The sequence below is a fragment of the Neobacillus sp. BP17 genome (assembly GCF_059579525.1).
The window spans coordinates 5,052,501-5,110,171 of sequence record NZ_CM184198.1 but is presented as its reverse complement, the minus strand read 5'-3'; the positions used below and the strand labels follow the sequence as shown (position 1 = coordinate 5,110,171).

General features: G+C 40.7%; 62 protein-coding genes, 2 rRNA genes and 1 riboswitch (2 of these 65 cut by a window edge). Of the genes, 32 read left to right on the top strand and 32 right to left on the bottom strand.

Going from position 1 to position 57,671, the window contains the following annotated elements:
* Positions 1–133, top strand: partial view of a preQ(1) synthase gene (gene queF, locus AC4QJR_RS24990; protein WP_026564093.1) — the final stretch only. It extends 368 nt beyond the left edge of the window; the window shows 133 of its 501 coding nt (coding positions 369–501); its start codon lies beyond the left edge, outside the window; it ends in the stop codon at positions 131–133.
* Here the strand turns inward: queF and AC4QJR_RS24985 are convergent.
* From AC4QJR_RS24985 to AC4QJR_RS24940, 10 genes are all read right to left on the bottom strand, one after another.
* Complete coding sequence (locus AC4QJR_RS24985; protein ID WP_496524545.1) at positions 130–297, bottom strand: hypothetical protein; 168 nt, start codon at positions 295–297, stop codon at positions 130–132. The genes queF and AC4QJR_RS24985 overlap by 4 nt on opposite strands.
* A gap of 57 nt (positions 298–354) precedes the next feature.
* Entirely contained in the window at positions 355–525 is a 171-nt protein-coding gene (locus AC4QJR_RS24980) for a hypothetical protein (RefSeq protein ID WP_496524544.1), read from the bottom strand.
* 134 nt (positions 526–659) lie between these two features.
* Complete coding sequence (locus AC4QJR_RS24975) at positions 660–878, bottom strand: DUF2922 domain-containing protein (RefSeq protein WP_098575083.1); 219 nt, start codon at positions 876–878, stop codon at positions 660–662.
* A 40-nt stretch (positions 879–918) separates the two neighbouring features.
* Complete coding sequence (locus AC4QJR_RS24970; RefSeq protein ID WP_496524543.1) at positions 919–1,137, bottom strand: DUF1659 domain-containing protein; 219 nt, start codon at positions 1,135–1,137, stop codon at positions 919–921.
* Between the two features lie 181 nt (positions 1,138–1,318).
* The gene (locus AC4QJR_RS24965) at positions 1,319–1,735 is read right to left on the bottom strand and encodes a VanZ family protein (RefSeq protein WP_496524542.1); all 417 of its coding nucleotides are present in this window, start codon (positions 1,733–1,735) and stop codon (positions 1,319–1,321) included.
* 183 nt (positions 1,736–1,918) lie between these two features.
* Positions 1,919–3,508, bottom strand: a complete 1,590-nt coding sequence (locus AC4QJR_RS24960; RefSeq protein ID WP_496524541.1) for an N-acetylmuramoyl-L-alanine amidase — start codon at positions 3,506–3,508, stop codon at positions 1,919–1,921.
* 146 nt (positions 3,509–3,654) lie between these two features.
* Entirely contained in the window at positions 3,655–4,473 is an 819-nt protein-coding gene (locus AC4QJR_RS24955) for an N-acetylmuramoyl-L-alanine amidase (protein WP_496524540.1), read from the bottom strand.
* A 175-nt stretch (positions 4,474–4,648) separates the two neighbouring features.
* Entirely contained in the window at positions 4,649–4,792 is a 144-nt protein-coding gene (locus AC4QJR_RS24950) for a YvrJ family protein (protein ID WP_026564087.1), read from the bottom strand.
* Positions 4,793–4,850: 58 nt separating this feature from the next.
* The gene (locus AC4QJR_RS24945; RefSeq protein WP_375375398.1) at positions 4,851–5,069 is read right to left on the bottom strand and encodes a DUF2922 domain-containing protein; all 219 of its coding nucleotides are present in this window, start codon (positions 5,067–5,069) and stop codon (positions 4,851–4,853) included.
* Positions 5,070–5,108: 39 nt separating this feature from the next.
* Complete coding sequence (locus AC4QJR_RS24940) at positions 5,109–5,327, bottom strand: DUF1659 domain-containing protein (protein WP_098575078.1); 219 nt, start codon at positions 5,325–5,327, stop codon at positions 5,109–5,111.
* A 150-nt stretch (positions 5,328–5,477) separates the two neighbouring features.
* Between AC4QJR_RS24940 and AC4QJR_RS24935 the strand changes: the two genes are divergently transcribed.
* Positions 5,478–5,669 carry a hypothetical protein gene (locus tag AC4QJR_RS24935; RefSeq protein ID WP_026564084.1) on the top strand — a complete coding sequence of 64 codons (192 nt, stop codon included), beginning with the start codon at positions 5,478–5,480 and terminating at the stop codon, positions 5,667–5,669.
* Positions 5,670–5,771: 102 nt separating this feature from the next.
* On the opposite strand, the gene AC4QJR_RS24930 is transcribed toward AC4QJR_RS24935, so the two are convergent.
* The 3 genes from AC4QJR_RS24930 to AC4QJR_RS24920 form a co-directional block, all read right to left on the bottom strand.
* Positions 5,772–7,235, bottom strand: coding sequence for a sensor domain-containing diguanylate cyclase (locus AC4QJR_RS24930; RefSeq protein WP_496524539.1), 1,464 nt, complete (start codon positions 7,233–7,235; stop codon positions 5,772–5,774).
* 258 nt (positions 7,236–7,493) lie between these two features.
* Entirely contained in the window at positions 7,494–8,708 is a 1,215-nt protein-coding gene (locus AC4QJR_RS24925; protein WP_496524538.1) for an aminotransferase, read from the bottom strand.
* Positions 8,705–9,208 carry an Lrp/AsnC family transcriptional regulator gene (locus AC4QJR_RS24920; protein ID WP_098575075.1) on the bottom strand — a complete coding sequence of 168 codons (504 nt, stop codon included), beginning with the start codon at positions 9,206–9,208 and terminating at the stop codon, positions 8,705–8,707. The genes AC4QJR_RS24925 and AC4QJR_RS24920 overlap by 4 nt, the downstream gene beginning before the upstream one ends.
* 252 nt (positions 9,209–9,460) lie before the next feature.
* Between AC4QJR_RS24920 and AC4QJR_RS24915 the strand changes: the two genes are divergently transcribed.
* The 9 genes from AC4QJR_RS24915 to AC4QJR_RS24875 all read left to right on the top strand — a co-directional run bounded on the left by AC4QJR_RS24915 (position 9,461) and on the right by AC4QJR_RS24875 (position 17,241).
* Positions 9,461–9,820 carry a P-II family nitrogen regulator gene (locus tag AC4QJR_RS24915; RefSeq protein ID WP_375375402.1) on the top strand — a complete coding sequence of 120 codons (360 nt, stop codon included), beginning with the start codon at positions 9,461–9,463 and terminating at the stop codon, positions 9,818–9,820.
* Positions 9,821–9,823: 3 nt separating this feature from the next.
* Positions 9,824–11,131 carry an ammonium transporter gene (locus AC4QJR_RS24910; RefSeq protein ID WP_496524537.1) on the top strand — a complete coding sequence of 436 codons (1,308 nt, stop codon included), beginning with the start codon at positions 9,824–9,826 and terminating at the stop codon, positions 11,129–11,131.
* Between the two features lie 287 nt (positions 11,132–11,418).
* Positions 11,419–12,348, top strand: coding sequence for a phosphate ABC transporter substrate-binding protein (locus AC4QJR_RS24905; protein WP_496524536.1), 930 nt, complete (start codon positions 11,419–11,421; stop codon positions 12,346–12,348).
* Positions 12,349–12,531: 183 nt separating this feature from the next.
* Positions 12,532–13,503 (top strand): biotin/lipoyl-containing protein, encoded by a 972-nt coding sequence (locus tag AC4QJR_RS24900; RefSeq protein ID WP_496526742.1) that lies wholly within the window; start codon positions 12,532–12,534, stop codon positions 13,501–13,503.
* Positions 13,503–14,213 (top strand): ABC transporter ATP-binding protein, encoded by a 711-nt coding sequence (locus AC4QJR_RS24895; protein ID WP_496524535.1) that lies wholly within the window; start codon positions 13,503–13,505, stop codon positions 14,211–14,213. Before AC4QJR_RS24900 ends, AC4QJR_RS24895 begins: the two co-directional genes overlap by 1 nt.
* Entirely contained in the window at positions 14,197–15,357 is a 1,161-nt protein-coding gene (locus AC4QJR_RS24890; protein WP_496526741.1) for an ABC transporter permease, read from the top strand. The genes AC4QJR_RS24895 and AC4QJR_RS24890 overlap by 17 nt, the downstream gene beginning before the upstream one ends.
* Positions 15,358–15,418: 61 nt before the next feature.
* Entirely contained in the window at positions 15,419–15,946 is a 528-nt protein-coding gene (locus AC4QJR_RS24885; RefSeq protein ID WP_496524534.1) for a PepSY-associated TM helix domain-containing protein, read from the top strand.
* Positions 15,947–16,126: 180 nt separating this feature from the next.
* Entirely contained in the window at positions 16,127–17,098 is a 972-nt protein-coding gene (gene galE, locus AC4QJR_RS24880; RefSeq protein ID WP_098575066.1) for a UDP-glucose 4-epimerase GalE, read from the top strand.
* A complete protein-coding gene (locus tag AC4QJR_RS24875) occupies positions 17,074–17,241 on the top strand; it encodes a hypothetical protein (RefSeq protein WP_496526759.1) in 168 nt (55 codons plus the stop codon). Before galE ends, AC4QJR_RS24875 begins: the two co-directional genes overlap by 25 nt.
* A gap of 77 nt (positions 17,242–17,318) precedes the next feature.
* On the opposite strand, the gene AC4QJR_RS24870 is transcribed toward AC4QJR_RS24875, so the two are convergent.
* The gene (locus AC4QJR_RS24870) at positions 17,319–18,020 is read right to left on the bottom strand and encodes an SH3 domain-containing protein (RefSeq protein ID WP_496524533.1); all 702 of its coding nucleotides are present in this window, start codon (positions 18,018–18,020) and stop codon (positions 17,319–17,321) included.
* 268 nt (positions 18,021–18,288) lie between these two features.
* Here AC4QJR_RS24870 and AC4QJR_RS24865 point away from each other — a divergent pair, with 268 nt between their 5' ends.
* Positions 18,289–19,557, top strand: a complete 1,269-nt coding sequence (locus tag AC4QJR_RS24865; protein WP_496524532.1) for a dicarboxylate/amino acid:cation symporter — start codon at positions 18,289–18,291, stop codon at positions 19,555–19,557.
* Positions 19,558–19,703: 146 nt separating this feature from the next.
* On the top strand, positions 19,704–20,537 hold the full coding sequence (locus AC4QJR_RS24860) for a YitT family protein (RefSeq protein WP_496524531.1): 834 nt from the start codon (positions 19,704–19,706) through the stop codon (positions 20,535–20,537).
* A 51-nt stretch (positions 20,538–20,588) separates the two neighbouring features.
* Here the strand turns inward: AC4QJR_RS24860 and AC4QJR_RS24855 are convergent, their stop codons facing one another.
* Positions 20,589–22,637 (bottom strand): molybdopterin oxidoreductase family protein, encoded by a 2,049-nt coding sequence (locus tag AC4QJR_RS24855; protein WP_496524530.1) that lies wholly within the window; start codon positions 22,635–22,637, stop codon positions 20,589–20,591.
* A gap of 225 nt (positions 22,638–22,862) precedes the next feature.
* Between AC4QJR_RS24855 and AC4QJR_RS24850 the strand changes: the two genes are divergently transcribed.
* A complete protein-coding gene (locus tag AC4QJR_RS24850) occupies positions 22,863–23,360 on the top strand; it encodes a hypothetical protein (RefSeq protein ID WP_496524529.1) in 498 nt (165 codons plus the stop codon).
* 108 nt (positions 23,361–23,468) lie between these two features.
* Here the strand turns inward: AC4QJR_RS24850 and AC4QJR_RS24845 are convergent, their stop codons facing one another.
* Positions 23,469–23,915 (bottom strand): DUF6376 family protein, encoded by a 447-nt coding sequence (locus AC4QJR_RS24845; RefSeq protein WP_496524528.1) that lies wholly within the window; start codon positions 23,913–23,915, stop codon positions 23,469–23,471.
* Positions 23,916–24,295: 380 nt separating this feature from the next.
* On the opposite strand from AC4QJR_RS24845, the gene AC4QJR_RS24840 reads away from it, so the two are divergent.
* Positions 24,296–24,739, top strand: coding sequence for a ferritin-like domain-containing protein (locus AC4QJR_RS24840; RefSeq protein ID WP_496524527.1), 444 nt, complete (start codon positions 24,296–24,298; stop codon positions 24,737–24,739).
* 79 nt (positions 24,740–24,818) lie between these two features.
* On the opposite strand, the gene AC4QJR_RS24835 is transcribed toward AC4QJR_RS24840, so the two are convergent.
* Positions 24,819–25,100, bottom strand: a complete 282-nt coding sequence (locus AC4QJR_RS24835; protein WP_496524526.1) for a hypothetical protein — start codon at positions 25,098–25,100, stop codon at positions 24,819–24,821.
* A 358-nt stretch (positions 25,101–25,458) separates the two neighbouring features.
* On the opposite strand from AC4QJR_RS24835, the gene AC4QJR_RS24830 reads away from it, so the two are divergent.
* Together AC4QJR_RS24830 and AC4QJR_RS24825 are read left to right on the top strand one after the other, a co-directional pair.
* Positions 25,459–26,067, top strand: coding sequence for a transposase (locus AC4QJR_RS24830; RefSeq protein ID WP_251461072.1), 609 nt, complete (start codon positions 25,459–25,461; stop codon positions 26,065–26,067).
* The gene (locus AC4QJR_RS24825) at positions 26,052–27,545 is read left to right on the top strand and encodes a YifB family Mg chelatase-like AAA ATPase (protein ID WP_098575059.1); all 1,494 of its coding nucleotides are present in this window, start codon (positions 26,052–26,054) and stop codon (positions 27,543–27,545) included. Before AC4QJR_RS24830 ends, AC4QJR_RS24825 begins: the two co-directional genes overlap by 16 nt.
* 130 nt (positions 27,546–27,675) lie before the next feature.
* On the opposite strand, the gene zupT is transcribed toward AC4QJR_RS24825, so the two are convergent.
* Both zupT and AC4QJR_RS24815 read right to left on the bottom strand, forming a co-directional pair.
* Complete coding sequence (gene zupT, locus AC4QJR_RS24820) at positions 27,676–28,491, bottom strand: zinc transporter ZupT (RefSeq protein ID WP_098575058.1); 816 nt, start codon at positions 28,489–28,491, stop codon at positions 27,676–27,678.
* 117 nt (positions 28,492–28,608) lie between these two features.
* Complete coding sequence (locus AC4QJR_RS24815) at positions 28,609–29,991, bottom strand: S1C family serine protease (protein ID WP_496524525.1); 1,383 nt, start codon at positions 29,989–29,991, stop codon at positions 28,609–28,611.
* Between the two features lie 211 nt (positions 29,992–30,202).
* Between AC4QJR_RS24815 and wecB the strand changes: the two genes are divergently transcribed.
* Complete coding sequence (wecB, locus tag AC4QJR_RS24810) at positions 30,203–31,345, top strand: non-hydrolyzing UDP-N-acetylglucosamine 2-epimerase (RefSeq protein WP_496524524.1); 1,143 nt, start codon at positions 30,203–30,205, stop codon at positions 31,343–31,345.
* Positions 31,346–31,367: 22 nt separating this feature from the next.
* Positions 31,368–31,754, top strand: coding sequence for an SMU1112c/YaeR family gloxylase I-like metalloprotein (gene gloA2, locus AC4QJR_RS24805; protein ID WP_251461066.1), 387 nt, complete (start codon positions 31,368–31,370; stop codon positions 31,752–31,754).
* A gap of 110 nt (positions 31,755–31,864) precedes the next feature.
* Here gloA2 and AC4QJR_RS24800 read toward each other — a convergent pair whose 3' ends face one another.
* Complete coding sequence (locus AC4QJR_RS24800) at positions 31,865–32,443, bottom strand: hypothetical protein (RefSeq protein ID WP_496524523.1); 579 nt, start codon at positions 32,441–32,443, stop codon at positions 31,865–31,867.
* A gap of 295 nt (positions 32,444–32,738) precedes the next feature.
* On the opposite strand from AC4QJR_RS24800, the gene AC4QJR_RS24795 reads away from it, so the two are divergent.
* Positions 32,739–33,395: a 5-bromo-4-chloroindolyl phosphate hydrolysis family protein gene (locus AC4QJR_RS24795; protein WP_098575053.1), complete on the top strand. Its 657-nt coding sequence runs from the start codon at positions 32,739–32,741 to the stop codon at positions 33,393–33,395.
* The gene (locus AC4QJR_RS24790; protein ID WP_251461060.1) at positions 33,392–34,570 is read left to right on the top strand and encodes a toxic anion resistance protein; all 1,179 of its coding nucleotides are present in this window, start codon (positions 33,392–33,394) and stop codon (positions 34,568–34,570) included. The genes AC4QJR_RS24795 and AC4QJR_RS24790 overlap by 4 nt, the downstream gene beginning before the upstream one ends.
* Before the next feature lie 104 nt (positions 34,571–34,674).
* Here the strand turns inward: AC4QJR_RS24790 and AC4QJR_RS24785 are convergent, their stop codons facing one another.
* Positions 34,675–35,421 (bottom strand): M15 family metallopeptidase, encoded by a 747-nt coding sequence (locus tag AC4QJR_RS24785; RefSeq protein ID WP_496526740.1) that lies wholly within the window; start codon positions 35,419–35,421, stop codon positions 34,675–34,677.
* Positions 35,422–35,660: 239 nt separating this feature from the next.
* Positions 35,661–35,746, top strand: a riboswitch (cyclic di-GMP riboswitch).
* A gap of 49 nt (positions 35,747–35,795) precedes the next feature.
* Here AC4QJR_RS24785 and AC4QJR_RS24780 point away from each other — a divergent pair.
* From AC4QJR_RS24780 to AC4QJR_RS24740, 9 genes are all read left to right on the top strand, one after another.
* On the top strand, positions 35,796–35,960 hold the full coding sequence (locus AC4QJR_RS24780) for a hypothetical protein (RefSeq protein ID WP_496524522.1): 165 nt from the start codon (positions 35,796–35,798) through the stop codon (positions 35,958–35,960).
* A gap of 128 nt (positions 35,961–36,088) precedes the next feature.
* Positions 36,089–36,520, top strand: coding sequence for an SRPBCC family protein (locus AC4QJR_RS24775; protein ID WP_375375430.1), 432 nt, complete (start codon positions 36,089–36,091; stop codon positions 36,518–36,520).
* A gap of 206 nt (positions 36,521–36,726) precedes the next feature.
* Entirely contained in the window at positions 36,727–36,867 is a 141-nt protein-coding gene (locus AC4QJR_RS24770; protein ID WP_496524521.1) for a hypothetical protein, read from the top strand.
* 426 nt (positions 36,868–37,293) lie between these two features.
* Positions 37,294–37,854 carry a dTDP-4-dehydrorhamnose 3,5-epimerase gene (gene rfbC, locus AC4QJR_RS24765; RefSeq protein ID WP_496524520.1) on the top strand — a complete coding sequence of 187 codons (561 nt, stop codon included), beginning with the start codon at positions 37,294–37,296 and terminating at the stop codon, positions 37,852–37,854.
* A gap of 3 nt (positions 37,855–37,857) precedes the next feature.
* Entirely contained in the window at positions 37,858–38,697 is an 840-nt protein-coding gene (gene rfbD, locus AC4QJR_RS24760; RefSeq protein WP_496524519.1) for a dTDP-4-dehydrorhamnose reductase, read from the top strand.
* Positions 38,698–38,713: 16 nt separating this feature from the next.
* Positions 38,714–39,709, top strand: coding sequence for a dTDP-glucose 4,6-dehydratase (gene rfbB, locus AC4QJR_RS24755; protein WP_496524518.1), 996 nt, complete (start codon positions 38,714–38,716; stop codon positions 39,707–39,709).
* Positions 39,710–39,713: 4 nt separating this feature from the next.
* Positions 39,714–40,439 (top strand): sugar phosphate nucleotidyltransferase, encoded by a 726-nt coding sequence (locus AC4QJR_RS24750; RefSeq protein WP_496526739.1) that lies wholly within the window; start codon positions 39,714–39,716, stop codon positions 40,437–40,439.
* 364 nt (positions 40,440–40,803) lie between these two features.
* Entirely contained in the window at positions 40,804–42,213 is a 1,410-nt protein-coding gene (locus AC4QJR_RS24745) for a UDP-N-acetylglucosamine 2-epimerase (protein WP_496524517.1), read from the top strand.
* 33 nt (positions 42,214–42,246) lie between these two features.
* Positions 42,247–43,944 (top strand): CDP-glycerol glycerophosphotransferase family protein, encoded by a 1,698-nt coding sequence (locus tag AC4QJR_RS24740; RefSeq protein WP_496524516.1) that lies wholly within the window; start codon positions 42,247–42,249, stop codon positions 43,942–43,944.
* Positions 43,945–44,040: 96 nt separating this feature from the next.
* Here the strand turns inward: AC4QJR_RS24740 and pseI are convergent, their stop codons facing one another.
* From pseI to AC4QJR_RS24685, 11 genes are all read right to left on the bottom strand, one after another.
* Positions 44,041–45,090: a pseudaminic acid synthase gene (gene pseI, locus AC4QJR_RS24735; protein WP_496524515.1), complete on the bottom strand. Its 1,050-nt coding sequence runs from the start codon at positions 45,088–45,090 to the stop codon at positions 44,041–44,043.
* A 4-nt stretch (positions 45,091–45,094) separates the two neighbouring features.
* Positions 45,095–45,637, bottom strand: coding sequence for a UDP-4-amino-4,6-dideoxy-N-acetyl-beta-L-altrosamine N-acetyltransferase (gene pseH, locus AC4QJR_RS24730; RefSeq protein ID WP_496524514.1), 543 nt, complete (start codon positions 45,635–45,637; stop codon positions 45,095–45,097).
* A gap of 10 nt (positions 45,638–45,647) precedes the next feature.
* Positions 45,648–46,706, bottom strand: a complete 1,059-nt coding sequence (gene pseG, locus AC4QJR_RS24725; protein WP_496524513.1) for a UDP-2,4-diacetamido-2,4,6-trideoxy-beta-L-altropyranose hydrolase — start codon at positions 46,704–46,706, stop codon at positions 45,648–45,650.
* Complete coding sequence (locus tag AC4QJR_RS24720; RefSeq protein WP_496524512.1) at positions 46,703–47,449, bottom strand: cytidylyltransferase domain-containing protein; 747 nt, start codon at positions 47,447–47,449, stop codon at positions 46,703–46,705. Before AC4QJR_RS24720 ends, pseG begins: the two co-directional genes overlap by 4 nt.
* A gap of 48 nt (positions 47,450–47,497) precedes the next feature.
* Positions 47,498–48,289, bottom strand: coding sequence for an SDR family NAD(P)-dependent oxidoreductase (locus AC4QJR_RS24715; protein WP_496524511.1), 792 nt, complete (start codon positions 48,287–48,289; stop codon positions 47,498–47,500).
* 15 nt (positions 48,290–48,304) lie between these two features.
* Entirely contained in the window at positions 48,305–49,240 is a 936-nt protein-coding gene (locus tag AC4QJR_RS24710) for an aldo/keto reductase (protein ID WP_496524510.1), read from the bottom strand.
* A gap of 88 nt (positions 49,241–49,328) precedes the next feature.
* A complete protein-coding gene (gene pseC / locus AC4QJR_RS24705) occupies positions 49,329–50,501 on the bottom strand; it encodes a UDP-4-amino-4,6-dideoxy-N-acetyl-beta-L-altrosamine transaminase (protein ID WP_496524509.1) in 1,173 nt (390 codons plus the stop codon).
* Positions 50,502–50,522: 21 nt separating this feature from the next.
* Complete coding sequence (gene pseB, locus AC4QJR_RS24700) at positions 50,523–51,491, bottom strand: UDP-N-acetylglucosamine 4,6-dehydratase (inverting) (RefSeq protein ID WP_496524508.1); 969 nt, start codon at positions 51,489–51,491, stop codon at positions 50,523–50,525.
* Between the two features lie 160 nt (positions 51,492–51,651).
* Positions 51,652–52,626: a CgeB family protein gene (locus AC4QJR_RS24695; protein WP_496524507.1), complete on the bottom strand. Its 975-nt coding sequence runs from the start codon at positions 52,624–52,626 to the stop codon at positions 51,652–51,654.
* Between the two features lie 90 nt (positions 52,627–52,716).
* Entirely contained in the window at positions 52,717–53,028 is a 312-nt protein-coding gene (locus AC4QJR_RS24690) for a hypothetical protein (RefSeq protein ID WP_496524506.1), read from the bottom strand.
* A 688-nt stretch (positions 53,029–53,716) separates the two neighbouring features.
* Positions 53,717–54,484 carry an IS110 family transposase gene (locus AC4QJR_RS24685; protein ID WP_496524505.1) on the bottom strand — a complete coding sequence of 256 codons (768 nt, stop codon included), beginning with the start codon at positions 54,482–54,484 and terminating at the stop codon, positions 53,717–53,719.
* Positions 54,485–54,980: 496 nt separating this feature from the next.
* On the opposite strand from AC4QJR_RS24685, the gene AC4QJR_RS24680 reads away from it, so the two are divergent.
* Together AC4QJR_RS24680 and AC4QJR_RS24675 are read left to right on the top strand one after the other, a co-directional pair.
* A 16S ribosomal RNA gene (locus tag AC4QJR_RS24680) occupies positions 54,981–56,518 on the top strand.
* 198 nt (positions 56,519–56,716) lie between these two features.
* Positions 56,717–57,671: ribosomal RNA gene (locus AC4QJR_RS24675) — 23S ribosomal RNA — on the top strand; it runs 1,982 nt beyond the window's last position.
* Together the 16S and 23S rRNA genes form the textbook arrangement of a ribosomal RNA operon.

The window sequence follows — 57,671 nt, the reverse complement described above, 5'->3', positions numbered from 1 at the left end:
GTTCACTCCACGTGGTGGAATTTCCATCGATCCATGGTGCAATTATGGGAAGCCAGGGACCAAGTATGAAGAGATGGCCCATTTCCGTTTGATGAATCATGACATCTATCCTGAGAAAGTGGATAATCGTTAATTAGCAGGGGCCGGGTTTCCGGCCTCTTTTTTACGATCCGTTCTGTTTAGCAGGGGGCCTTTTCCGCAAGTATGTGTCGGGCATCCGCCAGTAAAAGCCGGTCGTCCGCCAGTAAGTGCTGGCCATCCGCCAGTAAGAGCCGACCATCCGGCAGTTAAGCGCACTTATCCGCCAGTAATGCTGAAAAGCCACGGAGCCGTCCGTGGCTTTTGGTGTCTGGATTACCATGCGTAATCATCATGTTCTTCTTCTTGAAAGTCATCATCATCATTTAGTCGGTTGACTAGCCATTCGTCGTGGGTTATTCCGGTGAACATCATTTCGTTTTGAACTTCTTCGCTATTCCATTCATCCGCCAGCATATCCCCGCGTAGATTCGGATCTTGTGTCATCATTTTTTCACCTCCTCTACTATCTATGCCCATTTTTTCGTGACTATAATAGAAAAAATGCGGTCATCTGAGATGAGCCGCATTTTTGTGTTATCGAGAAAATTTTGTTTCCTCTAAAATGGCTTTTCAGCCACTTAAACAAGTTCATAGTCAGTCACGCTGCGGTCGATAACTCTCGCACCTTTAGAAGAGACAAACTTGCCGCTGCTTGTAGTGAAAACCTCAGCGGCAATAATCTGTGCCATCGATAGCTTGACGATTTCTTCGTCAATTGGATCTTTGGGATTATCAACCGTTAGACGTGCTGTCTTTCCAAGTTCCGTCGCAAATTGTAATTCTAATGTTTTTGCCATATTCATTCACCTCCATTCTTATCCTAATGTGCCTCTCTTACTAAGCGATGATCTCAGAACTGTCATTTCGCTCTACTTTGTTTAGCATGTCATTACACAAAACGGAAATGGCTATTGCTGCTTGAAAGATCTGATCTGTTGTCGCATCTTTTTTGACATTGCTAAACGTTTTGACGTGTAAGATTGGTTCGCCATCATCGTCCATGCCTCCTTCAAACACTAAGCGAAGCTTCGTCCCTTCTAAAAGTGATTGTGCCATGTCCCTCACCTCCTTTCACCTTTTATATAGAAAAAAGTCGGTTAAAAGGACATGGTGGGGGAAAATAAATGGATAGACTTGGGCTCGTAATAAAACGGAGAGTATGCTGATTGTATGAAAAATAAACGAAAAATTTCCGGCTAAATTGGGAAATACCTATAAATAAAAGTAAACACCGCAATCAAAGATGGGTTTGCTTTGATTGCGGTGTTGTAAACAAACTTCTGGAACCTGATGCGAGTAAAATCCCGATTAGATCGATGGCTATATCAAAAATTCTCCCGTCCCGTGTGAAATATAATTGAAGGATTTCGGTTAAAGAAGCAAAGGAAATGGCCAGGAACAGAATCCATGCTTTGGAACGGAATTTGGTTTGCAGTAATATGGTCAAAATGAGAAAAGCAAGGACGTGTCCGCATTTTTGAAGCAGGAAGTCATGGGTAAGCTCGAGCGGGAATGGTGCTAGAAGTTCAGAAAAGTTAGGATGTTTGTCCCATTGAAAATGAACTTGGCCTGATTCCTTTAATGCAGAAAAGCTGGCGGTACAGGTTAAAATAAAGATTACTAGAGCCCATAATAAAATAAAAAATCCACGCATAGAAAAGACCTCCTGTTTTCCTTCAGTGTGATCCTGTTTTTTCCGTAATATACCGCGAGCGGAGAAATTTAAAAAACAAATATGAAAAGACCTCTTCTGAATGATTAAAAGAGGTCTTTTGCAGGGGGGAGTGCCAGGCTGTATCCATGTAAGGAGGGGAATTTGGAAAACTCCCACTATCCATTAGACTGAATGAATCATTTGTTGATAAAGGGCAAGAATGGATTGACCATAGGTTGTACCTGGAACAGCCCATTTTCCGTTTAAAGCTGTCCATGTTGGAGCAGAACCTCTATCGACAAGATGAAAGCGGGGATCAACTAATGGATATTGATTTGGCAGAGGCTTGGTTGTCGCATACGCATATAAATGCTGAAGCTGAGCAAGGACACCTTCTTCTGCACTTTCAAACCGTGCACCGCGCGTATCTCCACCTGTTGCTCCAATTCCTGCAAAGTTGTTCTGGTCAGGATTGACGACTCCGGTAAACCGAAAATAGTCTGTTTCGTGAATGGCTTGCGCAAAGGCTACATCTCCGCGAATCCCGTAATATTTTCCAAGCGTTTGATAAAATTCACCTAATGCAGATGCTTTTGGATTGACCTTTTTTACAAATTGGTCCATCTGTTCGGCCGAGAGGAAAGTCGGGCCTAAAATAGTAAACTGTCCGGGGTCAGCGATGATGGGGATTTCTTTGGTAGTATTGTTTGGAGTCGTAGATGGGTTTGTACTTGTACTGCCTTTGGTACTTGTAGTTGTAGATGTTGATGGTTTACTGGTGCTCGTGGCCGGTGTAGATGTTGATGGTTTACTAGTGCTCGTGGCCGGTGTAGATGTTGATGGTTTATTGGTGCTTGTTGCAGGCTTTGCTGTTGTACTGGTGCTTGCCGCAGGTTTGGTGGTTTCCGATTTCGTTGTCGTGGTGGTTTCTTTTTCCGTAATAATAAATGCATCGTCATAGCCTGCTTTTTCAATTGCTTTTAGGCGTTTTTCTGCATTGGCGTTGGTCGAGTAGCTCGCCACTTTCACACGGTACCATGTAGCTCCAGAGATTTTTGCGGTAACAATGGATGATTTAATGCTCTTTTTCTTCAATTCCGCGACCCTATCTTGGGCATTCTCTTTTGATTTATACGATCCGACATAAACCGTATAGACTGTTTTTGTGGTAGTTTGAGTGGTTTTTGGTGTAGTGGTTGCTGTTTTCGGTGTCTCCTTCACAGCTTTACGTTTCAGGCCAAAGGCTTTGGCAATCCCGTTCACATGGCCTTGGGCCACTTTTTGCTGCCACGCCGAGTCTTTCATCAGTGCAGCATCATGTTTATTACTAATAAAGCCGTTTTCCGTTAGAATAGAAGGCATTTTCGTTTCTCTTATGACATGAAAATTGGCCTTTTTTTGCCCGCGGTCTTTCAACTGATTCACCTTGATGACCTCGGCATGGATAATATCTTGGTATTTTGCTGTTTTACTAGTATTTGATGCGCCATCGTAAATAAAATCCTCATATCCTTGGGCGGAACTGTCAGCGGAATTTATGTGAATAGCTAAGAAAAAGTCTGCGTCCCATCCGTTGGCTCCACTTGAGCGCTGGGCTAAGCTTCTGGTCGTATCGCTTGTACGGCTCATCTTTACCTGAACATTTTCATAATCATTGAGGATGATTTTTCGTATTTTAAGCGCAATAGCTAAGGTAATGTCTTTTTCATTCAGCCCATTCCCTTGGGCACCGGGATCCTCTCCGCCATGGCCTGGGTCTAAATATAGCTTCATACTTACTCCTCCATTTCATTTAAAATACGTTCATCTATATGTTATGGCAGAGCTAATCTTGTGGACTCCATCTGCCTAACATAAACACAAAAACCATACAAAAGACCTCCATATTGTTCGGGAATAGAAGGTCTTTGGTAGGGCATTTATTCTGCAACGAGGAATGCATCGTTTATTCCGGCTTTCTTTACATCTATTAAACGATCTTCTGCATTTTCACGGCTGGAGAAGGCTCCGGCTTGGACTCGGTACCATGTTTCACCAGAGATTTTTGTGGTATCAACAAATGATTCAATGCCTTTTTTCTGAAGCAGCTCAACTCGCTCAACCGCATTTTCTTTGGACTTGAACGAACCAGCAATCACTTTGAATAGTGTGCCGTCATCGGGTGTATCTGGTTTTTGGGGCTCAGTTGGTTTGCGTTTCAGCCCAAAAGCTTTGGCGATTCCATTGGCATGACCTTGTGCTACTTTTTGAATCCAAGAGGATTGTTTCATTAGTGCGGCGTCATGATCGTTACTGATAAAGCCGTTTTCCGATAAAAGTGCCGGCATATTTGTCTCACGTAATACATGGAAGTTCGCCTTTTTCTGGCCGCGGTCTTGTAGTTGATTTAGTTTTTTTACTTCCGCATGGATGATATCTTGATATTGGGCTGTCTTCGAAGAGTTAGACAAGCCACTGTAAATATAGTCCTCATAACCTTGGGCGGAGCCTGGCCCGGAATTAATGTGAATCGCTAAGAAAAAATCGGCATCCCAAGCATTGGCCTCACTGGATCGTTGTTCTAAGCTTTTAGTTGTATCGGTGCTTCGGCTCATTTTTACGTCAATGTTTTCATAATCATTTTGTAAAATGGACCGTAGTTTGAGCGCGATTGCTAATGTGACATCCTTTTCATCCAATCCATGCCCTTGAGCGCCAGGGTCTTGTCCACCATGACCTGGATCTAAATAAAGCTTCATTTTATCCTCTCCATTTCCTAAAATTGATTATCTATACATGCTATGTAGCAATGGACAAGTATGTGCGGGTGCCTGTCACGGTAGTAGCTGATGATACCTAAACAGTTGATTCTCTCCGTTTTAATGTAACAAAAAGAACACCCCTTACCTATAGGCCAGGGGTTGTCCTAAGTATTTATATTCTTTCCTTCATGCGGTCGGGAAGGTTCTGAATCGAGGTGACGACCATATCCAGCTTTGATTCAATGCGGTAAAGCAGATAAAGGGTCACGACAATAGGGAAACCAACCTCGCTGATGATCGGAATGAGCTGCTCCACTCTTTTCACCTCCTTTGTAAAAAAAGGCCGTCCCCAGGGGGAAACGGCCCTTCTGTTATTAAACTAGTTCATAATCCGTTACATTTCGGTCGACGACTCTTGCCCCTTTGGCCGCTACAAACTTCCCGCTGGCAGTAGTAAAGATTTCAGATGCAATAATTTGAGTCATCGATTGCTTGATGACTGCCTCATCAATTGGTTCCTTCGGATTTTCAATTGATAAGCTCGCTGTTTTTCCAAGCTCCGTATTAAAGTGTAATTCTAAGGTTTTTGCCATTTCTCTCACCTCCTATCGATTAATCCATTTACGAGCGTATTAAGCAATAATTTCTGAACTGTCGTTTCGTTCCACTTTGTTAAGCGTGTCCTTGGATAATACAGTAATTGCTTGTGCAGCTTGAGACAACTGATCTGTCGTTGCATCCTTTTTCACATTGCTGAATGTTTTTGCGCGGAGAATGGGGGCGCCATCTTCATCCATGCCAATCTCAAAAAGCAACCGAAGCTTCGTTCCTTCTAATAATGCTTGTGCCATGATTACTCACCACCTTTCACCTTCTATATAGAAAAGAGCCGGCCAAAAGGACATGGTCTGAGAAAATAAATAGTGATGATTTAGTAAAATCAAGTTTATTAATGCTATACTTGGGGAACGATTTAGTTCGTGGAAGGGGTTCATCATCTTATGAAGTATTTAAAATCACAAATGCAGCAGCTAATTAAGGATAATAAAGAATTGCATACACGCTTGAAAGAGTTGAAGGTGGAACACGGCCTCGAGAAAAACACAGCCCTAAAGGCGTTGTACCATTCAGAAGTAGCAGACGGCGGGAAGTATCAATTAGCCTACCAAGCACTTGATCAGCCGAAAAAGTAGTGGACATAAAAAGGGTGTCAGGCACCACACTGGTGCCTGACACCAAAAAATAACACCAAAAAAAGAACCACCCTGTGCGAAGGGATGGTTCCATTAATCTGTCTAGATTATTGACTTTTGCATCGCAGAATCGAGGGAGGTGTTTTTTCTTTTGTGTACAGCCTTTTCCTTGTACATCTCTTGATCGGCCATTTCCAAAACTTCCTCAGGGGTCAGGACAGTTCCTGGTTTATAGTGATAATAACCGTAACTGGCGGAGATCGAATAAGGCTTTTGCTGCGTGAAATTGATCTCCTCGAAACTTAGTTTAATCGTTTTCATTAAATCTCGCACATCATTCATTTGCTTTTGAAAGAACACAATGATAAATTCATCGCCGCCTAGGCGGAATAAAATATCTACATCTGTAATATGACGGTTGATTGTGTCACAGCAAGTCTTGATGAGGTCATCCCCAATGGAATGGCCGAATCGATCATTTGTCTTTTTTAAATCGTTAATATCGATATAGCAGATAATAAATTCTTGGGATTCTGGACCAGCGGATAATTGCTGGTTAAGGATTTCCATCCCGCTTCTTCGGTTTAACACACCCGTAAGCATGTCCAGCGAAGCATGTTTAAATAGCTCTTCCTCGTTTTTTTTCAAATCTGTGATGTCAGTGACACCGATCAGGACACAAGGTTCATCCATGTAATCTACCAACTCTAAACTGAGCATTACCCATTTTCTTATCGTAGGTGTGATTTGCTGCTCTATACAATAGTTTTTTATGCTTTGCTGCTCCATTAGACGTTGCAGGAGATCTTGTTTTTCCTCTTGATTCTGAAACAAGAATTTTGCGTCGATCTGAGCCATGTTGTTATCATGCAAATGGTAATATCCGAGGGCATGCTTATTCATGAGCAAAATTTCTTCATTATATAACTTTGTAAGGATGAGTGGATGGGGATTAAGGTTAAATAGGCTTCTGAAATTTTCCTCATTCTGTCGTAGTTTCAATTTGTTCATAAAATCATTTTTTCGAAATGAATAGAAAGATAAGGCAATCATAAAGGAAATGACCGCGGTCCCTGTCGAGTTAATCAGTTTCGATAAAAATGCGAAGTGGTCTGGTTCAAAAAAATAAAGCCCGATGATAAAGAAAATATGTATAACCATAAATTGAATGAATATGTGCCTTGGCTGGATCGGTAAAAATACGGCTACCCCTAATACGATAATGATATAGGCGTAAATATTCCCGGTAAATAATTGGCTATTAATAGAAGAGACTGCACCGATCAATAGATAGATAAGGATATAACTAGAGACGATGACTCCTCTAGGAGCCTTTAAATATTTATGATAAATGAATAGAAATAGAAGGGAGACAACAAGCCCTGAGATGTGAATGGCAGAAAGATTGAATTTGAAAGTCTGGCTGCTCAGTTTATTAAACAGGAAAAAGTCAACGATAAAAAAACAGGGATAGGTGAAAATTAGCATATATGAAATGAGTTTTATTCGCTCATATAAAACAACGTAGTTATAATGAATAAACTCTCGATTAGTAATAGAATTCATCCTCTTTCTATTAAAAAAATCGATTGCAAAGGCCCTCAATTACTCCACCCCTTTTTTACCATTACCTCGAGTATTTTAGCATAATTTGGGATGTCTGTCACAAAAAAAAGGGTGTCAGGCACTCTCAAGAAGATTGGTGTCAGGCACCAGTGAAGGCACTAATGAAGGCGCTAGTGAAGGACACCACCAATAATATATAGGAAGAGCCCAATTCTGGCGGATGGAACTGTCAGAATTGGGCTCTTTTTTTGCTTGTAACTATTGGTTTAATTTTACTTCTTTTGTTTGTTTTTCACCGTAGATCCCTTTTGATTCAAGAAATTTCTGGATTCTTTTTAGGGCTTCTTGCAGCTGCGGCATTGAGGCTGCGTACGAGCAGCGGATGTAGCCTTCACCGCTTTCCCCAAACACATTGCCCGGCACGACCGCTACCTTTTCTTGCATCAAAAGTTCTTCGGCAAATTGTTCGGAGCTGAGGCCGGTTGCCTTAATGGAAGGGAAGACATAGAAGGCTCCTCCAGGTGTATGACAATCTAAACCTATTTTATTTAAGGTTTGCACGACATAGTTCCGTCTCATCCGGTAGCTTCGTTTCATCGATTCCACTTCCTGGAAGGTATTCTTAAGGGCTTCAATCGCACCGTATTGGAGCATAGTTGGCGCACACATGGTAGTGTATTGGAAAATCTTCAACATTACCTCGATAAATTCCTTAGGGGCTGCGAGCATCCCTAAGCGCCAACCGGTCATGGCAAAGCCCTTTGAGAATCCATTGATTAAAATGGTTCGCTCATACATGCCTTCAATCGCTGCAAAACTGGTATAGGTTTCTTCGTAGGTTAATTCTGCGTAAATCTCATCAGAGACGACGATTAAATCATGCTTTTCAACAATTGCAGCAATTTCCATTAGTTCTTTTCGATTTAAGGTGCTGCCAGTTGGGTTGTTTGGCGAACAAAACAAAATCGCCTTGGTTTTTTCTGTAATTGCCCCTTCGAGCTGTTCGGGCGTTAATTTGAACCCATTGGCAGGTGAGGTGGAAATGGCGACAGGTGTCCCGCCGGCAATTGCTACCAATGGAGCGTAAGAAACGAAGGCTGGTTCTACAATTAATACTTCATCGCCTTCGTTTAAAATGGCTCGAAAGGCGAGGTCGATCGCCTGACTAGCTCCAACGGTGACGATGATTTGATTTTTGGGATCATAGTTGACAGCGAATCTTGTTCCAAGGTAATTAGAGATTTCCTGTCGTAATTCTAATAATCCCGGGTTTGCTGTATAGGCAGTATAGCCTTGTTCCATTGATAAAATGGCAGCCTCGCGAATGTTCCAAGGCGTAATGAAGTCTGGTTCACCAACGCCTAAGGAAATGACGTCTTTCATACTGGCTGCTAAATCAAAGAACTTCCTAATCCCAGATGGCTGTAATTCTTTAGCGGTGTTAGATATATAGTGGGAATAATCCTTTTTCATGGTGTAATCACCATTCTCCGGTCTTTATCATCACCACTGCCAAAAACCACTCCATCATGTTTGTATTTCTTTAACATGAAATGCGTCGTGGTCGAGATGACATTTTCAATCGTCGAGAGTTTTTCCGATACAAACGTCGCAATTTGATTCATCGTTTGGCCTTCAATGGTAATCGACAAATCGTATGCACCACTCATGAGATAGAGAGAGGTTACTTCCGGAAAACGATAAATTCTCTCAGCGACCTCATCAAATCCTACACCGCGCTTTGGTGTTACCTTTACATCAATCATTGCGACGATATTTTCCTGACCTTCCACTTTGCTCCAATCGATGAGCGCTGGATAACTGACGATTACTTTTTCTTCTTCTAATTTTTTAATAGTCTTTCTAACTGATTCTTCACTGCTCATCACCATTAAAGCAATCGTTTCTTCAGAGATTTTATGGTTTTCTTCGATGAGCTTTAATATTTCTAGTTCTTCATTCGATAATTTCATAAGGTGCCTCCTGATTTGAATTTCATATTATTGATTTTATAGGAGGATGGCTTCTAACTCAAATGAAAGTATTGGGATAATTCTCTCTTTTTTGACAGTAAGATAGAACGGTGTCAGGCACCACGGTGTATTTCATGATGATTCTAAATTTACAGATTACAAGAAAAATATATTGACGGTAATTCTAGTCGTGTTATATAGTTTAACAATACAATGTTAGGTTATATAACATGGAGCGAGGAGCCGATTCTCATGAAAAAAATAGAAGCAATTATTCGACCAGAACGACTCACAGAGACGATAAAGGGTTTGAAAAATATGGGGATTTTAGGTTTTACGGTTTCACAAGTAGTCGGCAGAGGAAAACAAAAGGATACACAAGGAGTCTACCGTGGGAAAAATTATCAGGTAACTCTGCATCCTAAAGTGAAACTGGAGATTGTCCTCTCGGATTATTTGGTAGAATCCACGATTCAGACGATTGTGGATACGGCACAAACGGGTGAAGATGGCGACGGCAAAATATATGTTTATCCGATTTTGGAGGCCTATAACATTCGGACAGGGACAATAGATTATGATATCGAGGATTTAGCAAATAAGGAGGGATGACTTGTGGAAATAATGTATATAAATACCGTTTGGGTCGTCCTTGCAGCCGCGATGGTTTTGTTCATGGAAGGCGGTTTTAGTTTACTGGAGGCAGGGTTGGTCCGAACGAAAAATGCCGTCAATGTGACAATGAAAATTTTTGTAGACTTGACGATTGGTGCTTTAGCGTTTTGGCTTATTGGATTTGGGATCATGTTTGGAAACGATGCGTTTGGATTCGTTGGGACCAGCCTATTTGGAAGCCCTGAGAAAATTGCTCTTTCAATTGAACTGCCAAGTGTGGCTTTTGTGCTTTTTCAAATGGGATTTGCGGTGGCATCTGTCTCGATCATTTCAGGCGCTGTCGCAGAACGAATGAACTTTAAAGCCTATGTGGTAACAGCGGCACTCATTTGTATTATTATTTACCCTCTATCTGGTCATTGGATATGGAATAGCGATGGCTGGTTAGCCAAATTAGGAATGAAGGACTTTGCTGGATCAGCTGCGATTCATGCTGTCGGTGGTTTCGCTGCTTTTGCAATGGCAAAAGTATTGGGTCCGAGAAAAGGAAGATTTAATTCTGATGGAAGCTCCAATGTGTTTGCCCCTAGTAACATTCCGTTAGCCTCTGCCGGTGCCTTTGTCTTATGGTTCGGGTGGTTTGCGTTTAATGCCGGGAGTACATTGGATGCTTCCAGCTCCGCCCTAGCACCGATTGCCATCAACACGATGCTGGCGGGAGCAAGCGGGGGAGCGGCGGCACTATTCATGACGATGAAAAAGTTTGGAAAAGCCGATCCGAGTATGACGATAAACGGGGTGTTGGCAGGACTAGTTGCAATCACCGCAGGCTGTGCCTTTGTTTCGGAGTGGAGCGCCGTTATAATAGGCGCAATCAGTGGTGCGCTCGTCATTTATACCACCCTTTTTGTGGATTATTTGAAAGTGGATGATCCGGTCGGTGCCGTTGCGGTCCATGGTTTCAGCGGGGTGTTCGGGACGATTGCGGTTGGATTATTTGATACAACGCAAGGATTATTGACAACGGGTCATACCTCATTATTAGAAGTGCAGCTTTTAGGCGCTGTTGTCGTGATTGTTTGGGGGTTACTCGGTGGTACTTTTATCGCAAAGGTATGCGAAAAAACAGTCGGTTTCAGAGCTTCAGAGCGGGAAGAAGAAGAAGGCTTGGATATGTCCTACCATGGCATTCCGGCTTACAATGAATTAGAGCGGTTTACGGATTTACCGACTAGCCTATTTAATTTTGAAGAAACCACAGGAATTACGGTAGCTTCTCCGGCCAGTCGAAAAGAAAAGGTAGTTTGAAAGTAACTAGAAAAATAAAGGGATCCTTATTTCATCATACAAAAGTCGAAAATAGATTAGTTCTACTTTAGAACCTATCTATTTTCGGCTTTTTATTTTGGTTTTTTTATCTCTCCTAAACGGTAAAAAGATGAAATTAATTAGAATTATTAAAAAAGCAACATAAATTTACAAACATTATTAAATCTTTACAAAACTATACATACGATTAACACGCAGTTAACAAAAAAGGCTTATTCTTATACCTGTAAACAACAACATCAAAATGACTAGGGGGATTTAAAGAAATGAAAAGATTGAAAAACTTAAGCCTGCTTACATTGCTAGCTGCGGTAATGGTATTTATGGCTGCTTGCGGAGGCACAGCTTCTACAGATAAGACAGAAGGAAATGCAAAGAAAGAAACACCAAAGACTGAAGAAACGAAAGAACTTTCCGGCTCATTAACTATTTCCGGCTCTTCTGCGATGCAGCCTCTTGTGGCAGCTGCCGCTGAAGAATTTATGGCTGCTAACCCTAAAGTTGATATCCAAGTAAACGCGGGTGGATCTGGTACAGGCTTATCACAAGTTGCTGAAGGATCTGTTCAAATTGGTAACTCGGATGTTTTTGCTGAAGAAAAAGAAGGGATTCCAGCTGATCAGATTGTTGACCATAAAGTTGCTGTCGTAGGGATGACTGCTGCCGTTAACCCTAAAGTAGGGATCAAAGATATTAAAAAAGAGGATTTAATTAAAGTCTTCACTGGAAAAATCACAAACTGGAAAGAACTTGGTGGAGCAGATCAAAAAATCGTTCTTGTAAACCGTCCTGATTCTTCTGGAACTCGTGCAATTTTTAATAAATTTGCTCTTGATGGAGCAACACCTGCTGAAGGAATCACGGAAGATTCTTCAAACACAGTTAAAAAGATTATTAATGAAACTGATGGGGCCGTTGGCTACCTTGCTTTCTCCTATTTCACTGATGAAACAGTAACACCTCTAGCAATTGACGGTGTTGAACCAACTGCTGAAAATGTACAGTCAGGTAAATTCCCAGTTTGGGCTTACCAACACTCATATACTAAAGGTGAAGCAACCGACCTTGCCAAAGCATTCCTTGATTATCTGATGTCAGATGAGATCCAAAATACGTTATTACCAGAGCAGGGGTACCTTCCGGTAACAAAAATGCAAGTTGAACGTGATGCACAAGGCAATCAAAAAAATCTATAAGACTAATAGTTTATTATCATGAGAAAGCCTTCATTCCTTAAGTACAGGAATGAAGGCTTTTCTTATTTTCTTAAGGATAATTTAAGGAACGGACAAGATAATAGGCACATCAAATAAATCATTTTCCTGCTGGATGAGGGGTAATTACAGCAGGGAGTAAAGGAGTAGAGATTGTTGAAGAAAGTGATTTGGATACTTGTGAGTGTTTTGGTTATTGGATTTGTCGGGTTTCAGTATTATAAATCGAAAACGGTGAGTACGGAGGCAGCAGCTCAAATTCGAACAGCTGTGGTCCAACAAGGAAAGCTGGAAGTGAAGATTAGTGGTTCAGGTACGGTTGAACCTGTAACAAGTGAAGATATTAATGCGACAGATGATAATAATGAAATCGATGAAGTGTTGGTTTCAGCAGGGGATAAAGTAAGTGAAGGAGATGAATTAATTACCTTCACGGATGATAGTGATCCAATTACAGCTCCTGCTGACGGGACGATTACCACGGTTTCTGTTTTAGAAGGAGAACGCGTAACGAATGGTCAGGTGGTCGCCCATCTAACCGACTACAAGAATCTACAAACTGTTGTTGCCGTGGATGAGCTAGATATTACAAAAATTAAAAAGAAGCAGACGGTCAGCTTAACTGTAAGTGCGTATCCTGACACTACTTATACAGGAAAGGTAACAGCGATTGCTGCTGAAGGCACATCTGCAAACGGAACATCGACTTTTGATGTCACCATTCACATTGATAAACCAACGAATTTAAAAGTCGGGATGAGTACGGAAGCTAGTATTTTAACCCAAAGTAAGGAAAATGCTCTATACGTTCCAGTCGATGGGGTCTATACAAACAATAATGAGAAATATGTGATTGTGACTGCGGCTTCGACAGATTCAAGTGCCGATGCATCGGCACCATCGGCAGGCACAAGCCAGCAAAAGACGGTTAAAACAGGAATTTCTACAGATGAGTATGTAGAACTAACAGAAGGAGTAACCGCAGGCGAAACAATTCAACTGCCGGAACTGGCTGCAAGCAGCTCGTCTAACAGACAAGACGGTATGATGAGAGGCAACATGGGCGGTATGAATGGCGGCGGCATGCCTCCGGGTGGAAATGGACAAGGAGCGCTAAGCGGAAGGGGTGGCAATTAATGAGTAAGCCGATTATTCAAATTAAAAATATGATGAAAACCTATAAGCTTGGCGGGGAAATAGTTCATGCTCTTAATGATGTGTCATTAGAAATTCAAAAGGGTGAATTTCTAGCCATCATTGGTCCGTCTGGGTCAGGGAAATCCACCTTAATGAACATGCTAGGCTGCCTGGATCGGCCGAATAAAGGGACATATCACCTTGATGGCAGAGATATTGGGAAAATGGATGACAATAGTTTAGCGACGATTCGGAATCGGAAAATCGGGTTTATTTTTCAAAACTTCAACTTATTAGGTAAGCTTTCCGCACTCGAAAATGTGGAATTGCCTTTGTTATATGCCGGCGTACCAACCCGTGAAAGACGGGAGCGGGCATTAGACGGATTGGATAAGGTTGGCTTGAAGGAGCGCGCTGGCCACCTGCCCACTCAGCTTTCTGGAGGGCAGCAGCAACGGGTGGCGATTGCGAGAGCCCTGGTTGGGCAGCCATCGATTCTCCTCGCCGATGAACCAACCGGTGCCCTTGATAGTAAAACAAGCAAAGAGATCCTTCTATTAATGAAGGAATTGAATGAATTAGGCCATACGATTATTTTAATCACACATGACCTGGAAATCGCAAAACAAGCCAAAAGAATGGTCAGTATTCAAGACGGCCAACTCTATGAGAATGGAGGTGTTCTCCTTGGGAATGCTGCAATCCATTAAAATGGCTATAAAGAGTATCAGAAGCAATAAACTTCGGGCGGTTCTGACGATGCTCGGGATCATTATTGGTGTTTCGTCAGTCATCGTCCTAGTTTCGATTGCCCAAGGGTCAGCGAAAAACGTCACAAGTCAAATAAATCAATTAGGGACCAATCTTTTGACGGTAAATACCTATAGTACCGATATTGAATTAACAGAGGATAAAATTAGTCAGCTAGGTGAGATCGTTGGAGTGAAAGCTGTTGCACCGGTTGTTTCAGGTCGTGTCTATGTGAAAAAGGAGCGGACGTCCTCTCAGATTACCTTAACAGGAACAAATGCGGCCTATTCATCAGTACGTGATGCGAAGGTCACTCAAGGACGCTTTATTACCGATTTAGATGTCGAGTACCGCCAAAAGATTGCCGTCCTCGGTTCGGAAACAGCAAGCACCTTTTTCGGCACAGAGAATCCGATTGGACAGTACATTCAGGTGTCAGGCACCTCGTTCAAAGTAGTAGGGATATTAGCTTCGAAAGGAAGCTCACTCGGTCAGAGCGGGGATAATGTGGTCATTGTCCCGTTGAGCACGGGTCAGCGTTTAGTTGGCAGTACGACGATAAGCACGGTTTATTTGCAAGGCAAAAGCGAGGATCAGATGGATTTCGTGATGAACGAGGTTAAAATGGCACTCGCTAATATGTATCCTGGCAAAAGTGATTATTATGGTGTAACCAATCAGCAGGATGTGATGGACACGATGAGTTCAGTGTCTGACACCATGACCATGATGCTAGGCGGAATCGCGAGTATTTCCTTACTTGTCGGCGGGATTGGCATCATGAATATCATGCTTGTGTCGGTGTCAGAACGGACAAAGGAAATCGGAATTAGAAAAGCGATTGGCGCGAAACGTCGGGATGTGCTTTTACAATTTTTAATTGAGGCCGTCGTACTAAGTTCGATGGGTGGCTTGATTGGAATTTTGTTTGGATTAGGCGTAGGAAAAATGGTCTCATCTCTGATGAGCTTAAGTATCGCCTTCTCACCAACCGTCATTCTATCATCGTTCCTATTCTCGCTCGTCGTCGGTGTGGTCTTCGGGGTATTCCCGGCCAATAAAGCATCTAAATTAAATCCTATTCAGGCACTTCGCTATCAGTAGGGTTTCAGACAGAATAGAGCACGCTACACGAAATAGTCATATCAAATCTAAAAAGAGGAGAATGTATATGAAGAAAACAAGAAAGGCACACTTATGGATTGGTTTAATCTGCTCGATCTTTATCTTAATCGAGTCGGTTACGGGATTATTGATGAATGAGCCATGGTTAATCGGCCAGACACAAATGGAAGGAAATAGAGGCAATTTCCAGCCAGGGCAGTTTAATCGAGGAGACATGCAGCAAGGAACAACGACTAATTCAGGCCAAACCCAAGGCACAGCTCAAGATCAATCCCAAGCTCAAGCACCAAATGGAGCAAACTCAAACGGTCAACCTGGTCAAAATGTAGCAGCTAACCAATTTCCAGGTCGCCCAGGGGCTGGCGGTGAAGGTGGATCGACTTCTATCACAGGCATCATTAGAGGTCTTCACGAAGGAAAAATAGGCACAACCAATGTAAAATGGCTGGTAGACTTAGTGGCTATCGCATTGATCTTCTTAACCGGTACAGGCATATACCTTTCAATAAAAGTCCTCAAAGCCGACAAAAAAAGAAGAAAACGAAATGCTGACGGGCAAGTGGCGTAAAACGGAGTACAGTTAAGTTAGGGTGTCAGGCACCATGTGAAAAAAATCACATGGTGCCTGACACCCTTTTTCAATGAAGGGCGCCTGCGCTTTTCTTGCAATTTCATAAATTATGTTGTTTTTTCGACAAAATGTTATAATAGTGAAAGTAATTGAAATTCTAGCTAAGGGGAAATGAATATGATTCTCGTCGTTGGCGGAGCAGGCTATATTGGTAGCCATCTTGTGAAGGAATTAGTAGAAACAGAAGAAGTGGTTGTTCTTGATAATTTAACGACCGGTCACCGAGCGGCAGTGGACAGCCGGGCAGTCTTTGTTGAAGGTGATTTAGGTAATGAAGAAGATTTACAAATGATCTTCAAAAGTTACCCAATCAAGGCGGTCATGCATTTTGCAGCCTTTAGCTTGGTTGGGGAGTCTGTTGTTGATCCGTTGAAATATTATGAGAACAACGTGGCAGCTACTCTTACTTTGTTAAAAGTCATGATTAAAAACAATATTAAAAACTTTATTTTCTCTTCAACAGCAGCTACCTATGGAATTCCAGATGTAGAGTTGATTGATGAAACTACTCCAACTAGACCGATTAATCCGTATGGACATTCCAAACTGATGATTGAACAAATCCTGTCAGATTTCTCGAAATCCTATGGATTAAACTATGTGATTCTGCGATACTTCAATGCAGCAGGTGCCCATGCATCAGCAGTAATCGGCGAGAGTCATGACCCAGAGACTCATTTAATTCCGATTGTCCTTCAACAACTGTTAGGGCAGCGAGAAAAGATAGCTGTTTTCGGATCAGATTATGATACCGCTGACGGTACATGTATTCGTGATTATATCCATGTCACTGATTTAGCAAGTGCGCATATCCTTGCCCTCGAGGCGTTACTGGCTGGGAAGAAGTCAACTGAGATTTATAACCTTGGCAACGGTCTAGGTTATTCGGTGAAAGAAGTTATTGAAACATGTGAAAAAGTAACAGGTATAGAGGCGAACGTCGAAATGGCCGATCGCCGTGCCGGAGACCCAGCCATGCTTGTTGCTTCCTCCCAAAAGATTCATTCCGAACTTGGCTGGAAGGCTGAACGGAACTTAGAAAGAATTATTGAGGATGCCTGGAAATGGCATCAGCAGCAACAGTATTAAAATTGGTGCCTGACACCAACACCATAACTCTATTAAAAAACACTGGCCTCAAAAACTTTCGGGCCAGTGTTTTCTTTATTCAGCTAACAATACTGACCTCGCAGCCATTACCCATTGAAGTGTCAGAGTATAAAAATCCGTAAAAAACCATGCTAATAACCAAATATACATAAAGGGTAACTCTCTCCTAGTGGGAGTAACCCTTTATTTTGTAATGAGATTATTTCTTCTTCAAACTTACTAACTCCATGACGGTTATTCCGTCGCGTACCGTTTTCACTTGCCCGATATTTTTCGCATAGTAGTAAATATACCCGGAATCTTCCTTTACCTCGATACAGTTTTTAAACGTCCCAGCTGGCGTTTTCACCGTCATTTTTAAGGAGGTAATCCGAGCTTGTCCTTCTCCCTCATAGCCGATATCCCATTTCAGGCCGACCTTCGCTGGATATTTGATATCTATATAATATTCGGAGTCAATATACCCGGTATAGAGTCCTTTACTGTCTTCGCCGACAATGAATTTTTGCTTATCAGAAGAAGTGGCGTAGTACCAAATGTCCCAAGAATCATATTTTTTTCCTGTCGGGATTAATTGGTAGCTTCCTTCCGTCCCTTTATAGGTATAGACTTTGGTCTTATCGATCAAGAAGCTGGCCCGTTTGGTAATAAACTTCAAATACTTTGTGGACACATACGCTTTTTTAGACTTGTATTTAATTTGCGACCAGCCCGATTTGGTTTTCGAATAAACTGTTACTTTGGTGCCTTTTTTGAGGACGCCTTTTTTCTTGGAATGCGTCGTAGGCTTTTCACGTACATTTAGCGCTTTCGTATTTACGGTTGCAGAAGATGTAGAGGCTGCGTAGGAAACCGTTTGAAAAGGTATGAGGATCGTTAGGAACAGTGTTAGTGCAATCAATACTTTTATGAATTTTTTCAGAATAATCCCTCCATTTCTATCTTAATTGTATGGAAGGGAGTTCTATTAATAAATGAATATAAATACAAAAATATAGACAATATCCGTGCTTGTCCGTGTTCGAAATTTGTAGAATTATAGGGGATGTGCATTTTGTTGAAGTATTTTTCGTTCATAAGTTTCAAGGTTTAGACTTAATTGCTCATTTACCTGTCCGTCGAACTTAGGTATGATTTTCATAGGTACATATTGAAGGGCTGTGAAAGGTTTGAAATTATTCTATAAAAATTATCGATTTACCCTTATCTTGCTAACTGCTATTATCGTGGGCGGGGCTGCAGGTTTGATATTTGGACCAAAGGCTGCACTTGTTAAGCCGTTTGGGGATTTATTCTTAAATTTAATGTTCATGATGATCGTCCCATTAGTGTTTTTCAGCATTGCTTCTGCGATTGCCAATATGAATGGGATGAAACGGCTTGGAAAAATCATGGGCAGTATTTTGGTTGTGTTCTTAGTAACAGCTTCAGTGGCAGCGATTTTGGGCTTAACAGGTGCCTCCATCATTCATCCGATTGAACATGCCGATATCGCTTCGATTAAAGCGGTAATGAGCCAAACATCTTTTGAGAATAATCCTGAGAAATTGTCGTTTCTTGACCATCTCGTTGCCACCTTTACGGTAGGAGATTTCAACTTATTGTTATCAAGAAGTAATATGCTGCAATTGATTGTCTTTTCGCTGCTATTTGGGATTTCCACTGCGATGGTTGGGGAAAAAGCAAAACCTGTGGCTAACTTTTTATCGGCTGCAACGGCAGTCATGATGAAGATGGTCAGTATTATTATGTACTATGCACCGATTGGACTAGGCTGTTATTTTGCTACGGTGATTGGTGAACTTGGGCCGCAAATTCTAGAGGGGTATGCCCGCTCCTTTGTATTATATCTGATACTTGCCGTGATTTATTATTTCGGATTCTTCACCCTGTATGCCTTTATTGCCGGGGGCAAGGACGGTGTGAAGGTTTTTTGGAAACATGCGATTACACCATCGGTTACAGCGATTGCCACTTGCTCAAGTGCTGCATGTATTCCGGTCAACTTGGCCACAGTCAGAAAGATGGGGGTGCCGAAGGATATCGCCGAAACGATTATTCCGCTTGGTGCGAATACGCATAAGGATGGATCCGTGTTTGGAGGTGTGCTGAAAATCGTCTTCTTATTTGCGTTGTTCGGGAAGGATTTAACGAGTATCCCGAATATTTTAAGCGTCTTAGCGGTCGCCTTTTTAGTCGGTGCGGTGATGGGGGCGATTCCTGGCGGAGGGATGATTGGTGAGATGCTAATTATCAGTGTGTATGGCTTCCCGCCAGAAACCTTGCCCATTATCGCCGTAATCAGTACGATCATTGATGCCCCGGCAACACTGCTCAACTCCACCGGAAACACCGTGTGTGCAATGCTGGTCACACGCTTAGTCGAAGGGAAGAACTGGTTGAACAAAGCCTTTAAAAGCGAAGAACTTGGTGCCTGACACCATCAAATGATGAAAAAATGCTGCGAGAATGATTGGGTTCTTGCAGTATTTTTTTTGTTTCTTGTGGCGCAAATGTTAATTGATGGCTAACATTTCTTAGGGTAAGATTAGGTGATATAAGGAGAAACAAAAGGATGGTTTTTATGAAGAGGACGGTAAAGGATATTTTTTATATTTTACTAGGGGCGCTCATTTTTGCCTTAGGGGTCAATTATTTTACGATTCCCAATCATCTTTCAGAAGGCGGCATTTTAGGGATTACGATTATTGCCCACTATTTGTTTGACTGGTCACCAGGTGTCGTAAATTTTGTCTTGAATGTGGCGCTGTTAGCGGTGGGATATAAATTTTTTGAAAAAAGAACCTTTATATATACGCTAATTTCGATTGCAGCCTGCTCGTTGTGTTTGTATGTAACGGAGGATGCTGGGCATCGACTGACCGAGGATACATTTTTGGCATCGATCTTTGCTGGTTTGCTGGTTGGAGTAGGGTTGGGGCTGATTTTCCGGACGGGAGGAACATCGGGAGGATCAACGATTTTAGCAAGACTGACCAACCAATTGCTAGGCTGGAGCATTGGCAAGGGGATGCTGATTATTGACATTGTAGTCGTAGTGGGATCGATTTTCATTATTGGCTTAGAAAAAGGAATGTATACGCTGTTGATTGTGTTTATCGGGGCAAAAGCGATTGATTTCATTGTTGAGGGATTGGATGAAAAGGTAGCCGTACTGATTATTTCGAATACGCCTGAGCAGGTGTTGACCAATATTACGAGTCGAATGTCCCGAGGGTTAACGGTGCTAGACGGGCGCGGCGGCTACACAGGGCAGAACAGAGAAGTCCTCTACATCGTCATCAATAAGCAGGAAATCGTCCAGCTGAAAAGTATAATAAAAGAAACAGACAAGAACGCCTACGTCACCGTCCACAATGTCCACGAGATGATCGGGCATGGATATAAGGCGAGTTAATTTTAAGTTTAAGTTGGTGCCTGACACCCAAGAGGGTGTCAGGCACCATTTTTATCTTTTTGATACACTTACACGCCCTGAGAAGAAGGTGGCGCCGCCGCCCATATCGGCGATTCGGTCGGGAGTAAGTGCGTTTACTAGCTGTTTCGAGTCGGCATTGGCTGTATCGGCCCAAAGACCTTGCGTCACCACGACTCCTGGCAGGACTTGCTCACCCACAGAAACCTTCAATTCACATTCACCGCGCTGGTTCCAGATTCGAACCATATCGCCATCTTCAATTCCCTCCGATAAAGCATCAAGATGATTCATATAGACTTTCGGCTCTTTTTCCAATGTCATATGTTTTTGATTGTTGGAAAAGGTAGAGTTTAAGAAATTATGATTTGGGCCCGGAACAAATTGGTATCGGTGGTCCCCATCGTCCTCTAAAGGTATGTAAGTTGGCAATGGGGGATACCCATCCTTTTTCATCTTCTTAGAAAATAATTCAATTTTTCCACTAGGGGTTGGGAGGTTGCCAGGAAATATCGGTTTTACCTTGGCCTTCATGAATGTTTGTTCCACTAATGATTCATAGTTAATCCCGTTTAAATAAGGGTTGCGTGGATTATCCAAGGCTTGTGCAATCATCACCGCTTCCGTTTCCTGAAAAAGTGGTTCCGTGAAATCCATCCCCTCGGCAAGCAATCGGAACACCTCAACATTGGATTTTGACTCAGCAAATGGTTCAATGATCGGCTGCTGCAACTGAATGTAGTGATGCCAATACGATGTGTACATGTCAGTGTTTTCAAAAGAGGATGTTGCCGGTAAAACGATATCCGCATATTTGGCTGTTTCGGTTAAAAATAAATCATGGACCACCGTAAATAAATCTTCGCGCGCTAGACCTTTTCTGACTTTATTTGTATTAGGTGCTACCACGGCAGGATTTGAGCCGTACACATAAAGTGACTTCACTGGCGGTTCTAGAGCAAGTAACGTGTCACCGAGAAGGTTCATATTGATCACGCGGGTCTGTTTATTTTTTAATAGATCCGGTCGTTGCAAATGCGCGGTATTCGGTGCCAGATAGGCCGAATTTCCTTTGATTGCGCCGCCGCCTTTGACAAGCCATTGGCCTGTAAGGGCGGGAAGGCAGGAGATTGTCCGGACGAACATGCCGCCATTGTCATGATGCTGGGGACCATTACCGATGCGAATAAACGCAGGTGATGTTTCACCGTACAAGCGGGCCAGTTTGTATATATCCTCTACTGGGACACCTGTGATCGCAGAAACGGTAATTGGGTCATATTGGATGACATGCTCACGCAGTTCCTCGTGACCGATTGTATACTTTTCTAAAAAGTCTTGGTTGATCAGGTTTTCGGCAAATAGAATGTGCATCATTCCCAAAGCGAGGGCACTGTCCGTGCCAGGCAAAATCGGAATAAACCAATCTGCTAATCTGCCAGTTTGATTTTTGAGAACATCAATAACGATGATTTTAGCCCCGTTTTGTTTACGGGCTTTTTGAGCAAGGGCGACTTGATGCATGTTGGTGCTGGCCGCATTAATTCCCCAAAAAATGAAGAGCTTTGAATCAATTGTATCTTCCGGGTCGATGCCGATGCTGCCGCCCATGGTGTACTTATAGCCTTCTGAGCCTGCTGCGGAACAAATGGTTTGATCTAATCGGGAAGCCCCGAGTCGATGGAAGAAACGGCGGTCCATTCCCTCGGCATTAAGCCGGCCCATATTTCCGTAAAAACTGTAGGGAAGGATGCTTTCGGGTCCGTTAGATTCTATTAAATTGCTCCACCGGGAGGTAATGGTCTCGATCGCTTCCGCCCAGCTGATTCGTTCGAACTTGCCTTCACCTTTAAGGCCGGTGCGTTTTAGCGGGTATTTCAAGCGATTTTCATCATAAATCCGTTCTGTCATATTTCGGACTTTGTTGCAAATATGCCCTTTGGTGACCGGATGTTCGGGGTCACCCTCCACTTTAATAATCCTCCCATTTTCCTTATGTAGAAGTAACCCACACTGATCCGGACAATCAAGCGGGCAAACCCCATGAAAAATACCTTCCCGTTCCTGAATAAAAGAACTCATAGCCCTATCCATCTCCTTTCGTGTTTGGTGTAAGTGTTTGGTGTAAGTGTCGGTGTAGAGTTTGGTGTCAGGCACCGCTTGTGGACAACTGTTCCTCTGGGGGAGACAGTTCCCGCATGTTAAATGCTAATTTCTAATATTGCTACTATCATAACATCAAATTCTTGGATATGAACAAATATGGTATGCTATTTTTAGTGGCCATCGAGAGGCGGGGATTGGTTTATGAAGAAATGGAGAATGCTGGGAGTGGCGATTATGCTGGTATCACTAATGGCGGCATGTGCCAAAGAGATACCTCACACCAACACATCCAAAGATAATGTCATCGTTTTAGATAAAGAAACAATCAAAGGATTTGAAAAGGGGATTCTGGTCGGAACGCCGCTGCGATTAGATAAAAAAATCCACTTAGCAGATGTCGAAAAAGTTTGGGGCAAATATGAAGAAATGCATGATCACGAAGATATAAATACCTATGTCTATACAATAAAAAATCGACGGGTCGTAATTGATGAAGAGGAATTAAAAACACTTTACATGTTTCACGTCGAGATTGGAATTACCAGAGAAGAGATTTTAGCGAAAATGGGGAACCCGACAAAAGGGAAAAAGACAGGGAAAACGCTTGTGTATCAAAAAAGGGATTACCGGGTCACCTTCGGATCTATTGATGATAAAACGTGGAATTTAATCCTGTATAAGGTCCCACAAGATCATTAAGCCTATTTTATTTAGGAGAATACAAAAAATAAAATGGGCCACATTGAGAAGTTCCATTCAATGTGACCACATTCATAGAATACTTGAACTAAGGTTTCGAATTCGCTGTTACTGACCAAGTTGTTTTATTTGATCAAGGATGTTGCTTATTTCTTGGACACTTTGAAAAATTTCTGTGTTTTCAAGGGTAGAAGGGTCGAGTAACCCATTATGGATATTTTTTAAATATAGATCTATGCCAGCAGTTAATTTGTTGTTTTGGTCAACAAGTTGCTGATGTAAGTCGGCTGCTATTTCCGGTGCTTGAAGTTTATTGAATGAATTGATTTCTTGTTTCATTTCTTGAAGCATCGTTTGCAGTTTTTTTGTGGCCTGCTGATCGCTTACGGCTTGTTGCGCAATAGATGGAGCATCATTTGCAAAAGCTGTCGCTTTATTTAGATAGTCCGATGCATCATTTACATAGGAGAGAGTATCCTTCGCCTCATTTAGCATGGAGCAGCCACTCAGGATAAAAAGAATCGCCGCTGCTAAACCTAATACCTTCATTTTCATGTAGAAACCTCCGTTTTATCAGATTTTGTATGGGAAGAGTATGCTGAGTTAGGACCCAAACGTGATACTAAGTAAATCTACGTCCGTAAATAATCTAATCATTATCATATGGTTTGAGATTTATTTCGTTGCTGATGCATAAGCAGTTTAGGAAGCTAATATCAATAAAAATAGTAAGTACTTTGATTCGTTAGAAATTCCGCTTACTTCTGAAAGCATCCCTTAACCCATTCTTTCTAAAAGTGTAAAATCCTAAACGGGTGTCAGGCACCATCGTTGATATTTTCATATTGTTTTTAGTGAAAAGTACAGAATAGTAAGCACCCTAGAGTCTCGTCTCACGTAGGATATTTTTGAGATAAAATGGGGGAGGTTTTACTATGTATCCGTACACGAATTATTACGATGCTTTATATAGACAAAATAATAAATTGATTAGAGAAGTGGAAAAAGCGATTCATGGTGAGTACAACGCTATCCATTGTTATAGCAAATTAGCAAAATTGGCTTCCAATGAGAAGGAGAAAGGTCAAATCCTTGAAATACGCCAAGATGAAATAAAACACCATAAACAATTTGAACACATTTATACTCAGCTAACCGGGCGAAAGCCACAACAACCGAAGCTCAGCGAGGAATGTCCTGATGTTTACCTAGAGGGACTAGAATTTGCCTTGCAAGATGAGCAACTCACGGTGGATTTTTACCTGGAAGTCGCTGATGGTACTTCGGATCCAACTATAAAAGAAGCATTTCGGAGAGCGGCCGCCGATGAGCAAAATCATGCAGTCTGGTTCTTGTACTATTATGCTAAAAATAAGTAAAATTGGTAGGGTTAACGGTCAAAAAACCACCCTTGTCACTGATGGCAAGGGTGGTTTTGAGTGTGTGTATTAGTGGTTATTAATCCCCGCCGCTGTCTCCACCTGAATCCCCGCCAGAATCCCCGCCAGAATTGGTATGGCCATTATCATTCGAGTAGTCTGAATCATTGTGATAATCATTTACATAATCATTGCTATCAGATCCTTTTGGTCCTTTTCCAATACTCGGAAAGATAAAAAAGGCCGCGATTATAGCTAAGGTTCCAAAGAACTCCTGCACTCCAAAAATAAGATAAATCCCATAGATGAGAAGCAATCCACCCAACAGCCATTGAATGATTCTTACCGCGTTCAGAGACAACCACCCCCAAATAAAAAGTAAGAAAAATAAAGCCATACAAAATAAATATTACATTTTAGGTCTTTTTATACATCTTTTATGGTGTTATGGTGATAAATGGTGTCAGGCACCATCTGTGGACATCTGTCTTTACTGGGTGGACAATAGGTGTGGTGCTGAATGTTATCTGGGATATCGTGAATTTTGGTGTGTTGTGCAGGATTTTGGGAAGTGGTGTCGAATCAATGTGTTAGTGGTATACTTTTTCGTTTCCTGTATGGGGGAGCGGTCTTTCCCACATCTTCACACATCTACCCCTATCTCCCTCGACTCCACCTGTTTTTATCCCGCCCCATTAATTTTTAAGGAGTGATTTACAATGGTTCGCAGTGTTCGCCTTTGGTACAAAGGTGCGAAGTATCATGTTACGAGCAGAGGCATTAGAAGAAGTTCCCTTTTTTTCGACAATGATGATTTTGAGAAGTATCTGGCCCTATTGAAAGAAACAAAAGAGCGTTATCCCTTTAACCTTCACACATACTGCTTAATGACGAATCATATCCACCTGCAGCTTGAAACACTAGAAACCCCGCTAAGTACAATCATGAAACATCTCAACACTAAATTCGCTAAATATATTAATAAAAAATATAATTTCTCTGGTCATGTGTTCGAAAAGCGATACGGTGATGAACTTCTTAATTCTCCTGAATACGAGATAGACGTAAGTAAATACATTCATTTAAATCCAACTTCAGCAGGGATGGTGGTAAATCCTGAGGATTATCCTTGGAGCAGCTGCCGGGCCTATATCTTCGGTGAGAGTATCCCTTTAATTGACCCCCAACCACTTCTTTCCTATTTTCCCGATCCGCCCCTTTCACACTATGAAAATTATCTAAACGCACTACCCACAGACAAGTTTTTTTGGGAAGATGGAAAAATTCATATGCTCGATAAGGAGGATGTGAGATGTGGGCTAAAGTAACGAGTATCGCCTTAAAAGGGATGGAAGGATATCGTGTAAATGTAGAGGTTGGCTCTTATGTAGGGAACGATTCCTTTAAAATTGTTGGTCTGCCGGATGCGGCGGTGAAGGAATCCAAGGAGCGTATCATTGCTGCGCTTCGAACATTAGGTTATCATCTATCAGGCCAGAAAATTACCATTAATTTATCACCTGCAGATCAAAAAAAATACGGTTCCATGTTTGACTTGCCGATGGCGATAGCGGTTCTGCAGAGTTTGCATGAACTCGATATAATAGTTGCCGAGGATACAGGATTCCTGGGAGCATTATCGTTAGATGGCTCCATTCAGCCAGTCGAAGGGATGCTGCCTGCTGTCCTTGCTGCAAAGAAACTAGGGATACAAAAGCTTTATATCCCTTTTAATGAAGAATTGCCTGTATTAGAACTTGAACCAATGGAAATTATCTATGTTTCTAGTTTGCAGGAGGCAATCTCACATCTTTCAGGACAATGGGTTCCTTCTTTTAAAAAAAGACAAAAGGACGAGAGATTTACCAGCATTACTTATTTAGATATGAAGCAGATTATAGGGCATAAAGGGGCCAAGCACGCTTTAGAGATTGCAGCGGCAGGAGAACATCATGTGTTACTGACTGGCCCGCCCGGTTGTGGAAAAAGTATGTTAGCTGAATCTTTTCCTTCTATTTTGCCTTCACTAACTAAAGAGTCGTTACTTGAGGTTATCAGTTTGTATCAATTGAGTCAGAATTCTTATCCCCCATCTAATATGCCGCCTTATCGAAATCCGCATCACTCCGCTTCAGGAGTTTCTATTATCGGCGGAGGACAATACCCAAAGCCTGGTGAAATATCCTTAGCCCATCGTGGTGTTTTGTTTCTTGATGAAATCGGGGAGTTTTCGAAAAAAACTTTAGATATGCTCCGTCAGCCATTAGAAAATGGGTTGATCATGATTAGTAGAACGCATGCGACCATTACATACCCAGCATCGTTTATATTAATCGCAGCGATGAATCCATGCCCCTGTGGCTATGAAGGTTCAAATACGCATTATTGTACTTGTACAAGGAAGCAAATAATGGCTTACCAGAATAGGCTTTCTGGCCCGCTTAGGGATCGTTTTGATATTAATCTTACTTTAGGGCCGATTGATTTTAACTCTGCTGTACATGAAAAGGAAGGTGAGTCCTCTAAAATTGTCCGGGAACGAGTGGAGGAGGCGAGGGACAGACAATATGATCGATATGGGAGAGAGGTTTGTAACGGAAGAATCCCCTATGAAATCCTATTGGACAAAAGCCCTTTAACCGGTGTACAACAATCTAGGTTACAGCGACTAGCTCTTAAAAATAACTGGAGTAACCGGACACAAATCAAAATTATCCGACTAGCTCGTACGATCTCAGATCTGCAATCAAGCCGTTCCATAACCGACCAAAGCATATCGGAAGCCATCCAGTTGAATGAGGTGTGAACGCCCAAATAAAAGGACAGTATGGAACAGCGACCTTCATTAATTTAGGTGTCAGGCACCATGTGAAAAATTCACATGGTGCCTGACACCAACATCCTCAACATCCCCAACACCTGCTGACCGCAGTCTCTTATATAAACAATAACAGGCTGAGGGCCATTACTGCCATTCCTCCCATTAATCCGTAGATTGATAGATGTGCCTCGTCGTATCTTTTTGCAGCGGGCAGTAATTCGTCGAGGGAGATGAAGACCATGATCCCGGCAACCGCTGCAAAAATAATTCCGAACATGATTTCGTTCAGAAACGGCATTAAGAATAGGTAGGCGGCTAATGCCCCGACTGGTTCAGATAAACCAGACAAGAATGATAGTTTAAAGGCCCGCTTTTTATCCCCTGTCGCAAAATAGACAGGAACAGAAACGGCAATGCCCTCTGGTACATTGTGAATCGCAATCGCAACGGCAATGGCAATCCCAAGGGCAGGGTCTTGCAGCGCCGAAGTGAAGGTGGCAATCCCTTCCGGAAAGTTATGAATTCCGATTGCGAGGGCTGTAAATGTGCCCATTTTTAACAAATCTGGTTTTTCTCCAGTACTCGTACTTCCTCCCCTCGTCATGTCCTCTACTTTCTTTAGTTCATGGGGGTTACTTTGCTTGGGAATAAATTTATCAATGCTGGCTATTAACAGCATCCCAGCAAAAAATCCGCCGACCGTTAACCAGTTTCCTAATCCAACGCCCAAGGAATCTACAAGAGCTACCTTGGCCTTTACAAAAATCTCAACCATCGACACATAGATCATCACACCTGCAGAGAATCCGAGAGTTACTGATAAAAATTTAGTATTGGTATGTGAGGTAAAGAACGCAAGGAGGCTGCCAATTCCTGTTGCCAGCCCTGCAAACAATGTTAAACCAAAAGCTAATAACAGATTTTCAGTCACTGTGATCACTCCTTCATGAACTGAATTCCGTATTTATAGAAAGGGGACGTAGTCTCCGCTACATCCCCTAAATCTATAGGTTTATACCAATATATTATATTGGTGTCAGGCACCAGATTATTCCTCGTCTTTTTTCTGCTTTTTCTGTGCCTCTTGGAGGGCGAGGAGGATGTCTTGGACGTCGATTTTCCCGTCGTTATTTAGGTCTGTTAGTGTATTTTCTGGCCCTGTTTCCGGCGGTGTTGCTGTTGTCGGGGTTGGAGCAGTCAGTGCCTGAGCAACAGCTGGCTGCTTCGGTCTAAAAGCAAAGGTAAACAACAAGAGAATGATAATGAGAACTCCAGATACACCATCCACGATATAGAAGGTTGTGGCGTAATCAGACCAGAGTGTCTTGCTGCTGCCCATCTTTTTCTCAGCATTCGCGATATATTGTTTGATTTCGGAATGATTTGGGTAAATCCGCTGAACCGCCTCGAATTTTTCTAACGCATGCTTATAGTAGCCGCCCCAGTAAAGATTAAGTCCTTCTTGGTAAAGTTTATCCGTTTCGCTCTTTGCATTTTTCGCCCCAGCTTGGTTTACAAATTCTTTGACCGTATTAACAGGAACGGCAAAGTTAAAGCCTTGAACTTCTTGGCCGTTGACTGTGTCTCCCCTAAAGGTGAGCAGGCCAATGATTTCCCCTTTTGTGTTGATGACCGGCCCGCCGCTATTTCCATGAGTGGCAGCCGCATTAATTTGAATGACCGGGCTTCCTTGATCTGTCTTTTTGGAAGTAGCCGAAATTTGTCCAGCATTCATCGAAGAAACCAGCGATGAATCAGGTGATAATAGATCCGAATCGGCAGCAGCAGGATATCCGCTGACCCAAACATTATCTTGGTTTTGGATATTATCTGAATCACCAAGAGGTAAAGTCGGCAGATTTTTGCCCTCAATTTTTAAAACCGCCACGTCTTTTCCTTCGTTAATTGGGGCACCATAGCTTTTTACTTCCCCATCAAGGACATCTCCGCTAGGTAAAATTACTTTTAAAACCTTTTGAATTCCCGAGTATTGTGTGTACTGGACCATATATTTATAGGCAGTTTCATAGTCGACTTTGAAATAATCCGCGATGATTGTTACAAGTTGTTCAAAGGCAGCATTGGCAATTTCTGCATCTTCCTGTTGGGTCGCTTCCACCACATGTGCATTCGTAACGATATAGCCGTTCGAGCTAATAATGGCCCCTGAACCCGAGCCTCCCACAACAGATTGGTTATTTAACTTCTCTAATATGGCGATAACTTCAGGATCATACGGATTATTAAACTGCCATTGTACAACAGCATAATCTACAATTCGAACCACTGCTGGCTTCGAGTATTCCGCAAGTTTTTGGGCTTGAGCGATTTTGCCAGCCTGTGGTTTAAGATTGATTAGGAATATAGAAGCCACCATGACCGCAATAAGCAGCAAACTGATAGGGATGGTAATAAGGGCCCTTTTTTTCAAAATATTATTCACTCCTAGGTTGGATATTTTTCGAAATTTACTCTGCAATATATTCGCCCTAGCGAGAAAAGTAATATTGTACAAAGAAATTTTTAGAAAACAATAAGGTGACATTGGAAGGGAAAGAATATGATTTTTTCATAAATGAGCAATCTTTGGTATCATGTTAGTGAATGAAATATTATGGATTGAAGGATACTTGGAGGCCGCTATGGATAATCAATTGAAGGTAATGACTGTATTTGGAACGAGACCGGAAGCGATAAAAATGGCTCCCTTGGTAAAAGAATTAGGGAAATACCCTGACCATATTAAACCGATTGTTACGGTTACTGCTCAGCACCGGGAGATGCTTGATCAAGTGTTGCAAATTTTTGAAATTACTCCTGATTATGATTTAAATATAATGAAAGAACGGCAAACCTTGCTAGAAGTAACAACCCGGAGTTTAGAAGGGCTCAATCAAGTTCTTGCGGACGTCAAGCCGGATATTGTCCTGGTCCATGGTGATACGACGACCACCTTTGTCGCGAGCTTAGCTGCTTTTTATCATTCGATTCCGATTGGACACGTTGAGGCTGGACTCCGGACTCATAATAAATATTCCCCGTACCCGGAGGAAATGAACCGTCAGTTGACAGGGGTGTTGGCAGATCTTCACTTCTCGCCAACTTCCCAATCGAAGCAAAACCTTTTGTTGGAAAATAAGCGGGAAGACGGGATTTATATCACTGGAAATACGGCCATCGATGCGCTAAAAACCACAGTGAGAGATAATTATACTCACCCTGTTTTAGACAAACTTGGGAATGACCGGTTAATTCTTATGACGGCCCACCGCAGGGAAAACACAGGGAAGCCAATGGAAAATATGTTTCGTGCGATTCGACGATTGGTTGAAAAGCATGTGGATGTTCAGGTGGTGTATCCTGTCCATATGAATCCAGTTGTTCGTGAGATTGCTAATCGTGTACTGGGCGAACACGAAAGGATTCACCTCATCGAGCCGCTAGATGTGATCGATTTCCATAACTTTGCCTCAAGAGCCTATTTGATTTTAACGGACTCTGGCGGTGTCCAGGAAGAGGCGCCATCCCTAGGTGTACCCGTATTAGTATTGCGCGATACCACTGAACGGCCAGAAGGAATTGAAGCGGGCACGCTAAAACTTGCAGGAACAGATGAGGAAACAATCTTTGATCTTGCAGATGGGCTGCTGTCAGACCCTGCCGCCCATGACAAGATGGCTCATGCCTCCAACCCATACGGAGATGGCTTTGCTTCTGAACGCATCGTCAAAGCTATCCTCCACCACTTCGGAAAAGAGGAACGGCCATCGGACTTAGGAGAATGATTGATTAAGGAGAAATGGTTAAATGAAGTTAAATAAGATTCATCATGTAGCGGTAATTTGTTCGGATTATGAAAAATCTAAGGATTTTTATATACGAGTCCTTGGGCTCACTCCGGTAAATGAGGTATATCGGGAGGAACGGGATTCCTATAAGCTTGATTTAGCAGTGAATGATCAATATCAAATTGAATTGTTTTCGTTCCCGTCCCCAGCTGAACGGCCAAGCTATCCTGAAGCAGCTGGATTGAGGCATCTTGCATTTGAAGTAGATGATATCGAAGAGGCGGTTCAATATATGTCCAATCATCATGTGAATGTTGAGGACGTCCGTGTAGACCCCATAACAAACAAGAAATTTACCTTCTTCGCAGACCCAGATGGGCTGCCGATTGAATTATATGAGCGGTAGTTTTACCTAATTCAGTTTGTGACAACCCAATGAATTGCCAAAAAGAGCAGGACCCATGGTCTTGCTCTTTCTTTAAATGTAACGGAGTAGTTCTTGCCTTGCAGCCAGAATTAAAATCTTCCCAAGTCATACCTTGGACTAGGCAGGCCATATTCACTTGGGGACCATGTGCCATAGCCGCTTAAACTGGGAGTTGGCTGGAACGGTTGCCCATACATGTTCATATTCGGTCCAACTCCTGGGTAACCCGGGCTGCCTCCAGTCGGATAGCCTAAGCCAATACCCCCGCCAAATGCTCCGCCAGGCCCGGGGCCGTATGGATTGAAACTTTGACTAGGTGCTCCAGGGAATCCTCCGAATCCGCCATAACCAGGGAATCCTCCATATCCTCCTGGATTAGCTGCATTTGCCAGCCCAGCCCCACCTAAATACCCTAAACCAAGGCCAAGCAGGCTCGAGCCTAATGACCCAAGATTTAATCCTGGGTGTCCGCCATGTCCCCCATGTCCCCCATGGTTATGGTGCCCATCATGAATGTGATGCTGTCCACCGAAATGATGCTGTCCCCCGGAATGATGATGCCCGTCATGATTGTGATGCACTCCGCCCCCATGATATTGTCTTTGAAAATTCAGCTCATTTCCTACACTATTTTGATACTCCATTGGCATATAATAAGGTTGATACATATCTATTCTCCTCTCTCCTCACTACCTGTATCTATCCTATGCATCTAACAAACTGACTCTTGGGCAGAAGCCTACAGTGGGGGTTCGACATCCGCCACTACCTAAAAAATACGTCTCAAGTCCTAGATTTCTTTCCGTTTGAAGTCTATGGCGGGGAGGAGTTTTTTCCTGTATTGTGGAAGTAGTTAATGGAAGTAATTTTCTTTTTGGCATATATTTTAGAGGGAAATGAAACATTCCATTGCATTCATTCGTAGGAATATAAAGATGTCTTAAGTCAGGAGTCGATCCAAATATGAACCCGATTTTGTCGTTTCTTATCCGCTCATCTGCGGCCGTCCCAATAACCATCTTAACGTGGCTGATCAGCTATTTTCCTTTTGACCAAACCTTTTGGGCAGCAACGGGAATCGCCTTAACCACAGGACTGCTTACTCATTTTATTCTTGGCATTGTGATGAACACCCGCTTTTTAAAAAAGCATCAAATATCCAGAAAAGAATATCGGTACATAAGGAAGAACCTTATGGAAGCCAAACAGAAAATCAATCGCTTGAATAAAAACCTATTTTCGATTCGCGATATTTCATCTGTCAAACAAAGAATTGATCTCATAAGAATTACAAAAAAGATCCACAAGATGACAACCAAAGAACCGAAGCGTTTCTACCAAGCGGAGCAGTTTTATTTTTCCCATTTGGACTCCATTGTGGAACTGACCGAAAAATACAGCTTTCTATCTTCCCAGCCGAAAAAGAACATGGAGATGGGCCAATCTCTCATCGAAACCCGTCATACTCTTGATGAACTCACAAGGGTAGTGGAAGAGGATTTGTACAAAGTGATATCAGATGACATTGATCACTTGAATTTTGAAATTGATGTTGCAAAGCATGCTCTCAATAAGGAAAAGAGCGCTAAATTCCCGGAAGAAAATAGGTGGCTAAAATGACCGAAAACAACCCAATTCAACCAAGTAAAACTGGTAATTTATTAGATGATATCCTTGCTGATCCTTTTGGAGGTCAACTGGAGACGGCTAAAAGTCCAATCCAGCAAACAAGCGAGGTGAAACCTGTCAAATTAATTGATGTGATTCCGGAAGAACATCGGGCCAAGGCTTATCAGATTGCCGAGCAAATCGATCCGACAAACCATCAGTCGATGATTCAATATGGTACCCAAGCCCAAGGTAAGCTGCTATCATTCTCACATACGATGCTTGAACATGTGCAGAAACAGGATGTGGGGGAAATCGGGCAGATCATTAGCGATTTAATGAAGCGGCTGGATGAAGTGAATCCCGATGATTTGAAGGATGGGAAGCCATCCTTATTTGCTCGTATGTTTGGAAAAATTTCAAGCTCGGTTCAAGAAGTGCTTTCCAAATATCAAAAAACGGGTGCACAAATTGACCGAATTAGTGTAAAACTAGACCGCAGCAAGAATGTCTTGATGTCCGATATAAAATTGCTCGAACAATTGTATGAGACCAATAAGGAATACTTCCATGCCTTGAATGTCTATATTGCTGCTGGGGAGATTAAGCTGGAGGAAATGCAGGAAAAGACGATTCCTCAGCTGAAAAAAGCAGCGGAACAGACCAATGATCAAATGAAGTTTCAAGAAGTTAATGATATGATCCAGTTTGCGGATCGGTTGGATAAACGTCTGCATGATTTGAAATTAAGCCGAGAAATTACCATTCAAAGCGCACCGCAGATTCGTTTGATTCAAAATACGAATCAAGCGCTTGTGGAAAAAATCCAATCTTCGATCATGACGGCGATTCCATTATGGAAAAATCAAGTCGCGATCGCCTTAACCTTAATTCGCCAGCGTCATGCGGTTGAGGCGCAAAAGCAAGTTTCGAAAACAACCAATGAGCTGCTTTTGAAAAATGCAGAAATGCTAAAAACCAATACCATCGAGACGGCGAAAGAAAACGAACGAGGAATCGTTGATATTGAAACCTTAAAGAAAACACAGGAAAGCCTGATCACTACACTCGAAGAAACAATGCGAATCCAAGAGGAAGGCCGCCACAAGCGCCGCATAGCCGAGCAGGAACTAGCGTCAATGGAAAACGACCTTCGATTAAAACTACTAGAGATAAAAGGGAAATAAAAAATAGGCCCTCGCTGCAACCAAACATGTGCAGCGAGGGCCTATTTTATTAAAAATGATTTTGGTGTCAGGCACCAAAATCAAAATCAAAATATATCAGTTATTCACTTATTCACAACGGTGGCGTCCACATATTCTTCAAGCGTGATGCCGCGTTCCATGATTTCTTTGGCGATTGTTTTACCGACGTAGCGTAGATGCCATGGTTCGTATTGATAGCCGGTGATGTCGTCTTTGCCTTTCGGGTAGCGGATGATAAAGCCATATTCCGCTGCATGATCTTCGAGCCAAACCGCTTCATCAGTACCCCCGAAGCAGTCTTCGGCGGCACATTTGCCATCCCCGCCCGTTACATCAATGGCAAGGCCGGTTTCATGTTCGCTCGTTCCTGGAACGGCACTATATTTTCTTGCTGCCTCATAGCCATCTTGGTTCACGTAGTGGTTGAACAACGCTGCTTGGGTAGCATGAGACCTGTAGGCCGACACACCTAACAGATTCACGCCCTGTTGTTTTGCGCCGGCAAATAATTTTTCAATTGCTGCACCGGCATCAGCTCTCATTTGCCGCTTTTCTGACTTTTGTTTAAAGGTAAAGGGGATATCTGGATAAATTAAATCGCTTGGCTGAAATTGATCGGGCAGTTTATTGCTTTTATTCACAAGAACAGGTATAACTTCTTGGGAGGAAACCGCTTGACTGCCAGCATTTTGTTGATGATCTTCAGCACGAGGAGAACTTTTCTTCGTCAAGTTCCCTTCATCCTGCAAAAAATGAAGTGTCCCTGTGCAGCCTGCTAATGAGAGTGTAAACACAACAAGAAATAGAAAAACAAACCGTATCTTAAACATAGTCATAAATTCACCCCAGTAACATCATGGACAGGAACATCGACTTTAAAACGTCTTTTTCCGCTGTTCCTAAGGTATTGTATACGGCGTGGGAATTTTAAGATGCATTAACCAGCCCATCAAGCATTTAGCTGCAACCAAAAAAGGAAGAATAATTTTCCAAAGATTGATAGATTGTGGGTCCAAAGGCACTTTTATTTTATAAATTAGTTGCTTATATTCTAAATAAACACATAAATCGTACGAAACGGCAAAACCATTGAAAAGTGGTGACGCAAAACTACAGGGGCTAAGGTTTTAAAAACGATGCTTGCCAGTTACCGAACACGATCACTCCTGCGATTTATGTTCATCACTAATGAGGGGGATTTTTTGTGTTGAAAATGTTGATAAAGTGCAAATATTACTATCATTTACTCCAGCACCGCCACAATGAACTATTAAAGCAAGACTGTCTGGATGAGGAATTAAGAGCCAAGCTAATCGTTAGAGCAAGTTATCATAATAGTAAAGCATTTGAATTCGCGTTAAAAATGTAAATGAAACCATATATGTAGGGAAAGCCAGTGTTGTGATACCGGCTTTTTTTACGTTTTATGGTATAAAATACTTCCATAGGACAACCATTACATGTAGAAACGTTAATGATTGAGAGGGGATTTACTAAATGTACAATCGGACAAAATTTAAAATCATGAAACCAGTGAATGAGGTGTTTGAGGCTTTCGTGGACCCTGAGAAAATCAAGAATTTTTGGTTCTCATCAGCTGCAAGATGGGAACAGGGCCAGACCGTCACGCTTAGATATGAAGAATACAATGCCGAAGTAGTTATTGAAGTCATCGAGGTCTTGCCCAACAAGAAAATTGTGTACCGCTGGGGCACAGATGGGAAAGGAAACATAGTAACGATTTCACTCGAAGAATTGGATTCTTCAAGCACCATCATTGAGATTACCGAAGAAGGATTCAGAGAAGATGACGACGAGTTCATGAGTAATCTTCTGGATAATAAAGAAGGCTGGGTCTTTATGTTGACCTGTCTAAAGGGATATTTGGAGTTTGGTATTAACCAATTAAGGGGAGCCATCGTTAAATAATGAAAGCAGCTTGGAGAAATCCAAGCTCTATTTAGTTAAAGTGAGTCTGTTGCTACGCACATCATTTACTCAAGACTTTGAACAAACGAACAATGAAAGCAGGCTCGTTCAAACAGTTGCTATGCGTCAAGAATGTTTTCGGCAAAATTCCTATAGAAATAGTTTCCATCAACATCGGGCACCCTATAAAAAAAGGGGGTGCCGCGGTGAAGCAGAATGAGGATAAATCGAGTGAAGGTTTAAATGAAATTTTTGAAATTATTAATGCAAAAGGCGATACGGGAGAGTTAAAGGAAATTGTTGATCGATATGACAGTGAAAATCCGGCAGAAGACTCGAATAGATAATGACAAAGGCCTAGCCATTTCGCTAGGCCTTTTGTAATGGGGTATGTGGATAATATTCATCGATAATGTGGATATATTAATATGAATTGTGGGTAAAGTTGTTAATTTTGTGGATAAAACTGTGAGTTTTGTGGATATTTTCATCCATTGGTCAATATTTTTGGAAAACTCAAAATTTATTCACACAATCTGTGTATAAAGGTTGAAAGACTGTGGATATCTCCGTCGATTGTGTGGATATAACCAGTATTAATGTTGATAAGTTGTTATTATCCTCGAATAAGTCCACCTCAACAGAGTGGAAAAATCAACAATAACCTTTAACAATTCTTGCTTAAAAAAATTTCTTGCCGGAGGAATATTTTTTGCAACATGTTTTTTACTAAATAGCAAGAGTCCGCATACATTAGTACGAGGTGATGTAATTTGAATGTAATGGAAACATTTTTGCCAGGAGTTAAAATTTTTGATCCTAAGGTTTATGGCGATCATCGCGGCTGGTTTATGGAGACGTATAGTCATCAATTATTTCAACAAGCCGGGATTGACTGCAATTTTGTCCAAGATAATCAATCTTTTTCCGCAACAAAGGGGACTTTAAGGGGTTTACATTATCAATTGAATCCTAAAGCACAAGCCAAGCTTATTCGTTGTACAAAAGGGGCCATTTTTGATGTAGCGGTTGATATTCGAAAGGGAAGCCCGACGTTTGCCCAATGGTTTGGGATAACTCTCAGTGCAGATAACAAAAAGCAGGTATTCATTCCAAAAGGATTTGCCCATGGATTTATGACATTGATGGATGATGTGGAAGTCCAATACAAGGTTGATGAGTTATATGCACCAGAATTTGACTGTGGAATTAGTTGGAATGATCAAGTGATTGGCATTAAGTGGCCTCATGATCTTACCCCAATATTATCGGTAAAAGATGAAAATGCCCCACCCTTATCAAAAGCTAACAATAATTTTATCTATGGAGTGTAAACCATGAAAATTCTAGTAACCGGATCTACTGGCCAGCTCGGATATGATGTTGTTCGTGAAGGGGTGAAACGTGGCTTAGACATTATTGGTTTTGGTTCTAAGGATTTAAACCTTGTGAATGACCAGGTGGTGTATGAGCGAGTAAACGCAATTAAACCTGATGCTATTATTCATTGTGCTGCCTATACGGCTGTTGATAAGGCAGAAGGTGATCAGGAAAACTGTTGGGATGTTAATGTGAACGGTACGAAATATCTAGTAAATGCTGCAAAAGCAGTAAAGGCTAAGTTTATGTATATAAGTTCAGATTATGTTTTTGATGGAATCGGCGAGGTCCCGTTTAAGGAAACAGATGAACCCAATCCTGCAGGCTATTACGGATTAACAAAATATGAAGGAGAAAAAGTGGTAAAGTCCATATTAACTGATTGGTTCATTGTCAGGATTTCATGGGTTTATGGGATAAATGGACACAATTTTGTTAAAACGATGCTTAGGCATTCGGAAACCCGGAATGAATTAAATGTAGTAGGGGACCAAGTTGGTTCGCCTACGTATACATTGGATTTAGCCCCTTTATTATTAGATATGATTCAAACAAACAAATTTGGAATCTACCATGCAACGAATGAAGGGTATTGCAATTGGGCGGAATTTGCGGAAGAAATTTTTCAAATCACTGGAAAAAAGGTAAGAGTCCGTTCTATTCGAACTGAGGAATATCCTACTGTGGCGATTCGTCCAAAAAATTCACGTCTATCTAAACAAAAATTAATGGAGCAGGGATTTAATCCACTGCCAACCTGGAAAGATTCATTAAAACGTTTTTTACACAATTTATAAGCTGAGGTGAAAATCTATGGTAAGGACTAAAATTCTTGTCACGGGTGGAGCCGGGTTTATAGGTGGAAACTTTGTCCAATATATGGTGAAAAAATACGCGCATTATCAAATTTATCATTTAGATGCATTAACCTATGCTGGTGATCTTACTAAACATCGTGATTCAGAAAAAAAAGAGAACTACCACTTTATAAAAGCAGATATAACTGACCGGAACCTAATTTTTTCGACTTTTAATAATGAAAAATTTACCCACGTTGTTCACTTTGCTGCAGAAAGTCATGTCGACCGTTCGATTGCTGATCCAGAGATCTTTGTCCGGACCAACGTGTTAGGAACACAGGTGTTATTGGAGGCAGCCAAACAATATGGTGTGAAGAAATTTATTCATGTTTCCACTGATGAAGTCTATGGTGAACTAGATTTTGAGCCGTCCTCCTTCTTTACAGAAGATACCCCACTAAAACCTAATAGTCCCTATAGTGCGAGTAAAGCATCATCTGATCTATTGGTACGAGCTTATTTTGAAACCTATGGTCTGCCAATCAATATCACTCGTTGTTCCAATAACTATGGCCCCTTCCAATTTCCTGAAAAATTAATTCCGCTAACGATTTTACGAGTATTAAATAACGAAAAGGTACCGGTTTTTGGGCACGGTCAAAATATTCGTGACTGGCTCCATGTCCTCGATCATTGCGCGGCAATCGACCTTATCCTTCATCAGGGTGCGAACGGGGAAGTTTATAATATCGGTGGACATAATGAACGAACAAATATTGAAGTGATTAAAACGATTATTAACTTTTTAGGAAAGTCTGAAGAATTGATTGAATTTGTACCAGACCGCTTAGGTCACGACAAGCGTTACGCGATAGATCCTTCTAAATTAGAGAGGTTAGGTTGGAAACCAACATATACTTTTGATACTGGCATTGTTCAAACCATTGATTGGTATCAGGATAACAAATGGTGGTGGGTAAAAAGAGAGAAAATAAATGGAAAGGAATGAAAAGATGAAAGGAGTAATATTAGGTGGTGGTAAAGGCACCCGTCTTGATCCATTTACCAGAATAATCAACAAGCACTTGCTCCCGGTTGGTCCATATCCAATGATCTATTGGCCGATAAATAAGTTGAAACAAGCAGGTGTTACGGAGATTTTAATTATTACTAACAAGCAAGACTTACGTTCATTTAAAGAATTATTTGGTAATGGTAATGAATTAGGTGTTAAGTTGACATATACCGTTCAAAGTGAAAAAGGCGGAGGTATTGCCGATGCCTTAGTATGCGCAAAATCTTTCGTTGATAATCAATGTATCGTTATGTTAGGGGACAATCTGTTTGATGATGATTTAAGACCTTTTATTGAGGATTTTCAAAATGAACCTTATGGTGCAAAAGTGCTCTTAAAAGAAGTGAAGGATCCTAAGAGATATGGAGTTGCCATATTAGATGAAGAAAAAAAAACTATACTTTCCATTATTGAGAAGCCTGATAATCCCAGCTCGACATTTTGTGTAACAGGTGTTTATTTTTATGACAAAAATGTATTTGATTTAATTGAGTTACTACAACCATCGACACGGTCAGAATTGGAGATAACAGATATAAATAATCTCTATATTAGAGGAAAGGGACTTCGTTATGATATTTTGAAAGGCTGGTGGCTTGATGCAGGAACTCATGAAGCTTTATTTGAAGCGAATAAACACTTCTTTGAAACCCGCCTTGAGTAAAGTTACCTAATTAAATAAACGTAAGCCGGTCCAGATTGTTGGACGGGCGGTAATAATGGCGAGGTTTGTTGAAGGTCAAAATGGTCATTTAGTATTTAGCCCTGCCCCTTACAGTTCCAACTGGATGGCTTAATGAAAAAATATCTGGAAGTTCCACTTCAAAGTATAAATCAAAAGGGTTTAATAACTTATTAAGGCAATAAACTCTAGTTGCCAGGCTTTCATTATTGAATTTTTTCCAAATCGTATTCGATAAATAGTCCATTTATAATAACTGCCTGTCCAAAAATAGGCTATAAAATTAGTTAATCTTAGTAAACGAAAAAGATGAAAATTTCATAGAATATTTAATGGGGGAGTTGACTTGAGTTTTTTTCAACAACATTATTGGTCTTTGTATCTTGATTTTATAGAGGAATTCAAAGAAGTAGAATATATGGGTATATTAATCCCTTTGCTTTGTGATTTTTCAGGTTTGTTAAAAGATAATGGCAAATTGGTTCAGAAAATGCAGAATTCATCCTTTAAGGACAATCTAAAGAATAAGATTTATTCTGATACGCAAATTCAACCGCTATTTGATAAGTATATTCAAAAAGGAACAAACCAAAATCCTGTAAATCAAAGCTCTGGGAAGATTCTTCTTTATGAGTATGTTTTACGCTTTCCTAATAACATACTTAAGAAATATTTTGACCCATCGGGGACGGTAATTTTAAGAAAACAAAAAAACATGGGGGGAAATAAAGTAATTCCTACAATTTATTTAGAACAATATAAAAAAGATGTATCAGAACCAGTAAAAAAATATCAGGAACAGATAAAGGATATTATTTTATCTCCTAAAAGTAATCATATCTTTAGAAAAAATAATAATCTTATAGAGAAATTTATGGAATGCCTTCCTGAACTATTGGAGAATTTGGCAGCTATAAACCGTTTTTTTGAGGAAGTTCGGATTTCTTGTATTATTGTAGGAACAACAGAGGATCCTATAAGCCGAAGTATTGTGGCAGTGGCCAATTCCAAAGGAATTCCAAGTATTTGTATGCAGCATGGGTTAATTATGAAGGAAGAGGGCTATCTACCTGTTTTTTCTACCATACAGGCTGTTTATGGAGAATATGAAAAAGCATGGTATATAAATAATGGTGTATTAGAGGAACGAATTGAAATGGTTGGTCATCCTCGTTTCGATGAACTCTTCTCAAAAAAGCAAATGACTAGTTCACTAAAAAAAGACCGAAGAGTAAAGTACGGAAAAAAAAGGGTACTAATCGCAACTGAACCTAATAATCTCCTTGAATGGGAGAAATTAATAAAACATCTTGTTATGGATCATACTAACGAAATAATCATTAAACCCCATCCATTGGAATTTAATAATAAGAGTTTAAGATATTACAAAATGCTTAGTTCAAAGTATAGAGCAGTTAAAATTACTTCAAATCTAAATTTATATAATATTCTTCCAACTATTGATGTTGTTGTGGTAAATTCATCAACGGTTGGATTAGAAGCAATGCTATTTGGAAAACCAATTATCGTTTTTAAACATGGTGTAAATACTAACTATTTTGATAAAATGGGTGATCTTGTTCAATCTGAGCCGAGAAAAATTGCAGAAAACATTAATAATGTTTTCTATAACGAATCCTTCAAAAATTATTATGAAACTAAACGTAAGGAGTTTCTATCTTTTGCGTACCCACAAAATTTTTCGGGTAATTGTTTAATAGAGTTAATTAATAAGCTAACTACAGAAATTAGATAATTTCACAAAATATTAATAAACTGGAGTGATTTTTTGAATACATTTTTTAAACATTTTTGGTCGGTATTTATCGATTTTATTAATGATTTTCAAGAAATAAACTATAAGAATATTCCTTTACCGTTATTATCTACACTGCAAACTTATATAGATGATGAGATAAAATCACTAATGAAAGTAGATTCATTTGGCGATAAATTAAGGAATAAAATTCAAAAGGAGAATCAAATTCAACCGCACTTTGATGTGTTCTTAAGTACTATTCAAAATAACCATTCAAATTTAACGAAAACTGGTAATATTCTAATTCACGATGGAGATCTACTACGTTTTCCACGTGAATATTTATCTACTTTCGATAAGGATAAAACTGATTTCCTGTTTTCGCCAAAAATGAAAAATACAAATTCGTATAGAACATATATCCAAAATTTGAAAAAATTAGGTACAGTTCATCTTTTAGATCATTATCGTGAGGATGTAATAGGGTTAACTAATAAATTTATAAAAAAAACGCAGTCTTTATTTTCTCAATATCATGAACATCCCGTTTATAGTAATAAGAACTTTCAAAATAAATTTATAGAAGATATTCCGATCATGGTCGATTTATTAGCAGCTTATGACAACTTCTTTAATCAAGTCAATGTAGCGTGTGTTATTGTTGGAAATACAAGTGGTATGTTTAGTCGGATTCTTACGTTGGTTGCTAATTCCAGAGGCATCCCAAGTATATGTACCCAGCACGGCATTATAGGGAACGAAATGGGTTATATGCCTGCTTTTGCCTCAAAATATGCTGTATTTGGCCCTTATGAAAAGGAATGGTACCAAAGACAAGGAGTTTCAGAGAATTCTCTAGAAATTACAGGTCATCCTCGATTTGATCAAATCTTTACAAAGAAACACATGTCTAAGAACGAGTTTATTCAGAATCTACAAATTAGCTCAGAAAAAAAACTTGTTTTTATTGCCACAAATATGATCCGTGATATTAATACTTGGTCATCCTTCATTGAACTACTAACAAAAAATCCTTTAATAAACATCATCATTAAACCTCATCCTTCTGAAATAAAACATTTAGGAACTGATGAATATAAAAAAATTAGTTCAATGTATGATTCAGTTATGCTTGTTCCACCTACAATGGATTTGTATGATATTATTTCTAATGCTGATATCGTAGTTCAAGAATATTCAACCGTAGGGTTAGAAGCGATGATATTTAATAAGCCAGTGTTTTGTTTACGTAAAGAAGACTATTACGATGGAAATGACCGCTATTATTATGATAAATTAGCGAAATTTACACATTATGATCCAATAAAACTTGCAAAAATGATTGGTTATTTTCTAGAGAATAGTAATATGCAAAAAGAATGGACCTTACTAAAAGATGAATTCCTTTCCAATGCCTATCCACAAAAAATAGCTGGTAAGAAATTTCAAGAATTTTTATTTAATTTCACTGGAATTAAAGTTTATTCAACAGCTGATGAAATTGTAGACGGAACCCTAGTTAAAGGAAAAAGTGATCAAATTTATTTAATTGTTGGTGGGAAGAAATGTCATATACTCTCGAAATTCGTATTTAAAAAACTAGGTTTTGATTCAAAGGATATCAGAGTTTTTTATGATAACACTCTGGATGAAATACAAGATGGTCCCACTATTAATGCAGAGAATGTTTTAACATTTATTCAATTCATAAACAAGAATGGTAATTAACGAGTATAAATAATTGTATACATCGATAAATCTCAGAGATGAAAAGGACGCCCTCTGTATAACTATTCTAACAGTTATACAGTAGGCGTCCTTTACCTATAAAATAGTCCAATCTGTGGGAGTACCAGCCTTTATGTCTATTGCTGCCTTTTTTCCTAATAACTGTTCGTAATATTTGGGAGCTAATCCATAACCGGGTCTGATGACGCTTAGATTATCTTTTGTAAAAATGTCTCCGGCTTTTAGGTCTTTCGTAATATAGATTGATCTCCTAAATTTCATTGAATTCTTTTCTTGTCCAGTTGCTCCATAAGTTACGGCACCAATAGCTTGCCATGCTCGTTCCGTTTCCACAACTAACGAATGCATTTCATCCGGCTCCATAGAAAAAGCAGAGTCTACACCACCATCTTCACGGGAAAGTGTAAAATGTTTCTCTATAACAGTTGCTCCTAGAGTTACACTAGCAATCGAAACGCCAATTCCCATCGTATGATCCGATAATCCAACTTGGCAGTTAAATAATTCCCTCATATGAGGAATCGTTGATATATTAGTATTTTCGGGGGTAGCAGGGTAAGTACTTGTGCACTTTAAAAGAATGATATCTTTACACCCTGCATTTCTTGCTGTACGAACGGTTTCATCTAATTCGGCTAGCGTGGCCATACCTGTTGATATAATCATAGGCTTCCCTGTGGAAGCAACCTTTTTTATGAGCGGGATATGATTATTTTCGAAAGAAGCTATTTTATAAAAAGGGATATTTAAGTCTTCGAGAAAGTCCACGGCCGTTTCATCAAAAGGGGTACTAAAGGGAATAAGTCCTAATTCCAAGCATCTATCAAAAATAGGCTGATGCCACTCCCACGGAGTATAGGCTTGTTGATATAGTTGATAGAGATTATTTCCAGACCATAAACTATCTTTATCATCGATCATAAAATCTTTCTTTGCCAAATTTAACGTCATGGTATCCGCCTTATAGGTTTGAATCTTTAATGCGTGAGCCCCTGCTTTTGCAGCCGCTTCAACGATTTCCAAAGCACGTTCCAGTGAATGATTATGGTTACCTGACATTTCCGCAATAATAAATGGAGGATGATTGGGTCCAATCATTCGATCTCCAAGTTTTATCTCCTTCATCTAATCACTCCTCTGCAGGAAAATGGAAGTTTAACTGCTGTTTTTGTAGTTGCCAATCCGTTTCAAATAAAGCCAATCGGATCACATCAATAAACTGGCCATTTCTGCATATTTCCTTTTTAAAAAATCCTTCTTGGATAAATCCTAATTTCTGATGAAAACGTTCACTTCGTTTATTAAAGGATAAAACTTCACCAATGACTTTTCTGATTTTTAAATGATAAAAGGCGTATTCGAGCGCAAAACAGCCCATGATGGTACCGGCACCCTTTGGAGCGTTCTTTTCACCAATATAAAAACCCCAGGAACAGGTTTGATTTTGCTGGTTAATATTATGAAATGAGATGAGTCCTAATGGCATATTTTGATAAATAAAGAGTCGATATAAATCAGCATGATTTTGCAAAACATTCGCAAACCATTTGCAATGCTGTTCATAAGGAATCAACTGATCATTATACATATTTATCCGAATGGACTCTCTATTTCTCCATTGAAAGAGGATATCTTTATCCTTTTCTGTTAATTCTCTTATAAAATAGTCCATATGATTCTACCTACTCCAGTATTTGTTTTATCATTGTTTGTTGGTTAAATTTTGCATCTTTGAATAAAAGATTCGCTAATCTTGCCATTTCCAATCGTTCGACTTCATTTTCAATCAATTCTTTCAATTGAAGGGTTAGAAATGATTGCGTAACAGTTTCCTTTTTTCCGAGGTATTTAATCACTTTTTCCTTGGCAAGACCTTCGCAAATCTTTTCCTGATTGGCAGCAATACTGATGACAATACTAGGAAGTCCTAGATACAATCGTTCCCAAGTGGTTGTGCCGCCTGCCCCAATAGACAAATCTGCATGGGACATTAGTTGAGCCATGTTATTTACCTGACAATGAAAATGGAGATGATCATGCAAATGACAAAGGGAGGCAAGTTCTTTTTTAAAAGGGTTGGAGTGTCCAACGACTACGTCTATTTCAATGTCCTGGCGGCCTAATTCCAAAAAAGCTGCAAGTGCTTTTCCTGTTTCATTGGTTTGATCAATCCCGCCAAAAAACAGGAAAATTCGCTGTACTTTTCCACTTCGAATTCTCTTTGCTTGTTTATAGAACTCGCTTCTTATCAGAACGTAGCTTGGTCCGAGAAATGTTTTACAATAGGGAGGGACTAATGGGAGATACCTATATTGATAATGTTCAAGATAGTTTTGATCTAATAAATAGTCACAATCGTGCTTCCGATCAGCCAAATCATCAATCACCATGATTTTGTTTACAGTTCCTCTTAAACACAATTCCCACTCTATGTTTAGGGAATAGTGATCGATGATTAACAAATCAATGACTTTACCCTCCAATAGCTCTTTTGTTTGCGATGCATCGACACTTACGGGAACACCTAACCAGTGACAGTGCAAAGGGGCTTTCGGGGCAGGGAGTTTTAAAACCGTATATCCAATTTGTTCAATTAATCCACATAAATGTCCAGGATGTTCACGACAAATAAAGCAGACAACTGCCCCTTGTTCACGTAGTTTATCTGCGAGGGTTAAACATCTCATCACATGGCCTGTTCCGATTTCTAATGAGGCGTCTACACGTATATATACATTCATAATTCGTCCTCTAATTTTTTCTGTTCGATATGAGAGTTTAGTAAAAGCCACTCCGGGTGTTGCTGTAATAAAACAATGATATCTTCCAGGGTAAAACAATCCCTTTTCTTTATATAAAGCTCTTCCAGCACTCGTGATATTAACTCTAAGTCCGCTTCTGTATCTACCGTTAAGCGATAAGAACTTAAATCGACCGGGTGTAAAACAACTCCTATGTTAAATTTGTCAGGGTGAAGACGTATATATGGTGTGACATGTTCACGAAATGCTGGATTTTCGGCTTCCCAATAGGCCTGCTTTAAGGCATTCATTGAGAATACTTCAGTATCCAAACCAAGAGGGTAAGTTTTGACGATCGAGTTAGAAACATAATCATATTTACTTGGATTGGATAAAAATTCTGCAATGATTTTATCAATAATAGTTGGATCGATTAATGGATCATCTGACGTAAGGCGGACCACCACGTCAGCCTTGTATTGAATTGCTGCTTCAAAATACCTAGCCAACACATCCATTTCCGAGCCTCTGAAATAGTCCACTGACAGCCTCTTGCATAGGTCAATAATAGGCTGTTCCGTTTCCTTTTTCGTTGTTGCAATCACTACTCGATTAATTAACTTTGATTTTCTAACTCTCTCAATTTGGAGTTCAAGCAATGGTTTACCCAGAACTTCTTTCATGACTTTTCCCGGTAATCTTGTTGAACCCATTCTTGCTTGAATAATTGCTACAATGTTCAAAACATCCACCTCCTAATGAAGGACTTTATATTTTCAGAGTTCTGTGATCTACCAAGCCGTCCAGCCGCCGTCGATCGAAATATTTTGTCCAGTGATATAACTTGAAGCCTCTGAGGATAACAAGACAATCACACCTTTTAGGTCGTCTGGCTGCCCGATTCTCCTTAAGGGATTTTTTTCACTTAAACGATCAATAAATTCTGTATCTTTCTGTACTTCTAAATTTGGAAATGGACCTGGGGAAATACAGTTTGCTCTTATCCCCTTATTCCCATAATGGCAGGCAAGATACCGTGTATATTGGATGATAGCTGCCTTTCCAGCACCATAATGGGGAGGGTTACTAAAGGGATTTCCAGTATACAAATCGGGATTAGGAGATACAACGCCATACATCGAAGCCACATTAAGGATGACTCCGCCTTTTTGAGAAACCATATAAGGCAACACTGATCTAGTACATTTATATACATTATTAATGGTTCCTTCCATCCCGCTATACCAATCCGCATCCTTCATTGTCTCTAATGTCCCACTGGAACCAAAATAAGCATTATTGACAAGGATATCAATTGTTTTTCCAGATTTATGAATCTCCGCATAACATTCAGCAATGGAGTCAGAATTACTTACATCCATATATAGACCTTGGCAGCTCAGTTGAAAACGCTGGTTTAATAAATCAGCCAATCGTTGACACTTCTTTTGATTTTTACTGACAATAAAAAGATTTGCCCCGGCCTCCGCTAATCCTTCTGAAATCGCTGCTCCTAAATGGCCTGCACCACCAGTAATCAGAGCATTTTTACCTTTAAGACTAAACAAATCATTTATTGACACTCGACCTTAGCCTCCCTATTTCCATAGCGTTGGATTGCTCACTCTTTCAGGAACGTCTCTGAAAAGTTCCGTTAATTGATGTACAACCGAAGTTGGCAATTTTGGTAATGTCATCATATTAATATTATTCTTTAATTGGCTTAATGTTTCACAACCAATCACGATGCTATGAATCTGAGGTAAATCTCTAACAAAACAAAACGCAAGTACAGAAGGGTCCATTTCGTTTTCTGAGGCAATTTCATGAAATGGATCGAGCCACTTTTTTGCGAATTTTAACTTGTCAGGTAATTCATCGGTTTTCATTAACAGTAGACCTTGTAAATATATACTTCGTACATAAATTTTTATATGGTGCTTTGACAACTCTTCCAGTAATCCAGAGTGGATTAACTGTTGATTTAAAACGTTAATAGGGACTTGAATCATATCAAAACAGTCTGATTCAATTACTTGTCTTACCGCTTCCGGTGTATAAACAGAGGCGCCGATATTTTTAATTAGCCCTTGTTTTTTTAACGTTACCAAGCATTCAATCAACTTACCCTGATGTGATGTCAGATTCCGTTCATGATGAAGAGAATAGCCGTCAATCGATTGAATCGCCAATTTATTTAACGATGCTCTAAGATTCCGTTCCACCTCTTGAAGTAATTCACGGTATGAAGTGGTGTCAGCCATTTTTACCTCTGGCAGTTTTGAAAAAATTTTGGGTAAGCTTTGTGAATGCTTTTTTTGTTCCTGTAAAAAGCGCCCAATTAAGGGTTCGCTTTCACCATAATATGGAGCAGTGTCGAATTCAGTGACGTTATTTAAAAGAGCGTAGTTTAAGATTTCAATAGCATCCTGCACATTGGGCATACCTATTTTATTTGCAATACCATATTTTAGTCCTAACTGGACTGTACCCAAGGTCAATTTAGGGTGGTTTTTTTGATTTACCTGATCCATTTTTAGTAATCCCTTCTTCATCAGGGTCCGCGGGAAAATGCTTCAACTGCGGAGTAATTTTTTTCTGTAGTATCGGGAAATTGTTTAGTTATATAGAATAGTAGGATACAATCTTTTTGACAGCTTGAATGACATCGGATACATCTAATTCGCTCATCTTGGGGAATAAGGGTAGAGTGATTATTTCTTCATAAAGTTTTTCGGCTTGTGGGCAAAGTCCTTTTTGAAATCCTAGTTGTTGATAATAAGGAAGAAGGTAGACAGGAATATAATGAACATTTACACCGATGTTCATTGATAATAAATGTTCAACTATCTCTTTTCTCTTCGCTTTTAATAAATCCTGGTTTAAGCGAATAATGTAAAGATGCCAGCTTGATTCTGCTTCGGAATGCTGGTAAGGAATCGTTATTTGCGGAATCGTTGCAAAAGCAGCATTATACATTGCTGCATACTTTTTTCTTAATTCAATAAATTTATCAATCTTTTTCAACTGGCTGGTTCCTAGTGCCGCTTGAATGTCTGTCAATCGATAATTAAATCCAAGGAACTGCATCTCATAATACCAGGGACCATGATTTTCAAGCATCTTATTTTGGTCTCTAGTTATTCCATGAGATCGAAATTGCAGCATTTTTTCATAATACTCTTTATTGTTGGTTGTGATCACTCCGCCCTCACCGGAAGTTATATGTTTTACGGGATGAAAACTAAACATGGTCATATCGCTAATCGATCCCACTTTTTTTCCTTTATATTTGGCCCCTAGAGCGTGTGCTGCATCTTCGATCACCACGAGACCATACTTTTTTGCAATTGCATAAATTTCCTCTAAATCGACAGGTTGTCCTGTGAAATCGACAGGGATAATCGCTTTTGTTTTATTGGTAATCTGTTTCTCTATTTCTTTTGGATTGATATTGTAAGTTTTAGGATCTATATCTACAAAGATAGGTTTTCCTCCTAGATAAAGAACACAGTTAGCGCTGGCAGCGAAGGTTATAGGGGTTGTAATGACTTCGTCTCCTATGCTAATCCCAGCAGCAAAGCATGCACCATGCAATGCTGCTGTCCCATTGGAAAAACTTACTGCGTATTTGGCTCCCACATAGTTTGCGATTTCCTGTTCAAACTTAGAAACTGCCGGTCCTGTCGTAAGGTAATCACTTTTTAATACATTGACGACGGCCTCGATGTCATCGTCGTCAATCCATTGTCGGCCGTAAGGTAGATAGATATTTCTCATCGGTTTATGGTCCATTTCAAGCTCCTTCCTTTGTATCTACTTGTTCACTAAGTTCCTTAGCTCAACTACCGATAGCCAATGTTCGTTGGTATTACTCACATAGCTGAAGCCATCCTGTAATGGCTTGCCGCTGCTTGTATATTTATCATTCCACCACGGGAATTCTGGTTGAATAACATAGTGGGTGTCAAATTCTACGGTACGGCGGGCATCGTCTTCCGTGATCATGGTTTCATGCAATTTCTCCCCTGGTCGAATACCAATAACCTCTATTTCACAGTCAGGAGCAATTGCCTCCGCGAGATCCGTTACCTTCATACTTGGGATTTTAGGCACAAAAATTTCTCCGCCATTCATTCTGTTCAAACTATCAATCACAAATTGAACCCCTTGGTCTAAAGTGATCCAGAATCGTGTCATCCGCTTATCTGTAATCGGTAATTTACCTGTTTCTTTCACTTTTTGGAAAAAAGGGACTACACTGCCCCTGCTGCCAACGACATTTCCATAACGGACAACAGCAAACTTCGTGGTTTTGCCTCCAGTATAAGAATTTGCGGCCACAAACAATTTATCAGATGCTAACTTAGTGGCCCCATATAGGTTAATCGGATTTGCAGCTTTATCTGTACTTAGAGCAATGACTTTTTCTACCCCTCTGTCAATGGCAGCTTCAATTATATTTTGCGCACCATGGATATTGGTCTTAATGGCTTCAAACGGATTATATTCACATACACCTACATGCTTTAATGCAGCAGCATGGATGACGATATCGACACCATTAAAGGCACGAAATAATCTTTCTTTATCACGTACATCTCCAATAAAAAAGCGAATTCTAGGATCGTTATACTCCTGAGCCATTTCATATTGCTTTAATTCATCGCGGCTGAATATAATGACTTTCTTTACAGCTGTTTTTAAAATCTTGCTAACAAAGTTTTTTCCAAACGACCCTGTGCCACCCGTTATTAGGATGGTTTTTCCTTTTAATTCATGCAATTTTCTCCCTCTTTCACTTGTAGGATATAACTGGAGTTTCAAAGGATTGTGAAACCAAAATAGTAATAAGGGTCTAAGATTTCCTTATTCTTATATTCTAAGATTTATAGATGTTCATAATATTAGACAGAGTTTGGTTGTTTTTATGAAACAGTCCTAGTTATTTTTCGTTTCCGTTTATTTGTTTAAGTAATAATTCAATACGATGAGTAAAAGTATGATCTGTCAAAATTCTCTCTCTTGCATTTTGACTATAGAAATTTCTGGAGTTTTCATCCATTACAAACTGATTGATTAAATGAACACATTCATCAAAATTATTGTAGGGGACAATTTCTCTAGAGGTATCAAAATGCAGGGTTAAATCTAATTTATTTTCTATTAATTGAAATCCCCCACAAGCTGCAATATCAAAAGTACGATTATTAATGCTCTTACTTTCAATTCCAAGTGTATTTTGATTCTTATGAAAATTATAAGATCGGTGAGGGTTTAAGATGATTTTGGAGAGAGAAAAGATTTGTCTTACAAACTCTGGTTTAATCCATTTATTGATAATTTTCAGTTGATGATTATTTTTATAATTAATAAATTTTGACCAGTTTGGCCCCACTAATAGCAAAGAATAGGATGTTTGGTCTAAGATATGTTTGATTAATTCTATTCTGTTTGTATAAGGATAACCAATGAGACATAAATCATAAAGATAATGATTCGGAATATTGGCTGGATAGTAAAGAGTGGGATCAGTTCCTAGTGGAAGATGGTAAATTTTTTTATTAGGGAACCTTATGTTATAATATTCACATGCACCTATATCAATAGTAAATATATAATCATATTGCTCTATTAAATTAACAGACTGGTCAATATAATAGGGGTCTTCTGTAAGCCAAACACCAAGAGTTGTCCCTCTTTGTTTTAGAATCTGTATTAATTTGTAATCTACTTTGTATCCAACAAAGGCAAATACAAAATCCGGATCTAAGCTTTCAATCAGCTCAACAGTTTCCTCCGTATACATTGGGGGGATTTTGGCTATAGAATGGTTCATTGTTTTAAATGCATTTTCTATTGTATCTTCAAAAATGGGATAAATCCCTAAAAACCCTGATGAAATAAATAGTATGTTCATAGTTCCTAAACCCCTATTAAAAAATGATCAGAAGTGGAAAATTATATACATTTTATATAGATAGAAGGTATATGATTTTTTCTGAAATATTTATTCTGATGATGATTCTTCTAGTTCCTCTGACAGTATTACTGAAAAGCTTTCGATATCTCTGCAGCGAACAAATGTTAATTGTTCTTCTGAGAAGGGTGAAAGAATAGTTGTTTCAACAATTTCCACAATGCCACTTTCTGTAACTTTTCTGAGTTCACCCTGAAAAGTATCACCAGACTCTGTTCTAAGTGTTACTTCTCTGCCTACGAAATTTCTAAACTCATAGCACAGTTCATCTTCTTGAAATCCTTTTTGTCCTTTTTGTCCTTTTTGTCCTTTTTGTCCTTTTTGTCTACCAGGTCCAGGCAAATGAATCACTCCTTTCTTTTTTCTCATGGTAGTTTATGCACAAAAGGACAAGCATGTGAAAATATTTTTCATAAAAATGGTAAAAATTACCATTTTTAATCTTAAAGATAATGATGAAGATAAGAGGCTGCCTTTTTTAGTGATTAGGTATCTCATCGGATTTTGGAGCAGGCTTATTAATTTTTTTGCTGTGTTAAACTTGTCTGTTGATTTCCGTTCCAGGCACTTCGCTTTCCGCGGGCGTTGCGGAGAGCCTCGGCACGAAGGTAAAAACTTCTACTGCGGTTAGCGCTCTGATATCCGTGGGTTTTCACATTTTATCTTTCCGTATAAAGGCCTTATCCACTAACTCGAGACGTGCGTTAATCTAATTAGTTATAGCACAGAGGAGGCACGTGGGTTTTCCTTTCCGGTTTTTCTCTTTGCCTTCGAGCCCTATTCTCATCCATCTATTTTCTTTCTAATGTACTCATGTCATAGAGAATCGTACTTCATTAAGCTGTTGGTACTACCTCATCAATTTCCTGTGTGATTGCCCAAATAAAACCCGCTAACTCTCTCGCTTTACCACTTTCTTTTCCTCTTGATAACAATCGAAAATATTTCTTATGTAGCCGGTTTTGTGCTTTCCAGGATATTGCCAGAACGGTTGGCGATTGTCCATTTTGTCTCTTTTGTAATTCACCCTTTATTGACGGCTTATATCGATAACTCCAAGCTGACTCCACCAATAGACGCCGCACATGACGATTCCAATAAGTGCTACGCCTCTTAACGCTTGTAAAGCTTGGATGGTTGGGGCATGAACACTGTCCGTTGCTTGTATTTTGATTTCTTCTTCTAATCTTAGGACTCGTTGTTGTATCACTTTAATTTGATGATAGTATTCTTGATAAACCACTTGTAGTTTAGAGTTTTCCAACTTTAACGTGTCCAACCATCTATAGTACCTTACGGTCCATTTTTTTTCCTTTAATTGTGGTTGGATATCATATCGAAGTAAAAACTTACTTAATCGGTGTTTAGCTCTTAATTCGTCTTCTTTTGCATCTTCTCGACATCTAACAAGATCTCGTAAAGCTTCATCTTCTGGAGTAGGAACGTAAACAGAAGTTAATTCTCCTGCTCGATATAATTGAGCGAGTCGAACGGAACCTCTACGATCCGTTTTAATACGCTCACCAGGTTTTTGAGGAATTAAAGATGGCGCTATAACCATACAGTGAATATTTAGAGTAAGGAATAACCTATACAATGCATATCCGGTAGGACCTGCTTCGTAACACACTCGTAAGTTCTCGCCGTTTCCTAACTTTTTCATCAATTTCTTAACTGCTTCTGGTGTATTCGAAATCATCCCCCAATATTTAGGCTCATCCCGACCTTCATCTGCAATCGCAACAGCTATTTTTTCTTTTGATACGTATAAACCTACATATTTTATGGTATCCTTCATAATAACTAGCTCGATCCGTAATGTAGCTCTGATTTGGTTATGTTTTTTCCAGTAAACATTCTAACCAAAGTAATCTACGATGTTACGAGTAAGGAGCTAGCTTCGTTCATGATAACTCGTCGCTTTGCTCCTGCGGGGTCTCCCCTGACCCGTACTCCCGCAGGAGTCTTCGGCCTGAAACGAAGAGAAACAGAGTGCCAATATCAACATTAACCTTTAACACAGCCAATTTTTTTAATGTTTTATTTAATAGGCATTGACCAATCTATTAATCTCCTGTATTATTTGAAAAGTCGTCAGCGAAACGATTTAAGTTAAGTAAAAAAAGTTGTTGACTTTAATAACCTAAAATGATATATTAATAAAGTCGTTTTTGAGCGATGATTGTTCTTTGAAAACTAAACAAACAAAATCGTGCAAACAAACAATATTAATCGTGTATCTTCTATTAATATAGTAAGAACACGAGCCAACGTAACAAATGAGCTAATCAACTTTCTTGGAGAGTTTGATCCTGGCTCAGGACGAACGCTGGCGGCGTGCCTAATACATGCAAGTCGAGCGAGACTCTTCGGAGTCTAGCGGCGGACGGGTGAGTAACACGTGGGCAACCTGCCTGTAAGACTGGGATAACACCGGGAAACCGGTGCTAATACCAGATAATCCTTTTCCTCTCATGAGGAAAAGCTGAAAGTCGGTTTCGGCTGACACTTACAGATGGGCCCGCGGCGCATTAGCTAGTTGGTGAGGTAACGGCTCACCAAGGCGACGATGCGTAGCCGACCTGAGAGGGTGATCGGCCACACTGGGACTGAGACACGGCCCAGACTCCTACGGGAGGCAGCAGTAGGGAATCTTCCACAATGGACGAAAGTCTGATGGAGCAACGCCGCGTGAGCGATGAAGGCCTTCGGGTCGTAAAGCTCTGTTGTTAGGGAAGAACAAGTACCGGAGTAACTGCCGGTACCTTGACGGTACCTAACCAGAAAGCCACGGCTAACTACGTGCCAGCAGCCGCGGTAATACGTAGGTGGCAAGCGTTGTCCGGAATTATTGGGCGTAAAGCGCGCGCAGGCGGTCCTTTAAGTCTGATGTGAAAGCCCACGGCTCAACCGTGGAGGGTCATTGGAAACTGGGGGACTTGAGTGCAGAAGAGGAAAGCGGAATTCCACGTGTAGCGGTGAAATGCGTAGAGATGTGGAGGAACACCAGTGGCGAAGGCGGCTTTCTGGTCTGTAACTGACGCTGAGGCGCGAAAGCGTGGGGAGCAAACAGGATTAGATACCCTGGTAGTCCACGCCGTAAACGATGAGTGCTAAGTGTTAGAGGGTTTCCGCCCTTTAGTGCTGCAGCTAACGCATTAAGCACTCCGCCTGGGGAGTACGGCCGCAAGGCTGAAACTCAAAGGAATTGACGGGGGCCCGCACAAGCGGTGGAGCATGTGGTTTAATTCGAAGCAACGCGAAGAACCTTACCAGGTCTTGACATCCTCTGACACTCCTAGAGATAGGATTTTCCCCTTCGGGGGACAGAGTGACAGGTGGTGCATGGTTGTCGTCAGCTCGTGTCGTGAGATGTTGGGTTAAGTCCCGCAACGAGCGCAACCCTTGATCTTAGTTGCCAGCATTCAGTTGGGCACTCTAAGGTGACTGCCGGTGACAAACCGGAGGAAGGTGGGGATGACGTCAAATCATCATGCCCCTTATGACCTGGGCTACACACGTGCTACAATGGATGGTACAAAGGGCTGCAAGACCGCGAGGTTTAGCCAATCCCATAAAACCATTCTCAGTTCGGATTGCAGGCTGCAACTCGCCTGCATGAAGCCGGAATCGCTAGTAATCGCGGATCAGCATGCCGCGGTGAATACGTTCCCGGGCCTTGTACACACCGCCCGTCACACCACGAGAGTTTGTAACACCCGAAGTCGGTGGGGTAACCGTAAGGAGCCAGCCGCCTAAGGTGGGACAGATGATTGGGGTGAAGTCGTAACAAGGTAGCCGTATCGGAAGGTGCGGCTGGATCACCTCCTTTCTAAGGATAAAGCTGGACTTGTGAGCCAGACAAAACAGTTTGTTCGCGATCTTTGTTTGTTTAGTTTTGAGAGTACAATTCTCTCAAACCATTCGTTCTTTGAAAACTAGATAATCGTAATGAAGAAGCAAAGTAAACATCGAGTAATCGCCATTTTAGATTTTCTCTCTTATGTAAGTAAGAGTTATAAACCTTTTAGGTTAAGTTAGAAAGGGCGCACGGTGAATGCCTTGGCACTAGGAGCCGATGAAGGACGGGACTAACACCGATATGCTTCGGGGAGCTGTAAGTAAGCTTTGATCCGGAGATTTCCGAATGGGGGAACCCACTGTTCGTAATGGAACAGTATCTTTACCTGAATACATAGGGTATGGAAGGCATACCCGGGGAACTGAAACATCTAAGTACCCGGAGGAAGAGAAAGCAAACGCGATTCCCTGAGTAGCGGCGAGCGAAACGGGACATAGCCCAAACCAAGAGGCTTGCCTCTTGGGGTTGTAGGACACTCAACATGGAGTTACAAAGGAACGGGGTAGATGAAGCGACCTGGAAAGGTCCGTCAAAGAAGGTAACAACCCTGTAGTCGAAACTTCGTTCCCTCCTGAGTGGATCCTGAGTACGGCCGGACACGTGAAATCCGGTCGGAAGCAGGGAGGACCATCTCCCAAGGCTAAATACTCCCTAGTGACCGATAGTGAACCAGTACCGTGAGGGAAAGGTGAAAAGCACCCCGGAAGGGGAGTGAAATAGTTCCTGAAACCGTGTGCCTACAAGTAGTCAGAGCCCGTTCATGGGTGATGGCGTGCCTTTTGTAGAATGAACCGGCGAGTTACGATCCCATGCAAGGTTAAGTTGAAGAGACGGAGCCGCAGCGAAAGCGAGTCTGAATAGGGCGAATTGAGTATGTGGTCGTAGACCCGAAACCAGGTGATCTACCCATGTCCAGGGTGAAGTCCAGGTAACACTGGATGGAGGCCCGAACCCACGCACGTTGAAAAGTGCGGGGATGAGGTGTGGGTAGCGGAGAAATTCCAATCGAACTTGGAGATAGCTGGTTCTCTCCGAAATAGCTTTAGGGCTAGCCTCACGTAGTAAGAGTCTTGGAGGTAGAGCACTGTTTGGACTAGGGGCCCTCATCGGGTTACCGAATTCA

Coding starts and splice junctions, on each gene's coding strand:
- AC4QJR_RS24980 (WP_496524544.1), bottom strand. CDS start 525: ATGACACAAGATCCGAATCTACGCGGGGATATGCTGGCGGATGAATGG.
- AC4QJR_RS24975 (WP_098575083.1), bottom strand. CDS start 878: ATGGCAAAAACATTAGAATTACAATTTGCGACGGAACTTGGAAAGACA.
- AC4QJR_RS24970 (WP_496524543.1), bottom strand. CDS start 1,137: ATGGCACAATCACTTTTAGAAGGGACGAAGCTTCGCTTAGTGTTTGAA.
- AC4QJR_RS24965 (WP_496524542.1), bottom strand. CDS start 1,735: ATGCGTGGATTTTTTATTTTATTATGGGCTCTAGTAATCTTTATTTTA.
- AC4QJR_RS24960 (WP_496524541.1), bottom strand. CDS start 3,508: ATGAAGCTATATTTAGACCCAGGCCATGGCGGAGAGGATCCCGGTGCC.
- AC4QJR_RS24955 (WP_496524540.1), bottom strand. CDS start 4,473: ATGAAGCTTTATTTAGATCCAGGTCATGGTGGACAAGACCCTGGCGCT.
- AC4QJR_RS24945 (WP_375375398.1), bottom strand. CDS start 5,069: ATGGCAAAAACCTTAGAATTACACTTTAATACGGAGCTTGGAAAAACA.
- AC4QJR_RS24940 (WP_098575078.1), bottom strand. CDS start 5,327: ATGGCACAAGCATTATTAGAAGGAACGAAGCTTCGGTTGCTTTTTGAG.
- AC4QJR_RS24935 (WP_026564084.1), top strand. CDS start 5,478: ATGAAGTATTTAAAATCACAAATGCAGCAGCTAATTAAGGATAATAAA.
- AC4QJR_RS24930 (WP_496524539.1), bottom strand. CDS start 7,235: ATGAATTCTATTACTAATCGAGAGTTTATTCATTATAACTACGTTGTT.
- AC4QJR_RS24925 (WP_496524538.1), bottom strand. CDS start 8,708: ATGAAAAAGGATTATTCCCACTATATATCTAACACCGCTAAAGAATTA.
- AC4QJR_RS24920 (WP_098575075.1), bottom strand. CDS start 9,208: ATGAAATTATCGAATGAAGAACTAGAAATATTAAAGCTCATCGAAGAA.
- AC4QJR_RS24915 (WP_375375402.1), top strand. CDS start 9,461: ATGAAAAAAATAGAAGCAATTATTCGACCAGAACGACTCACAGAGACG.
- AC4QJR_RS24905 (WP_496524536.1), top strand. CDS start 11,419: ATGAAAAGATTGAAAAACTTAAGCCTGCTTACATTGCTAGCTGCGGTA.
- AC4QJR_RS24895 (WP_496524535.1), top strand. CDS start 13,503: ATGAGTAAGCCGATTATTCAAATTAAAAATATGATGAAAACCTATAAG.
- AC4QJR_RS24890 (WP_496526741.1), top strand. CDS start 14,197: ATGCTGCAATCCATTAAAATGGCTATAAAGAGTATCAGAAGCAATAAA.
- AC4QJR_RS24885 (WP_496524534.1), top strand. CDS start 15,419: ATGTATATGAAGAAAACAAGAAAGGCACACTTATGGATTGGTTTAATC.
- galE (WP_098575066.1), top strand. CDS start 16,127: ATGATTCTCGTCGTTGGCGGAGCAGGCTATATTGGTAGCCATCTTGTG.
- AC4QJR_RS24875 (WP_496526759.1), top strand. CDS start 17,074: ATGGCATCAGCAGCAACAGTATTAAAATTGGTGCCTGACACCAACACC.
- AC4QJR_RS24860 (WP_496524531.1), top strand. CDS start 19,704: ATGAAGAGGACGGTAAAGGATATTTTTTATATTTTACTAGGGGCGCTC.
- AC4QJR_RS24855 (WP_496524530.1), bottom strand. CDS start 22,637: ATGAGTTCTTTTATTCAGGAACGGGAAGGTATTTTTCATGGGGTTTGC.
- AC4QJR_RS24850 (WP_496524529.1), top strand. CDS start 22,863: ATGAAGAAATGGAGAATGCTGGGAGTGGCGATTATGCTGGTATCACTA.
- AC4QJR_RS24845 (WP_496524528.1), bottom strand. CDS start 23,915: ATGAAAATGAAGGTATTAGGTTTAGCAGCGGCGATTCTTTTTATCCTG.
- AC4QJR_RS24840 (WP_496524527.1), top strand. CDS start 24,296: ATGTATCCGTACACGAATTATTACGATGCTTTATATAGACAAAATAAT.
- AC4QJR_RS24830 (WP_251461072.1), top strand. CDS start 25,459: ATGGTTCGCAGTGTTCGCCTTTGGTACAAAGGTGCGAAGTATCATGTT.
- AC4QJR_RS24825 (WP_098575059.1), top strand. CDS start 26,052: ATGTGGGCTAAAGTAACGAGTATCGCCTTAAAAGGGATGGAAGGATAT.
- wecB (WP_496524524.1), top strand. CDS start 30,203: ATGGATAATCAATTGAAGGTAATGACTGTATTTGGAACGAGACCGGAA.
- gloA2 (WP_251461066.1), top strand. CDS start 31,368: ATGAAGTTAAATAAGATTCATCATGTAGCGGTAATTTGTTCGGATTAT.
- AC4QJR_RS24800 (WP_496524523.1), bottom strand. CDS start 32,443: ATGTATCAACCTTATTATATGCCAATGGAGTATCAAAATAGTGTAGGA.
- AC4QJR_RS24795 (WP_098575053.1), top strand. CDS start 32,739: ATGAACCCGATTTTGTCGTTTCTTATCCGCTCATCTGCGGCCGTCCCA.
- AC4QJR_RS24790 (WP_251461060.1), top strand. CDS start 33,392: ATGACCGAAAACAACCCAATTCAACCAAGTAAAACTGGTAATTTATTA.
- AC4QJR_RS24785 (WP_496526740.1), bottom strand. CDS start 35,421: ATGTTTAAGATACGGTTTGTTTTTCTATTTCTTGTTGTGTTTACACTC.
- AC4QJR_RS24775 (WP_375375430.1), top strand. CDS start 36,089: ATGTACAATCGGACAAAATTTAAAATCATGAAACCAGTGAATGAGGTG.
- rfbD (WP_496524519.1), top strand. CDS start 37,858: ATGAAAATTCTAGTAACCGGATCTACTGGCCAGCTCGGATATGATGTT.
- rfbB (WP_496524518.1), top strand. CDS start 38,714: ATGGTAAGGACTAAAATTCTTGTCACGGGTGGAGCCGGGTTTATAGGT.
- AC4QJR_RS24750 (WP_496526739.1), top strand. CDS start 39,714: ATGAAAGGAGTAATATTAGGTGGTGGTAAAGGCACCCGTCTTGATCCA.
- pseI (WP_496524515.1), bottom strand. CDS start 45,090: ATGAAGGAGATAAAACTTGGAGATCGAATGATTGGACCCAATCATCCT.
- pseH (WP_496524514.1), bottom strand. CDS start 45,637: ATGGACTATTTTATAAGAGAATTAACAGAAAAGGATAAAGATATCCTC.
- pseG (WP_496524513.1), bottom strand. CDS start 46,706: ATGAATGTATATATACGTGTAGACGCCTCATTAGAAATCGGAACAGGC.
- AC4QJR_RS24710 (WP_496524510.1), bottom strand. CDS start 49,240: ATGGATCAGGTAAATCAAAAAAACCACCCTAAATTGACCTTGGGTACA.
- pseC (WP_496524509.1), bottom strand. CDS start 50,501: ATGGACCATAAACCGATGAGAAATATCTATCTACCTTACGGCCGACAA.
- AC4QJR_RS24695 (WP_496524507.1), bottom strand. CDS start 52,626: ATGAACATACTATTTATTTCATCAGGGTTTTTAGGGATTTATCCCATT.
- AC4QJR_RS24685 (WP_496524505.1), bottom strand. CDS start 54,484: ATGAAGGATACCATAAAATATGTAGGTTTATACGTATCAAAAGAAAAA.